The organism is uncultured Zhongshania sp. (assembly GCF_963975605.1).
Taxonomy (GTDB): domain Bacteria; phylum Pseudomonadota; class Gammaproteobacteria; order Pseudomonadales; family Spongiibacteraceae; genus Spongiibacter; species Spongiibacter aquimaris.
Window position 1 is genome coordinate 1 of record NZ_CAXBHN010000022.1, and the last position, 50,044, is coordinate 50,044.

General features: G+C 50.1%; 48 protein-coding genes. 15 read left to right on the forward strand and 33 right to left on the reverse strand.

Annotated elements, in window-relative coordinates; translation table 11 throughout:
* Window positions 1–1,328 precede the first annotated feature (1,328 nt).
* Entirely contained in the window at window positions 1,329–1,643 is a 315-nt protein-coding gene (gene cyaY / locus AAC007_RS14600) for an iron donor protein CyaY (RefSeq protein WP_296435074.1), read from the reverse strand.
* A gap of 145 nt (window positions 1,644–1,788) precedes the next feature.
* Here cyaY and AAC007_RS14605 point away from each other — a divergent pair, with 145 nt between their 5' ends.
* From AAC007_RS14605 to AAC007_RS14620, 4 genes are all read left to right on the forward strand, one after another.
* Complete coding sequence (locus AAC007_RS14605) at window positions 1,789–1,977, forward strand: lipoprotein (RefSeq protein ID WP_296435075.1); 189 nt, start codon at window positions 1,789–1,791, stop codon at window positions 1,975–1,977.
* Window positions 1,978–1,983: 6 nt separating this feature from the next.
* Window positions 1,984–3,231 (forward strand): diaminopimelate decarboxylase, encoded by a 1,248-nt coding sequence (gene lysA, locus AAC007_RS14610; protein ID WP_296435076.1) that lies wholly within the window; start codon window positions 1,984–1,986, stop codon window positions 3,229–3,231.
* A 98-nt stretch (window positions 3,232–3,329) separates the two neighbouring features.
* Window positions 3,330–4,160, forward strand: a complete 831-nt coding sequence (gene dapF / locus AAC007_RS14615; RefSeq protein WP_296435077.1) for a diaminopimelate epimerase — start codon at window positions 3,330–3,332, stop codon at window positions 4,158–4,160.
* 8 nt (window positions 4,161–4,168) lie between these two features.
* On the forward strand, window positions 4,169–4,873 hold the full coding sequence (locus AAC007_RS14620; RefSeq protein ID WP_219043159.1) for a DUF484 family protein: 705 nt from the start codon (window positions 4,169–4,171) through the stop codon (window positions 4,871–4,873).
* 154 nt (window positions 4,874–5,027) lie between these two features.
* On the opposite strand, the gene AAC007_RS14625 is transcribed toward AAC007_RS14620, so the two are convergent.
* Complete coding sequence (locus AAC007_RS14625; RefSeq protein ID WP_296435079.1) at window positions 5,028–6,209, reverse strand: alpha/beta hydrolase; 1,182 nt, start codon at window positions 6,207–6,209, stop codon at window positions 5,028–5,030.
* A 280-nt stretch (window positions 6,210–6,489) separates the two neighbouring features.
* Between AAC007_RS14625 and AAC007_RS14630 the strand changes: the two genes are divergently transcribed.
* The gene (locus AAC007_RS14630) at window positions 6,490–7,194 is read left to right on the forward strand and encodes an HAD family hydrolase (protein ID WP_296435080.1); all 705 of its coding nucleotides are present in this window, start codon (window positions 6,490–6,492) and stop codon (window positions 7,192–7,194) included.
* Between the two features lie 29 nt (window positions 7,195–7,223).
* Here the strand turns inward: AAC007_RS14630 and AAC007_RS14635 are convergent, their stop codons facing one another.
* The 20 genes from AAC007_RS14635 to AAC007_RS14730 form a co-directional block, all read right to left on the reverse strand.
* On the reverse strand, window positions 7,224–7,427 hold the full coding sequence (locus AAC007_RS14635; protein WP_295877907.1) for a hypothetical protein: 204 nt from the start codon (window positions 7,425–7,427) through the stop codon (window positions 7,224–7,226).
* 195 nt (window positions 7,428–7,622) lie between these two features.
* Window positions 7,623–7,961 (reverse strand): P-II family nitrogen regulator, encoded by a 339-nt coding sequence (gene glnK, locus AAC007_RS14640; RefSeq protein ID WP_219043163.1) that lies wholly within the window; start codon window positions 7,959–7,961, stop codon window positions 7,623–7,625.
* A gap of 668 nt (window positions 7,962–8,629) precedes the next feature.
* Window positions 8,630–9,874, reverse strand: a complete 1,245-nt coding sequence (locus AAC007_RS14645; RefSeq protein WP_295877906.1) for an ammonium transporter — start codon at window positions 9,872–9,874, stop codon at window positions 8,630–8,632.
* Window positions 9,875–9,944: 70 nt separating this feature from the next.
* The gene (gene glnK, locus AAC007_RS14650) at window positions 9,945–10,283 is read right to left on the reverse strand and encodes a P-II family nitrogen regulator (protein WP_159270252.1); all 339 of its coding nucleotides are present in this window, start codon (window positions 10,281–10,283) and stop codon (window positions 9,945–9,947) included.
* Between the two features lie 81 nt (window positions 10,284–10,364).
* A complete protein-coding gene (locus tag AAC007_RS14655) occupies window positions 10,365–11,015 on the reverse strand; it encodes a TorF family putative porin (protein WP_295877905.1) in 651 nt (216 codons plus the stop codon).
* A gap of 485 nt (window positions 11,016–11,500) precedes the next feature.
* Window positions 11,501–12,403: a hypothetical protein gene (locus AAC007_RS14660; RefSeq protein ID WP_295877904.1), complete on the reverse strand. Its 903-nt coding sequence runs from the start codon at window positions 12,401–12,403 to the stop codon at window positions 11,501–11,503.
* A 146-nt stretch (window positions 12,404–12,549) separates the two neighbouring features.
* Window positions 12,550–13,245, reverse strand: a complete 696-nt coding sequence (gene urtE, locus AAC007_RS14665; protein WP_295877903.1) for an urea ABC transporter ATP-binding subunit UrtE — start codon at window positions 13,243–13,245, stop codon at window positions 12,550–12,552.
* Between the two features lies 1 nt (window position 13,246).
* Window positions 13,247–14,026, reverse strand: a complete 780-nt coding sequence (urtD, locus tag AAC007_RS14670) for an urea ABC transporter ATP-binding protein UrtD (RefSeq protein WP_295877902.1) — start codon at window positions 14,024–14,026, stop codon at window positions 13,247–13,249.
* Window positions 14,023–15,183 (reverse strand): urea ABC transporter permease subunit UrtC, encoded by a 1,161-nt coding sequence (gene urtC / locus AAC007_RS14675; RefSeq protein WP_295877901.1) that lies wholly within the window; start codon window positions 15,181–15,183, stop codon window positions 14,023–14,025. Before urtC ends, urtD begins: the two co-directional genes overlap by 4 nt.
* Window positions 15,184–15,189: 6 nt before the next feature.
* On the reverse strand, window positions 15,190–16,845 hold the full coding sequence (gene urtB, locus AAC007_RS14680; protein ID WP_339677778.1) for an urea ABC transporter permease subunit UrtB: 1,656 nt from the start codon (window positions 16,843–16,845) through the stop codon (window positions 15,190–15,192).
* Window positions 16,846–16,936: 91 nt separating this feature from the next.
* Complete coding sequence (urtA, locus tag AAC007_RS14685; RefSeq protein ID WP_296434055.1) at window positions 16,937–18,253, reverse strand: urea ABC transporter substrate-binding protein; 1,317 nt, start codon at window positions 18,251–18,253, stop codon at window positions 16,937–16,939.
* 277 nt (window positions 18,254–18,530) lie between these two features.
* Complete coding sequence (locus AAC007_RS14690) at window positions 18,531–19,148, reverse strand: urease accessory protein UreH (RefSeq protein ID WP_295877898.1); 618 nt, start codon at window positions 19,146–19,148, stop codon at window positions 18,531–18,533.
* A 43-nt stretch (window positions 19,149–19,191) separates the two neighbouring features.
* Complete coding sequence (ureG, locus tag AAC007_RS14695; protein ID WP_295877897.1) at window positions 19,192–19,803, reverse strand: urease accessory protein UreG; 612 nt, start codon at window positions 19,801–19,803, stop codon at window positions 19,192–19,194.
* Between the two features lie 53 nt (window positions 19,804–19,856).
* Window positions 19,857–20,525, reverse strand: coding sequence for an urease accessory protein UreF (locus AAC007_RS14700; RefSeq protein ID WP_295877896.1), 669 nt, complete (start codon window positions 20,523–20,525; stop codon window positions 19,857–19,859).
* Window positions 20,518–21,009, reverse strand: coding sequence for an urease accessory protein UreE (ureE, locus tag AAC007_RS14705; protein WP_295877895.1), 492 nt, complete (start codon window positions 21,007–21,009; stop codon window positions 20,518–20,520). Before ureE ends, AAC007_RS14700 begins: the two co-directional genes overlap by 8 nt.
* Window positions 21,010–21,036: 27 nt before the next feature.
* Complete coding sequence (gene ureC / locus AAC007_RS14710) at window positions 21,037–22,740, reverse strand: urease subunit alpha (protein WP_339677782.1); 1,704 nt, start codon at window positions 22,738–22,740, stop codon at window positions 21,037–21,039.
* Window positions 22,737–23,069, reverse strand: a complete 333-nt coding sequence (locus AAC007_RS14715) for an urease subunit beta (RefSeq protein WP_296434060.1) — start codon at window positions 23,067–23,069, stop codon at window positions 22,737–22,739. The genes ureC and AAC007_RS14715 overlap by 4 nt, the downstream gene beginning before the upstream one ends.
* A gap of 38 nt (window positions 23,070–23,107) precedes the next feature.
* Window positions 23,108–23,410, reverse strand: coding sequence for an urease subunit gamma (gene ureA / locus AAC007_RS14720; protein ID WP_219043178.1), 303 nt, complete (start codon window positions 23,408–23,410; stop codon window positions 23,108–23,110).
* Between the two features lie 46 nt (window positions 23,411–23,456).
* Window positions 23,457–24,386 carry an urease accessory protein UreD gene (locus tag AAC007_RS14725; protein WP_339677786.1) on the reverse strand — a complete coding sequence of 310 codons (930 nt, stop codon included), beginning with the start codon at window positions 24,384–24,386 and terminating at the stop codon, window positions 23,457–23,459.
* Between the two features lie 31 nt (window positions 24,387–24,417).
* Window positions 24,418–24,576 carry a hypothetical protein gene (locus AAC007_RS14730; RefSeq protein WP_339677788.1) on the reverse strand — a complete coding sequence of 53 codons (159 nt, stop codon included), beginning with the start codon at window positions 24,574–24,576 and terminating at the stop codon, window positions 24,418–24,420.
* A 59-nt stretch (window positions 24,577–24,635) separates the two neighbouring features.
* On the opposite strand from AAC007_RS14730, the gene AAC007_RS14735 reads away from it, so the two are divergent.
* From AAC007_RS14735 to rep, 4 genes are all read left to right on the forward strand, one after another.
* Entirely contained in the window at window positions 24,636–24,899 is a 264-nt protein-coding gene (locus AAC007_RS14735) for an accessory factor UbiK family protein (RefSeq protein ID WP_295877891.1), read from the forward strand.
* A gap of 79 nt (window positions 24,900–24,978) precedes the next feature.
* Window positions 24,979–26,460 (forward strand): YifB family Mg chelatase-like AAA ATPase, encoded by a 1,482-nt coding sequence (locus AAC007_RS14740; protein ID WP_339677791.1) that lies wholly within the window; start codon window positions 24,979–24,981, stop codon window positions 26,458–26,460.
* Between the two features lie 101 nt (window positions 26,461–26,561).
* On the forward strand, window positions 26,562–27,818 hold the full coding sequence (locus AAC007_RS14745) for a diguanylate cyclase (protein WP_339677793.1): 1,257 nt from the start codon (window positions 26,562–26,564) through the stop codon (window positions 27,816–27,818).
* Between the two features lie 261 nt (window positions 27,819–28,079).
* On the forward strand, window positions 28,080–30,086 hold the full coding sequence (gene rep / locus AAC007_RS14750) for a DNA helicase Rep (RefSeq protein ID WP_339677794.1): 2,007 nt from the start codon (window positions 28,080–28,082) through the stop codon (window positions 30,084–30,086).
* On the opposite strand, the gene AAC007_RS14755 is transcribed toward rep, so the two are convergent.
* The 8 genes from AAC007_RS14755 to AAC007_RS14790 form a co-directional block, all read right to left on the reverse strand.
* Window positions 30,083–31,009 (reverse strand): trypsin-like peptidase domain-containing protein, encoded by a 927-nt coding sequence (locus AAC007_RS14755; protein WP_339677813.1) that lies wholly within the window; start codon window positions 31,007–31,009, stop codon window positions 30,083–30,085. The two genes, rep and AAC007_RS14755, sit on opposite strands and share 4 nt — an antisense overlap.
* A gap of 181 nt (window positions 31,010–31,190) precedes the next feature.
* Entirely contained in the window at window positions 31,191–31,613 is a 423-nt protein-coding gene (locus AAC007_RS14760) for a c-type cytochrome (protein ID WP_339677795.1), read from the reverse strand.
* Window positions 31,614–31,834: 221 nt separating this feature from the next.
* The gene (locus AAC007_RS14765) at window positions 31,835–32,473 is read right to left on the reverse strand and encodes an NAD(P)H-binding protein (protein WP_296434067.1); all 639 of its coding nucleotides are present in this window, start codon (window positions 32,471–32,473) and stop codon (window positions 31,835–31,837) included.
* Between the two features lie 113 nt (window positions 32,474–32,586).
* The gene (locus tag AAC007_RS14770) at window positions 32,587–32,967 is read right to left on the reverse strand and encodes a VOC family protein (RefSeq protein ID WP_295877885.1); all 381 of its coding nucleotides are present in this window, start codon (window positions 32,965–32,967) and stop codon (window positions 32,587–32,589) included.
* Window positions 32,968–33,015: 48 nt separating this feature from the next.
* Window positions 33,016–34,905 (reverse strand): DNA topoisomerase IV subunit B, encoded by a 1,890-nt coding sequence (parE, locus tag AAC007_RS14775; RefSeq protein ID WP_296434068.1) that lies wholly within the window; start codon window positions 34,903–34,905, stop codon window positions 33,016–33,018.
* A 99-nt stretch (window positions 34,906–35,004) separates the two neighbouring features.
* On the reverse strand, window positions 35,005–35,601 hold the full coding sequence (locus tag AAC007_RS14780) for a YqiA/YcfP family alpha/beta fold hydrolase (RefSeq protein WP_296434069.1): 597 nt from the start codon (window positions 35,599–35,601) through the stop codon (window positions 35,005–35,007).
* A complete protein-coding gene (locus AAC007_RS14785; protein WP_296434070.1) occupies window positions 35,598–36,404 on the reverse strand; it encodes a phosphodiesterase in 807 nt (268 codons plus the stop codon). The genes AAC007_RS14780 and AAC007_RS14785 overlap by 4 nt, the downstream gene beginning before the upstream one ends.
* A gap of 75 nt (window positions 36,405–36,479) precedes the next feature.
* Window positions 36,480–36,923, reverse strand: a complete 444-nt coding sequence (locus AAC007_RS14790) for a DUF1249 domain-containing protein (protein ID WP_296434071.1) — start codon at window positions 36,921–36,923, stop codon at window positions 36,480–36,482.
* 120 nt (window positions 36,924–37,043) lie between these two features.
* On the opposite strand from AAC007_RS14790, the gene AAC007_RS14795 reads away from it, so the two are divergent.
* Entirely contained in the window at window positions 37,044–38,462 is a 1,419-nt protein-coding gene (locus AAC007_RS14795) for a TolC family outer membrane protein (protein ID WP_339677801.1), read from the forward strand.
* Window positions 38,463–38,494: 32 nt separating this feature from the next.
* Here the strand turns inward: AAC007_RS14795 and waaA are convergent, their stop codons facing one another.
* From waaA to AAC007_RS14810, 3 genes are all read right to left on the reverse strand, one after another.
* Window positions 38,495–39,772 carry a lipid IV(A) 3-deoxy-D-manno-octulosonic acid transferase gene (gene waaA / locus AAC007_RS14800; protein ID WP_339677803.1) on the reverse strand — a complete coding sequence of 426 codons (1,278 nt, stop codon included), beginning with the start codon at window positions 39,770–39,772 and terminating at the stop codon, window positions 38,495–38,497.
* A gap of 94 nt (window positions 39,773–39,866) precedes the next feature.
* Window positions 39,867–40,520 carry an isoprenoid biosynthesis glyoxalase ElbB gene (gene elbB, locus AAC007_RS14805; protein ID WP_339677805.1) on the reverse strand — a complete coding sequence of 218 codons (654 nt, stop codon included), beginning with the start codon at window positions 40,518–40,520 and terminating at the stop codon, window positions 39,867–39,869.
* A complete protein-coding gene (locus tag AAC007_RS14810; RefSeq protein ID WP_339677807.1) occupies window positions 40,517–41,494 on the reverse strand; it encodes a Ppx/GppA phosphatase family protein in 978 nt (325 codons plus the stop codon). Before AAC007_RS14810 ends, elbB begins: the two co-directional genes overlap by 4 nt.
* A gap of 84 nt (window positions 41,495–41,578) precedes the next feature.
* Between AAC007_RS14810 and trxA the strand changes: the two genes are divergently transcribed.
* The 5 genes from trxA to AAC007_RS14835 all read left to right on the forward strand — a co-directional run bounded on the left by trxA (window position 41,579) and on the right by AAC007_RS14835 (window position 49,508).
* Window positions 41,579–41,905, forward strand: coding sequence for a thioredoxin TrxA (trxA, locus tag AAC007_RS14815; protein WP_159238771.1), 327 nt, complete (start codon window positions 41,579–41,581; stop codon window positions 41,903–41,905).
* Between the two features lie 223 nt (window positions 41,906–42,128).
* Entirely contained in the window at window positions 42,129–43,397 is a 1,269-nt protein-coding gene (gene rho, locus AAC007_RS14820; RefSeq protein WP_219043197.1) for a transcription termination factor Rho, read from the forward strand.
* A gap of 130 nt (window positions 43,398–43,527) precedes the next feature.
* The gene (ubiD, locus tag AAC007_RS14825) at window positions 43,528–44,991 is read left to right on the forward strand and encodes a 4-hydroxy-3-polyprenylbenzoate decarboxylase (protein ID WP_339677809.1); all 1,464 of its coding nucleotides are present in this window, start codon (window positions 43,528–43,530) and stop codon (window positions 44,989–44,991) included.
* A gap of 1,275 nt (window positions 44,992–46,266) precedes the next feature.
* On the forward strand, window positions 46,267–48,366 hold the full coding sequence (locus tag AAC007_RS14830) for a TonB-dependent receptor (protein ID WP_339677810.1): 2,100 nt from the start codon (window positions 46,267–46,269) through the stop codon (window positions 48,364–48,366).
* A gap of 14 nt (window positions 48,367–48,380) precedes the next feature.
* Window positions 48,381–49,508 carry a PepSY-associated TM helix domain-containing protein gene (locus AAC007_RS14835; RefSeq protein ID WP_339677812.1) on the forward strand — a complete coding sequence of 376 codons (1,128 nt, stop codon included), beginning with the start codon at window positions 48,381–48,383 and terminating at the stop codon, window positions 49,506–49,508.
* Window positions 49,509–50,044 lie beyond the last annotated feature (536 nt).

Below are 50,044 nucleotides of genomic sequence, written 5' to 3' on the forward strand. Positions count from 1 at the left end.
TGGTGTGGTGGTGTCATCCGCAATGCTCCCGTACCGTCACCCAAAACGTTCCCAATCCGTCATCCTCAACTCGATTGAGGATCCATAGTCCTCGGACTTTGCAGCACTCCACATACTCCGTAGTTACACCAGACGTCTGGCGTCCGACGCTAGAGGCATTCGCTACCGCTCACACTGGATCCCCGATCGGGGTCGGGGATGACGTAGTATGGTGGTGTCATCCGCAATGCTCCCGTACCGTCACCCAACACGTTCCCAATCCGTCATCCTCAACGTTACCAACCCGTCATCCTCAACTCGATTGAGGATCCAGAGCCCTCGAACTTTGCAGCGGGGACCGTCACCTATAACAAAGGTCTTTGCGTATGATTAGTCTGATATCGGGTACTAATAATCAGCCAAACACCTAAGGTCTGGCGTCATGGGCTAAATACATTCGCTTAAAAAACCGCTTTTCCACAGATTTAAAATAATAAAAACCACCTCACAACGACTCACCTTTCACATAATGTGTAAAAGTTTTTCACTAAATTACATTTATTAAAAGCTGTGTCGTTAAACTGGCGAAATTATTCATACGCATGCATTCATGCTCTTAGCTATTTATTAATTATGGGGGAAATCTAATTGAAGACGCTTGTATATAAGTCTATTAGGCGCAGGAAAACCTGCCTATTTAATAAGCAAGAAATTAGCAGATACAAAAAAAAGGTGGCAGGAACGCCCAGAGTTCTATTCCAATACTCACTTCCTGTGTGCATGACCGTTCCTTGGTCAGCGTCCCTGCCAAGTGCCCATCCTAGGCAAAACTAAGTGTACCGCTGAAAGAAATAAATGCAAATAATAATTACCACACCTTTATTCATCAGAATAATTACGGTGAATATTAATCAGCTCAGTATCAACTAAAATATTATTAAAAATAATTCGCCATGATTTTATAGGTAGTTGATATTTAAAATATCGAAAGTAAATTTAATTGGGATAATAGAATTTAGCTCTCAGCTATGTTGTATGTAAATCTTTGTCAACGAACGAAAGCCAAAGCTATATATCTATGGAGCTAACCGCAAGACAAGTGAATGCTTATTCAAGCGTCTTGCCGCGTAGACAAACAATACGCAAGGTGTTTCGACTGCTTATAAACTCACTAAAAGTAGGCAGGCTTCTTGGCTACCGTAGAGCTCGGAATCATTTCAGGTGCCGAGCCAAATAGCTTAGAAGTAAAGGTGTATTCGAAGAAAACGGCTATCGCTCGTACTTATCACTACATAGCCGCCGGTATCAGGGTATTTGTTCCGCACGCGAGATTAGGCGCAAGCTATGCATTATTTTAGTAGTAAGACTTCGCCTACTTGTTCTTTGCTGATTTCTGCCAGCATTTCACTCAGTGTTTGCTCTGTGCGGGCGCAGTACCATTCATTGTTTTGCCAGCTATAGTGAAATCCACCTGAGCGCGCGGCTAACCAGAGTTCTTTGCTTGCACTCTGACGACTGAATATTAAGGCGCTGCCGTCTGGGCATTGCAAGGTGAGTACGCCCCCGCTTATTTCACAGTCTACGTCGGCTTCTAAGTCGTCAATGGCGTCTTCGATCGTTGTATATAGCTCGTCAATATTGTCGTTGAATTCAACTTCGTTCATTTTGTGTGCCCAGTATTCAGCTTACAGTTAGGAATCTTGACGGCAGTATACTAAGGCTGTGCTCGATCCGCATACCACGACAAGCATTGGGCTTGTTGCGCGAGCTAGGTATAATGCGCGACACAGTTATTTTCGGGATATTGTTATGGTCAGCATTCGCACGTTTATATTGTGCAGCGTGGTTCTATTGGTCGCCTGCGGCCAAACCGGCCCACTTACGCTGCCAGACGACAATGACAAGAAGACGGATGTCGAGACCACTGACTCACCCGCCGTGAGCCCCGATCGTCAGCAAGCCACCACCGATACGGCGACGACGTCGCCTACAGAGTAAATTTCTATGTCTCCATTTCAATACATCAACGGCGAACTACACGCCGAGGCTGTGCCACTGAGCAAGATTGCCGCCGAGTTTGGCAGCCCATGTTATGTGTATTCCCGCGCCTATCTTGAGAAGCGGTTCACTGAATACACCGACGCCTTAGCCGGCCAAGACCATTTGGTCTGTTATGCCGTGAAAGCCAATTCCAATATTGCGGTATTGAATGTACTGGCGCGGCTTGGCGCCGGCTTTGATATTGTTTCCAGTGGTGAACTAGAGCGGGTGCTGGCCGCTGGTGGCAAACCTGAACACATCGTCTTTTCAGGCGTTGGCAAAACCGCCCCAGAAATGCAGCGCGCACTTGAAGTGGGTATTCACTGCTTTAACGTTGAATCAGAGGCCGAGTTAGAGCGCCTGAATAGCGTTGCCGCCGCAATGAACGTCGTTGCGCCAATTTCACTGCGTGTTAATCCCGATGTCGACGCCAAAACCCACCCCTATATTTCAACCGGTTTGCGCGATAACAAATTCGGTATTGATATTGAGCGCGCCCCAGAGGTTTACCGTCGCGCCGCGGTGCTAGCAAATATTGAAATCAAAGGTGTCGACTGCCATATCGGCTCTCAACTTATCGATACCAGCCCGTTTTTAGATGCACTGGAGCGGGTCTTAAAGTTAGTTGATGTGTTGGCAAGTATGGACATCACTATCTCCCATCTCGACCTTGGTGGCGGCCTGGGTGTTCGCTATCGCGATGAAACCGCACCGGTCACCGGCGACTACATTCGCGCGATTAGAGAAAAGTTGGGTGACCGCCAAGTTACCCTGATGTTTGAGCCGGGACGCTCAATTACCGCCAATGCCGGTGTTTTGCTGACTCGAGTCGAATATTTAAAGCTCAACGAGCATAAAAATTTCGCCATCATCGATGCCGCAATGAATGACATGATTCGGCCCTCACTCTATTCGGCGTGGATGGACTTAATGGCCGTCCGCCCCCGTGAAGACGGTGTTCTGCGCCACTATGACTTCGTCGGACCGGTGTGTGAAACCGGCGATTTTCTGGCCAAAGATCGTGAACTTTGCATTGAAGAAGGGGATCTACTGGCACTAGCGTCAAGCGGCGCCTATGGATTTACCATGAGTTCCAATTACAATAGCCGAGGACGTGCAGCTGAAATTATGGTGGATGGCGACAAATACCACCTAATCCGCGCGCGAGAAACTGTCACCGACTTGATGCGTGGCGAAACTGTGTTGCCCTGAGACGAAGAGGACGCTGTTCACTTAGCACTCTCACATAATGGCATCGCGCCCGCATCGTTAATCAGCGCCATCGGTGAGGCGCACCACAGGGTTTTACGATGCAGTTACGCTTTACCAAAATGCATGGCCTGGGCAATGATTTTGTTGTTATTGATCTCATTACCCAGCGTTTCAAGCTTAAGCCACACCATATTCGCAAAATTGCCGATCGGCATTTTGGCATTGGCTGTGATCAAGTTCTTACCGTTGAAATTCCAACTCAACCGGATGTCGACTTCTGCTATCGCATTTACAATGCCGAAGGCAGCGAAGTTGAGCAATGCGGCAACGGCGCGCGCTGCTTTGCTCGCTTTATTCGCGATAAAAGACTAACCGGCAAACAAAAAATTAAAGTAGAAACGCTGGCTGGCATTATTGAGCTTGAGTTGACGGAAAATCGGCAGGTCCGTGTGGATATGGGCGAGCCGATTTTAGATCCCAAGCGAATTCCCTTCACCGCAGATCAACAAGCCACAGATTACGCATTGGATATCGATGGCAGTGCGTGGCAGGTTGGCGCCGTGTCGATGGGCAACCCCCATGTGATTTTGCCGGTTGCTGACGTTGATACCGCGCCGGTAAAAAGTATTGGCCCGATTACGGAAAGCCACCCTCGCTTCCCGCAGCGTGTTAACGTTGGCTTTATGCAGCTTGTAGATCGCGACACCATTCGGCTGCGTGTTTTTGAACGCGGCGTGGGTGAAACCCTTGCCTGTGGCACAGGGGCTTGCGCTGCTGTGGTTAGCGGTATTGTGCAGGGCAAATTAAACTCAACCGTGACCGTTCACCTTCCCGGTGGCAGCCTAAGTATTCGCTGGCAAGGCCCTGGGCAGCCCGTTATCATGACGGGACCAGCAACAACGGTTTTTGAAGGCCAGATACAAATATAGGACTCCCTGTGGACAGTGCAAGCCCGAAAAAAGACGGATTACCCAGCGAAAGTGAAGTCGCACGTTATCTGCGCAACCATCCCGGTTTCTTTCTAAATAATGAAGACTTGCTTACCGAGCTTAAAATCACCCACAAAACGGGAAAGGCGGTCAGCTTGCTAGAACGGCAGGTAGAAGTATTGCGCGAGCGCAATATGGATATGCGCGGTCGTATCAGTGGCATGTTAGATAATGCGCAGCGCAATGACATGCTATTTGAACGCAGTAAAACGCTTATTTTGTCGCTGATTGAAGCACGTCGGGCCGAAGAGTTAAGCAACACCCTTTGCCGCCATCTGGTAAGCGATTTTGAAGATATCGACTACGCGAGTTTGATTATATTTGCCGATCCCAATCGGGTCGGCGGCAACTCGTTGCGGGTGGTCAGCCCAGAACAGGCCCACACGCAGATCGGCAGCCTATTGCGCGGTAAAAAATCGGTATGCGGGGTATTGCGCGGCGAGGAACTGAGCTTTCTATTTGGCAAACACGCCGATCACATAGGATCAGCGGCGCTTATGCCGATCCAGCCCGGCAATATTGACGGCGTTATCGCCATTGCCAGCAAAAATCCACAGCATTTCAAATCCAGCATGGGTACGATATTTTTAGAGTATATCGCCGATGTTGTGAACCGCACGCTGCCAAAATTGATGAAAGGGCCGTTTCTGTAAGAGCGAGTCGGGAGTCGGAAGTCGGGAGTCGGAAGTCGGAAGTCGGAAGTCGGAAGTCGGATAGCATCTGGCGACGGAGACCCGGCGCCAAGCTAGGGCTTTATATTAAAGCCGCTTTTGACCTTTCGTCCGACGTCAGACTTCCACCGTCAGACTAAATATCCTGACAGTGACTATCCATAAAACGCCGCATTAGCTTCAAGTATTCAGCCCGCCCCAAATGCACAATATGATTACCGGGAAACCAGTGCAAATGGGATTCTGGCCAATGCGCATGCAGTAATCTAACAAAGCGCGGCGGGGTAAATCGGTCACCCGCGCCGCCAATTATCATCACCCGGTCCGGGTCAAGCTTAGGCTGATAACTTAGGGGGCTGTGTATTGCTAAGCCTCTACGCAACTCCAAAGGCGTCAAACCGGTGCGCTTGCCGATAAGATCCATTACGCCACCCGTCGGCACCCAGCTGCGCATAGTATCTACCGGTGCAACCAAGGGTGAGTTTGGGATACAAAATGCCAGGCGCGGCTCTACCACCGCCATTACCGAGCTTAAGTAGCCACCTAAACTCAAACCACTGATTCCAACATGGGGTGCACCGCGCTCATACAAGTAATTTACCAACACCCTCAGGTCGGTCACCGCTTGCAACATGCCTTCGTTCAGCTGCGAAAAACCGCCGGCGAACAATCCATACCCACTAAAAGGGTGATAGCGCTCCGCTCGGTCGCCGTGAAAGGGCTGGGTCATTAGGACGACATCGTAGCCGTTGTCGTAAAACCATCTTAGGGAGAAAAATAAACTATTAAAGCCGTACCAACTTTCGATCACCCCGTGCACAAAAATGAGCGTCGGCCGCGGTCCAGCTGGGTGGGTCCAGTATTGTGCTCTAGCGGTGCGATTGCGCTTATAACTTAAATAGCTGTCATTCAGATCAGGGTTTAACGGTGTAAATGGACTTTCAAATCGCAGTTCTACGGCGGGGATATCTTTGGGCTTATAGCCAAACTTAGACATTTTATGTTCTGTAATATCGACCTTCGGTGGCGGTAAAAACACAAGGTCAACATCGCGTTGTTCCGCTAATTTCGCATAGAAATCCATCCACTCGCGCTCGCGGGCCATGCCATCACTCTTCAAGAGCTGAGGCAATAATGTACCGGAAATCACTAGCGACAAGCCGGTGCGCATAATGCGATCCATTGCCGCGGTGCCATATACTTTAAAGGGGTATTCACTATCGAGCTCAGTGCCATCAGACTGGCAATAGAAATCGTCCGGTAAGCTGCGCCACCAAGGTGGTGAATTTTTTACCGGCTGCAAGGCGGTTTTTACCATAAAATGTGTCTCTACCGATTGTCTGTTTTTCTTACTAGGCTTAAGCCGCAACCCGCTTTATTTAAAACTAAGGTGCTTCGACACTTATTTGCCTGTCACTATTATGAAAAAAACGCCGATTTAGGCGCGAAGTTCAAATATTGTGTGAACGGCCCTAGTTGTACCATACTTTTTAAACCTAGGTCTTGAGCGCAAGTAAAAACCGAATGATACGCGGCATGTCCACCTCGGTATCAGGCTGTTAAGATTCCCCTTCGCAGCCATCAATTAGACCGCTCACATGAAAAACATAAAATTACTGTGTTTCGACTTAGATGACACTTTATGGTTAAGCAAACCCGTCATTGAACAGGCCGAGCAGGTTTTTTACGCCTATCTAGGAACTGTCGCACCGCGACTCACTGAACGCTTTAGTCCAACGTCACTTCGCGCTCATCGCCTGGCTTTTCTGGATAGCCACCCTGAGTTCAAGCATCAAATTTCACAGTGGCGTATCGCTAGCTTAAGCGACGCTTTAGCGATCTGTGGATACCGCCATCAAAGCGCCACAATTGCCCAGCAGGCCTTTTCTGTATTTCTTGCAGAGCGGCAAAAAGTGACCCTGTTTCCACATTGCGAAACCATTCTCGGCGAGCTAAGTAAGCAGTATATGTTAATCAGTCTCACCAATGGCAACGCCGACCTCGGAGTGCAAACCATTGGCGGATATTTCAGTGCCAGCTACCAAGCAGAGGATGTCAATGCAGCTAAACCAAGCGCGCCGCTATTCTTAAAAGCCTTAGGTGTTGCCAACTGTGACCCTCACGAAGCCATTCATATAGGTGACCACGTGATTGATGATATCAGTGGAGCGAAAGCGCTTGGCTTACACGCCATTCAAGCTCGACTAAAGCCGGACTCACCAGCACCCCATGAGTTAGCTGATACGCACTTTAGTGATTGGCGGGAATTGCCCAGCAAAATAAAGCAACTAGCTGGCCGCTAGTTGCTGACAGATACCTTTACAAGAACAAATCAGTAACTATCTGATTCTGTATCGATATCGTTTAAGTTGCTGCGCATATGCGGATCTAGATGCTTTATTTCACCGCCAATGGCGAGGAAAGCCTCTACATCTTTGGCGAGCTGCTCACGCATACGATCATGCACAGTAGGTGCGGACACATACTGTTGAGCACCTGAAGTTTGATTATCTGTACTACGATTACGCGACCCCATACGACCTCCTCCCGGAAATAAGAATCCCGCGTTTACGAGGCGATTTATACTTGTATACAAGGCTTTTTGGCAAGAGGGGGATTAGAGTTTTTTGTTATTACGAGCAAATCTCGTCATCACTTTTTGAGCTATAAAAACCACTGCCCCAAAAAAAAAGGGTGACCTAAGCCACCCCCACACTTATCTAACATATTGCTAGATAGCGTCTTCGCCGGTTTCCCCGGTGCGGATACGAATAACTTGCTCGAGGGCTGTCACGAATATCTTGCCATCACCAATTTTGCCAGTATTCGCTGCCTTAGTAACCGTATCGATCACTTTCTCGACAAGGTCATCAGACACCGCAATTTCTAATTTCACTTTCGGCAAAAAGTCGACCACATACTCCGCGCCGCGATACAGCTCGGTATGCCCCTTCTGACGACCAAAACCTTTGACTTCGGTTACCGTAACCCCCTGCACACCAATTTCTGACAATGCGGCACGGACATCATCTAATTTAAACGGTTTGATCACCGCACTGACTAGTTTCATCGCAGATTCTTCCTCTTGCTTTTATGATAACGGGGCTCAAATTAATGTAGCAGCGATGGCGGTTATAACGCGACTGACGTATAGAAAATAGAATTTACACTTGGGTAAATGACTATTCCGAGCACAGCCGGCATCGAAAATGCCGAACGCAGTAATTAATAAGAACGTAAAAAGGATAATTACCTGCCCTTAAGTTAGCTCAGGCAACACGGGATTTGCAAGGTGATACCTGCTTTTGCCTTAAAAAAGCCGAGGAAAGCGGAGATAGTCTAGCTACAGGTGGTAGATGGGGCATCCGCGCTGCCTATCGCTACGCTAGATGGGAGATGGAAAACGCTTTTTTCGCTTCGTTTACCTTGGATACTCGGCCGTAGCCGAGTATGACGGAGGTTTGGTTTGTGTGCTCGACGGTAGCCGAGTTCGGCGCGGGTTTAGTTTGAGTGCTCAGTCGCTGCCTGTATGGCGTGCTTGCGCTCGCAATGCAGGCCTCTGCAGTCGCCATCCTCGACCCCGATCGGGGATCCATAAATCTCGAGCTTTGCGCTGTTTCGTAGGCCGAGAAAAGCAAAGTGCCTAAAACCGCCTTTGCGTCTCACCTCTCCCGTCAAATATCCCGCAAAAAAAGGGCGCTCAATAGAGCGCCCTAACAATCACCAAACGGGGGAGACTTACTTGTTGGTGAATTCCGGATAAGCTTCCATACCGCATTCAGAGAGGTCGACACCTTCGTACTCTTCCTCTTCTGTTACGCGCAAGCCCATAACTGCTTTCAAGATACCCCAGATCACCAGGCTGGCCACGAAGGTCCATGCGAAGATCACGAAAGCACCGTAAATCTGATTACCGAAAGTGGCGTCGCTGTTGTTGAATGGCACTGCCATCACACCCCAAAGACCGACCACACCGTGGACAGAGATCGCACCCACTGGATCATCGATTTTAAGTTTGTCCAGAGCGAGGATTGAAAACACAACCAACACACCGCCAACCGCACCGATTAAGGTAGATATCACTGGATCAGGAGATAGTGGATCAGCAGTAATCGCAACTAGACCAGCCAAGGCGCCGTTAAGTACCATAGTTAAGTCAGCTTTGCCGAACAACAAGCGAGCAACGATCAGTGCTGCAATCAAACCGCCACTTGCCGCTGCGTTGGTGTTTACAAATACTTGCGCAGTTGCGTTGGCTTCTTCGATGTTAGACACCATCAGCTCAGAACCACCGTTGAATCCGAACCAACCCATCCACAGGATGAAGGTACCCAATGTCGCCATTGGCAGGTTTGCACCTGGAATCGCATTAACGTGGCCATTCTCGCCGTACTTGCCTTTACGAGCGCCAAGCAGCAGTACACCAGCCAGTGCTGCAGAAGCACCACACATATGCACAATGCCGGAACCTGCGAAGTCAGAGAAACCTGCTTCAGACAAGAAACCGCCGCCCCAGCTCCAAGAACCTTGTAGCGGGTAGATAACGCCAGTCATCACGACAGCAAAAGCCAAGAAAGCCCACAGCTTCATACGCTCTGCCACTGCACCCGACACGATAGACATAGCTGTTGCTACGAATACCACTTGGAAGAAGAAGTCAGAAGAACCTGAATAGTAAGTATCGCCATTTGACGCTAGCACTTCTTCAACAGTCGCATCTGCGATTGAGTTGCCGAACCACGAGTCTGGCAATATGCCGCCTTCAGAACCACCGTACATGATTGTGTAGCCACACAATAAGTACATGGTACAAGCCACCGCAAACAACGCGATGTTTTTAGTTAAGATTTCTGTGGTGTTTTTTGCACGAACCAAACCGGCTTCGAGCATGGCAAAACCTGCTGCCATCCACATTACGAACGCGCCCATAACCAGGAAGTAAAATGTGTCCAGGGCGTACTTGACCTGTATGATGTCTTCCATCACATGCCCTCCAAAGGGAAAGAGATAAGTCTTTTAATTAAATTAGTTAATACAAATTGCAACGGCTTTATTAAATGGCTTCTTCGCCAGTCTCGCCGGTGCGAATACGAATAACTTGCTCAAGCGCAGTGACGAAAATTTTGCCATCACCAATTTTGCCCGTGTTTGCTGATTTGCTAATTGCTTCGATGGTCGGTTCAACCGAGCCATCGGCTACAGCAACTTCGATCTTCACCTTCGGTAGAAAATCAACAACATACTCAGCACCACGATACAGCTCAGTGTGACCTTTCTGACGACCAAAACCTTTTACTTCGGTGACAGTTATGCCCTGTACGCCGATGTCTGATAGCGCTTCGCGCACATCATCGAGTTTGAATGGCTTGATAACAGCCGTAATCAATTTCATCGGAAATCTCCTATCAATATGCGTTAACACATGAGGAATAAGTTAAGAAATAGCTGGCGGCTTACGCCGCCAGCAGGGGTATTACATGTCGATTGGCAAGCTGTAAGAAACAACGAATTTCAAATCGTCATCGTTATCTTCATCAATCATTTGGCTGAAAGTGAAGCTAACTTTGTCGTTGTATGCATACGAAACATCGAAATGACTGTAGTTTGCGTCTTCATCTTTGTTGTCAGTACCACCAGCCAAGAAAGAGAAGCTGCCTACGTCGTAGCCCAAGGTGTAGTAAAAATAGCCTGGAGCGCCAGCGATGTTGTCATAGATAGTCAGGCTAACTGGACCTGCACCCAAACCTAAGATTATTTCGCTCAGGTCGCCGAAAGTATCGCCATTGTCAGCGAAACCAGCAGAGGCACCTGGGTATACGTAGTTCCAAACACTCAGATCAATGCTGATAGGACCGGCTTGAGTTGCGAAACCGGCATAGTAGTCAACTTCTTGACCGTTAGTATCGTCGCCACTTGACCCCCAAACACCGGCGTAAAAACCACCAGTGCTATAGGTCAGGTCACCAGAAACAGCCGGTGAGCCATCGCTAAGATCAAAGCCACGCCACAAATACATGCTAGCAACGCTGACACTTGCACTCAGCTCTGCTGACGCAGGGGCAGCAACCATAGTCATTGAAGCAGCTGCAACGCTTGCAGCGATTAAGGTTTTCATTGTTTTCATGTTGTTAGTCTCCACTAAGGTATAAGAAAGTGATCAAGCACTATCCTGCTCAAGCTTTAGCACTTTCAATGCCAACTATGATTTTTATTTTTAAAATCAATCACTTATACAAAACACGATCAATAAATTTTATTATTTGGTTAATGATGTATTACGAGCCCTCCTTTGTGAGTTTGAATACGCTCAAATATAGAGCACTTTCAAAAAATGTCTTATTTTTATGCATCATAACCATGCAAATTTATTATGAAAGGAAGCGATTAGCAGCAAAGAGGAATTAAAAAAACCATCAACATATACAATAAAAACAGTAGCTTAGACTTAAAATGGCACCACAATAGACATCTGCACCAGACCCGCCTCATCAAATTGCACCAAATTTGATCACTCGCACCATTTACCGGCGGATACACCAACAAACGAACGACCAAAACGAAAAAAGGGTGCCGGATGGCACCCTTTTCTATTAATTCTTAGCAGCCATATTATTGAGCTGTAGCAGCGGCCTCCAACTTGTCTACGCGCGCACGCAAACGTTCAATTTGGCGCTGCAATTCCAGCAATGTCGTTGCTGGAGATTTAACATCAACTGCCTGCGCTGACGACAAAATGAGCTGATCTACCAAAATACGCCCAGGATTACCTGCCGAACCAGCCGAACCGGGGCTACCAGCCAAACCACCATCACCGCCTTCAACCCATTTCCGGCCACCTGTTAAGGTCTTTCTATTGATATAGTAACCGCCCGTGCCAACACCACCAGAACCCGCATCGCCACCGTCGCCTCCCGCAGCACCTTGATTATCAATTTTTATTCGCGCAGCAATGTCATCGCCACGACTTACTTTTGACAATACTTGATAAAGAATCGTCACGTCACCACCACGGCCGCCCTGACCGCCGTCGCCACCATTGCCGCCCTCACCAGCAGGAACACCATCACAATCTTCATTCACATCTGCGCCATCTCCGCCAGCGCCACCACTACCACCAGCACCGCCGTTCGCTAGCACATAAAGATCACCTAGCGATTCGAGCCCAAGCTGTAATCTAATAGCGACACCGTCACCACCATCACCGCCGTTCCCACCAGCTATGCCATCTGAGCATTTTGCGCCGACACTACTTGATGTACCTGCCTCACCCTCAACACCGTTACCATCGATCACCACACCCTTACCTATAAAGGCATGCCGCGCCTGCACTCGCCAATCGCCAACTGCAGGGGCGAATGTGATTTTAGCGCCATCGCCAATATGGAGGTTTTCTAGCACTAATTCTTGTTGATCAATACCGACAACATAGGTTTTGCCAGCAGGAATAGTGAGGTCGGCGGCTAGCCCCGCAAGCGGTGTCAACGCCAAGGCAAGTACAGCAAGGTGTTTCATGAGCAATGTTTCCTTAAACGGGTGGCAGAAAAACAGACGGTTGAGAAGCATAGACTGAAAAGCCGAGGATAAAACAAAAATAGGCGCTATTGGGCAAAGTGACAACGCAGCTAGTTTTTCAACCGGCGCTAGTATAAACCTTGGAGTCACACGGTCATATGACGGCGTACATCTTCTTCCACCATTTCGTCACCGCGACCGGAGAGAATGACCTCGCCGCGATCCATAACCGCGTAGTTGTCTGCTAAGGCTCGCGCGAAATCGAAATATTGCTCAACTAGCACAATAGCCATCTCGCCCTGCTGGCGCAAAATACTGATGACATTCTGAATGTCTTTAATAATAGAGGGCTGAATACCTTCGGTTGGTTCGTCCAATACAAGCAAGCGGGGCCGAGTAATTAAAGCTCGCGCAATCGCCAGCTGCTGTTGCTGACCACCAGACAAATCCCCACCGCGTCGTTTCAGCATACTTTTTAGCACCGGAAACAAATCAAATATTTCTGGGTTGATACTCCGCTGACTGCGTTTTAAGGGGGCATAGCCGGTGTATAAATTTTCCTGAACTGTAAGCTGCGAAAACACCTCTCTACCCTGTGGGACATAGGCTATACCAGCACGGGCGCGATCCGCCGGGCCCATGCTACTTATGTCTTTGTCTTCCCACATAATCGTGCCGCCACGGATCGGGTGACGGCCGGTGATCGCCCGCGCCAAACTCGACTTGCCCACACCATTACGACCCAGTATGCACGTCACCTTGCCCTTCTCTGCAACTACATCCACCTTTCGCAGCGCCTGACTGGCGCCGTAATACAGATCAATTTCATTTACGATCAACATATCAGCGCCCCAAATACACTTCGATAACACGAGGATTAGCAGACACCACCTCAAGGCGACCCTCAGCCAGAACGCTGCCCTCGTGCAATACGGTGACCTTGCTATCTAGCGCTTTAATAAAATCCATGTCGTGCTCCACCACCACCACGGTATGGTCTTTGTTTATCTCTTTTAGCAGCGCGGCTGTTTCCATGGTTTCGTGGTCGGTCATCCCTGCCGCCGGTTCATCGACCAACAACAACTCCGGCCCTTGCACAATCAACATGCCAATCTCCAACCACTGCTTTTGACCATGGGACAAACTGCCGGCAATATCGCCGGCCTTTTCCTTAAGTCCCACCAGCTTAATCACATCATTTATTTTATCGGTCTGATCGCTGCTGAGCTTATGAAACAAGGCATGTAAAACACTGCGTGTGCCCGCCAGTGCCAACTCGACGTTTTGCCACACGCTCAGAGTCTCTACCACCGTAGGCTTCTGAAACTTACGTCCAATACCAAGGTTAGCGATATCCGCCTCGTCGTATTGCGTGAGGTCGATGCTGTCGCGGAATCTAACCTGCCCAGAATCTGGTCGGGTTTTGCCGGTGATAATATCCATCATGGTGCTTTTGCCCGCGCCATTGGGGCCGATAATGGCGCGCAGCTCGCCGGGCGCGATATCCAGCGATAAATTATTGATCGCTTTAAAACCATCAAAACTTTTAGTCACACCATTGAGATACAACATGCTCTGCATCTCTGCGCTGTGAAAGCCGGGACTTTTTACCACTGCACTCATGACTTTGCCCCCTGCTCCGGTGTCGACGTTGCGTTGTTTTCGGCTCGGCGTTCGCGTATTTGCGTCACGACGCCGACAATGCCTTTCGGTAAATATAAAGTGCTAATAACAAACAGTGCCCCGAGCATAAACAACCACACTTCAGGAAAGGCACCGGTGAAATAGGTCTTGGCATAATTAACGGCAACCGCGCCAATTACCGCACCAAACAAGGTGCCCCGCCCACCGATAGCAACCCAAATCACAATCTCGATAGAGTTGATCGGGCCAAACTCTCCGGGGTTAATAATGCCCACCTGCGGCACGTATAAGGCCCCAGCGATACCCGCAAGAATCGCCGATACCACAAACACAAATAGCTTGTAGTGCTCAACTCGGTAACCCATAAAACGGGTGCGACTTTCCGCGTCGCGAATGGCGACCAGCACGCGACCATATTTGCTTGTCACAATAGCCCGGCACAAAACATACGCCCCCGCCACGCTCAATGCCGACAAAGCAAACAACACACAACGAGTCACATCAGACTGCAAACTAAAGCCCAAAATATCTTTAAAATCGGTCAAGCCGTTATTGCCACCAAAACCCATGTCATTGCGGAAAAATGCCAGTAGCAAGGCGTACGTCATGGCCTGGGTAATAATCGACAAATACACGCCGGTAACGCGCGACCTAAATGCCAGCCAGCCAAACACAAACGCGAGCGCGGCAGGCACCAAGGCAACCATAAACATGGCAAAGAAAAAGTTATCAAAGCCGTACCAATACCACGGCAATTCCGTCCAATTTAGAAATACCATAAAATCTGGCAGTTCTGCGTTGCCGTAGACACCACGCTCGCCAATCTGACGCATCAAGTGCATGCCCATGGCATAGCCACCCAAGGCAAAGAAGGCGCCGTGACCCAAACTGAGAATGCCGCAATAACCCCAAACTAAATCCAGCGCTAAGGCGAGCAAGGCATAGCAAAGATACTTGCCAAGCAAGACCACAACATAGGTGGGAATATGTAAAAAGCTGCCAGCTGGCATTAGTAAATTACATAGGGGAACAAGTACAGTTATCGCCAATAAAGCCGCAATCAAGTAGCGTCCCGCTTTATCGGCCAAGAGCAATCTGCCGATGGCGCTGCGCTCGAATATTTTTGAATTTATCATTGCCGATTAATCCTCTACCGAACGACCTTTCAGGGCAAACAGTCCCCGCGGCCGCCACTGAATAAACAGAATGATGAAAACCAGCACAAATATTTTTGCCAGCACCGCACCTGCAAAAGGTTCCAAAAACTTATTGGCCACACCCAAGCTCATCGCCGCGAAGAAGGTGCCGAATAAATTACCTACGCCGCCGAACACCACTACCATAAAAGAATCGATAATGTAGGACTGACCAAGATTGGGACCAACGTTGGTCAACTGGCTCAAGGCAACACCGGCGATACCTGCAACACCGGAACCCAAGCCAAAGGTCAGCGCGTCTACCCAGCCAGTGCGAATCCCCATAGAATTTGCCATAGCACGGTTTTGCGTCACCGCTCGCATTTGCAGACCCACAAAGGTTTTCTTCAACAAAAACACCAGCATTAACAACACAACAAGACTGAAAATAATGATGTATAAGCGGTTATACGTTAACGACAATGCACCGTTGATTTCCCAAGAACCGCTAAGCCAACTCGGCGCGCTTACTGATTTATTCAGCGGCGAAAAAATACTTCGCACCGCTTGTTGTAAAATTAAGCTCACACCAAAGGTGGCTAATAAGGTTTCCAACGGTCGACCGTAGAGGTGTCGAATCACCCCGCGCTCAATGATTATACCGACCAGGCCCGACACCAAAAATGCGGCGGGTATGGCTACCACAATGGAGTAATCAATGTAATTTGGCATCAGCAACTGAATGACGTATGTCGTATACGCACCCAGCATCATCATTTCGCCATGAGCCATATTGATCACGCCCATGACCCCAAAGGTGATGGCCAACCCCACCGCGGTAAGGAGTAATACCGATCCTAAACTTAATCCGAAAAAAACATTTTCTACTAATTTGTACATCTCTGCCTCACCGCGCATTTCACTTAGCACCGCCGCGGCTGACTCTCTAACCAAGTCATCTTGTTCTAAATAATTTCCTTCGCTGTCTTTCAGTTGCATTGCGGCGAGAATCGACATCGCATCGCTATCCAGGGTGCCTCGGAAGGATTCAATTGCGTCTAAGCGCAATACTTGTTCTTCAGAATTCAGGTTAATCATCGCGGTCGCGATATTAAGAGACGCTAACACTTTTTTGTTAATCTCCACCGCTTTTGCACGTTCAATCGCATGTAGAAATTCTGGCGATGGGCTTCGTATCAAATCCTTGGCCGCACTCAAGCGCACCGCAACATCGTCGCTGCGCAATGACAACTCGGCTAACACGCCACGCAATACCGTGCGCAGTTCATTATTAATACTAATTTTCCTGACTTTTCTGCTGCCAATAACACCCAATTTTTCGCCATCGATAACAGATGTAATCTGATAACCATCCGGGTGGCTGAAGGCATATACCAGCTGCTCGTCGGCTTTGGTGTAATACAAGTCGCCATCCTGCAATGCACTTAGTACTTTTGCACGCTGAGGAAAGTTGGAATTGGCGATAAGATTAATGAGATTTTTTTTATCTGACGTCGAGCGAGCCGATATCAATTCATTGAGTAACAGCGCGTTATCCGCTGCGACTTCACTCTGTACTGGTGTAATTTGTTCCGCCTGCACTACCTGAACAACAAAAAGTGCGAGTACGACAAATACACGAAAAACGTGGCTGAGTTTCATGGAAACATCCATTGACGATCAAGGCCCCGACGCCTTTCAGCGGCGGGGCAACGTTGATAAAAGCGCCTCAGTAGAAGCGCTTTTTACTGGACTAGTAGTTTTGGCCTGAACACTTTTTAGTTTCAGTGTTGTAGTTACCGCACATGATTTTTGGATCTTGCCAATCCGCAATCAGCTTGGCACTTTCAGGCAGGAAGTCAGTCCATGCATCACCAGGTACGGCACCTTCAGTTTGCCAAACAATATCAAACTGGCCATTTTCCTGAATCTCGCCAATCAACACTGGCTTAGTCAGGTGGTGATTTGGCAGCATCGTTGCAACGCCACCAGTTAAGTTAGGAACGCTAATACCGATCAATGCAGAAGATACTTTATCTACATCTGTCGTTTTCGCTTTCTCTACCGCTTTTACCCACATATTAAAGCCGATGTAAGTCGCTTCCATTGGGTCATTCGTCACGCGCTTGTCGTCACCGATATACGCAATCCACTTGTCGATGAACTCATCATTAACTTCGGCATCTGCGCTCATGAAGTAATTCCACGCCGCGAGGTGACCAACTAGCGGGCCAGTATCGAAACCACTGAGCTCTTCTTCACCAACAGAGAATGCCACAACGGGAATATCTTCAGCAGACATACCTTGGTTAGCTAGCTCTTTGTAGAAAGGTACGTTGGCATCACCATTAATGGTTGAAACCACGGCGGTTTTCTTACCTTGTGACCCAAACTTCTTAATATCAGACACAATCGTCTGCCAATCAGAATGACCGAATGGCGTGTAATTGATCATGATGTCTTTTTCAGCAACACCCTTGCTTTTCAGGTAAGACTCAAGAATTTTGTTGGTAGTGCGGGGATAAACATAGTCGGTGCCCGCCAGTACCCAGCGCTTAACTGAGCCGCCGGCTTCGCTCATTAAATAATCAACGGCGGGGATAGCTTGTTGGTTAGGTGCAGCACCTGTATAGAAAACGTTTTTAGAGGATTCTTCACCTTCATACTGAACTGGGTAAAACATCAAACCGTTTAATTCTTCAATAACGGGCAATACCGATTTACGCGAAACCGACGTCCAGCAACCAAAGATGACATCGACCTTGTCTTTGTCTAGCAACTCTTTAGCTTTCTCTGCGAACAAGGGCCAGTTAGATGCGGGGTCTACAACAACTGCTTCTAATTTCTTACCTAAAATACCGCCTTTTTTGTTTTGATCTTCAATCAGCATCAACACGGTGTCTTTTAGTGTTGTCTCACTGATGGCCATCGTCCCGGAAAGGGAATGTAGTACGCCGACTTTAATTGTGTCTGCGGCTTGTGCAATCGAGGCGCTTAACGACAGCGTCGCGGCGGCCAACACAATACTGCTGTGTTTAGCGAAAGCCTTTATAGATTTAGGACTCTTCATGCTTAGCTCCATACTCTTTTTTTGTATATATCATTAATCTGCGCTATGCGATTAATGAACCCTGGCAAAACTCCCACCACTATCTGCAGAATTAGTGCCAACCACTGAATGGATATAAGAAACCGATGTAAAAACACCGTGTGGAAAGGTATTAAGACTAAGCAGTCAATGCGCGCTAAGAATAAGAACTGAACACCGAGGGAGCACAAGGCCGAGTGATCTTTCTGAAGAAGTGCAGTCGGGCGCACACTATTTGTGCGCCCGCACCAAAATAAACTTAATGCGATAGCAGCAAAAAGACACCAAAGCTGGTCGCAAAAACGCCGAGAGCTGACTGAAGAGAAAATTGCAAAGCGTGGTGATAACGCCCAGCCGCCGACAAGCCGCTACGTAGCGCCGCACCAACGCCCGCCATCGCTAAAATTAAGCCCGCATTAAACACCAATATATGCAGCATTCCTAAAGTTGGGCTTGCCATACCCGCGGCTGGAATGACCGCCAACAAGGGTGCCGAACCTGCACTACCATGGACCAAACCAACCAAAACGGCATTGTAGCTACGCGGCTGAGAGTCCGCCTGGTGTTGATGTTGTCTCCACAAATGCACAAACGTCATCGCACCAATCACAATCAACATCCACGCAACAGCGGCTTCTGCAATTGCACTAAACTGGATTGGAATTGCCGCACCGGCAAGTAGTACCAAGCTCGCGACCGCAATCACTGCTAGCCCATGTCCAAACCCCCAGTGCAGGGCAAAACGAAAACTATAACGGCCACCATTCTGACCGCTAATACCACTCACCGCGGCGATGTGATCCGCGTCAAACGCGTGTATCACACCAGCAGAAAAACCGAGTAGTAAAATACTTAATAAAGGTATTACTTCCATCATTCAGTATTACTCCCTGCCAGCGCATTGTTCATATTCATGTCACTTAGCGTCCCAACATACCTTGTTCAACGATAAAGCTGACAATGTCTGCAACGCCACTACCGTCCTTTAAGTTACTAAAAATAAATGGTTTGTCACCGCGCATTTTTTTGGCGTCTCTGTCCATCACACCTAGGTCGGCGCCAACCAAAGGTGCCAAATCGGTTTTATTAATGACCAATAAATCTGAACGGGTAATACCGGGGCCACCCTTGCGCGGAATTTTATCGCCTGCGGAGACGTCGATAACGTAGATGGTTAAATCAGATAATTCGGGGCTGAAGGTGGCCGCCAGATTGTCTCCACCACTTTCGATCATAACCAGTTCAAGGTCGGGAAAACGATTGTTTAATTCTGCCACCGCAGATAGATTCATAGAGGCGTCTTCGCGAATTGCTGTGTGTGGACAGCCGCCGGTTTCTACCCCAAGAATGCGATCTTGCGAAAGCACCTCGTGGCGCAATAAAAACTCCGCGTCTTCACGGGTATAAATATCATTGGTAATGACCGCGATATCAAAGCGCTCTCGCAATTCTGCACACAAGGTTTTAACTAAGGCGGTTTTTCCCGAGCCAACCGGACCGCCAATCCCAAGCCGCAAAGCAGGCTTTTTCATATTTCTTACTCCAACTCTAAAGATCAAAAATTTTGCTAAATTCTCGCGCTCTGCTAAGAGCGAAACAATCTTGAATACTGGGTCTCATGCTGCATCGAGGCCATGGCCAATCCTGGCAGGCCGGCGCCAATATCGTCGTCATTACACTTAAAGGCATCGGCAACCGTTTTTTCTAAACACGGCATCAAGGCCATAAGTAATCGCTGACCGTCGGTTTGCCCAAGCGGGACTAATTTAATTGCCGCTGCCGTCTGATTTTCCAGCCAGCTCCACGCAAATCCATACAAGGCATCATCATCATTTATATCGAAATACTGCGCCGCCATCGCAAAGCCTGTAGCAAAACTGATGGTTTCACCCTTGGGCCATTGCAAGGCTGCGGGCAGTTCCAGGGAAACCAATAGACGCAATAGCGCCTCGCCCATTTGCACATCTTCTAACAGCAATTCACGGGACTCCCTTGCCGCCTGCAATGTGTCGTTCCAATGCTGCACTGCTAGCACATCGCCTCGCCGCCACGCGGCTAAAAGCCGCAACATGACCGGCAGATCTAAACCGCCCACACTGTGACTCATGACTTCGCCAATCCAATCGACTGCGCCATTCATATCGCGAACCCAAGCGCGCTCTACCGCATACTCCAGACCTTGCGAATACGCGTAGGCGCCCACTGGCAATGCCGGACTAACCAACTGCATAAGGTGCAATAGTGGCTTAGCCATGGGCGTGCTCGTGGGAGTGGGCATGCTTGGCTTCGGGAGAATGGTCGTGCGAATGACCGTGGCCACCGCTACTGTGATATGCCCCATTTTCAGGGTGAAAGGTTTTATCGGTGACTAACACCGTAAGGCCCAAGCCTCGCAGCATATCGTCCAATACGTGATCGTGCTGATAGCGCAATTCGCCGACTTCAATTTGCAATGGCACATGGCGATTGCCCAAGTGATACGCTGCCTTGGCTAACAGTAAAGCATCGTCACTACGGACCTCTGACACGGTTTCTTCCGCCGCAACCACCAACACGTTCTCACCGCTGTTTGCGACAAGAATTTCGCCATCGGCGAGCACTTTGCCCCGCTCAACAAACCATGCGACATCTAAACCGCACAGTGTTTTTGCTCGGTAACGGCTGCGCTGCCGCTCCTGATAATTTAATACCAGGCGAATATCGCTAGTACCAACACCGAGCTTGTAGCATTCCAACATGGTTAAATCCTTATTCACACAGCCCCATTAAAACAGGCAGTACAATTGCGCTAACGGCAGCTCACTAGCGGGTTCACAAATCAACAACTGACCGTCTGCACGCACTTCATAGGTGTCGGGATCCACTTCCATCACCGGCTGATAATTATTTAGCACCATGTCGGCCTTGCTTACCTTGCGGCAATTTTTTACCGCGACTAAAGGTCGCTCCAAGCCCAGCTCGCTTGCGATATCCGCATCGATGGCCGCCTGACTCACAAAGCTCACCGAGGTCTGCACACAAGCTTTACCGAAGGCGCCAAACATCATGCGGTAATGCACCGGCTGCGGCGTGGGAATAGACGCATTAGGATCGCCCATCGGCGCTGCGGCGATGGCACCACCTTTAATAATCATCGACGGTTTAATGCCGAAAAACGCCGGCTTCCACAGTACCAAATCCGCCAGCTTACCCACTTCTATCGAGCCCACCTCATGGGAAATGCCGTGGGCTATAGCGGGGTTGATGGTGTATTTCGAAATATAGCGGCGGGCTCGAAAGTTATCGCTGCCATTGCTGTCTTCGGCGAGCGGACCGCGCTGTACTTTCATTTTGTGGGCGGTCTGCCACGTTCTGCACACCACCTCGCCGACCCGCCCCATGGCTTGGGAGTCTGACGAGATCATCGAGAACGCGCCGAGATCATGAAGAATATCTTCTGCCGCAATGGTCTCTTTGCGAATCCGCGAGTCGGCAAACGCGACGTCTTCCGGAATATTTGGATCGAGATGATGACAGACCATGAGCATATCCAAATGCTCGTCGACCGTGTTCACAGTGTAAGGCCGTGTTGGATTAGTAGAGGAGGGCAGTACATTGGCGGAACCACAGGCTTTAATAATATCCGGTGCGTGACCACCGCCGGCACCTTCGGTGTGGTAGGTGTGAATCGTCCGCCCTTTAAATGCGTCTAAGGTGTCTTCGACAAAACCCGACTCGTTCAAGGTGTCGGTGTGAATCGCCACCTGCACATCGTATTTTTCTGCCACGCTCAAACAGCAGTCTATCGACGCGGGGGTGGTGCCCCAATCTTCATGCAGTTTTAAACCCATGGCGCCGGCTTGTAATTGCTCTTCCAAGGCACCCGGCAAACTCGCATTGCCTTTGCCAAGAAAGCCCAAATTCATCGGAAAGCTTTCTGCGGCCTGCAACATTTTGCCGATATGCCAGGCACCTGGTGTGCAGGTGGTGGCATTGGTGCCGGTTGCCGGGCCGGTGCCGCCGCCCAACATGGTGGTCACGCCGCTCATCAGCGCTTCTTCAATTTGTTGGGGGCAAATAAAATGAATATGGGCGTCGATCGCGCCCGCCGTTAAGATTTGACCTTCGCCGGCAATAACCTCGGTACAGGGGCCAATAATAATGTCGATATCTGGCTGAATGTCGGGATTCCCCGCCTTGCCGATAGCAACAATACGGCCAGCTTTAATCGCGACGTCAGCTTTAACGACACCCCAGTGATCTAAAATCAGCGCATTGGTAATAACCGTGTCTGGGGTGAATTCGCGTCCTAGCTGGCTTTGCCCCATACCGTCACGAATAACTTTACCGCCGCCAAACTTTACTTCCTCACCGTAGGTGGTGAAGTCTTTTTCTACCTCAAGCCACAGTTCGGTATCGGCAAGACGAACCTTGTCACCTACCGTGGGGCCGTACATATCCGCATAGGCGCGGCGATCAATCGTCGTCATGATTTTGCCCCTGTTGCCGCGGTATCTAAAGCGCCCATCACGTCGCCACGAAAACCATACACTTCGCGCTTACCGGCCAAGGCCACTAACTCAACCTCGCGACTCTGGCCCGGCTCAAAGCGCACCGCTGTTCCCGCCGCAATGTTTAAACGAAAACCTCGGCTCGCCTCGCGGTCAAATTTCAGCGCCAAATTAGTCTCAAAAAAATGGTAGTGGGAGCCAACCTGAATCGGTCGATCACCGCTGTTTGCGACGTCGATCGTGCAGGTTTCGCGTCCCGCGTTCAGCACGATATCACCCTGCACTATTTGCATTTCACCTGGAATCATAAAGCCTCCCTTGCTGCAGCTAAGCGCTGCCAAATTCGTCAAACAATCGGATTGTGCACGGTCACGAGTTTGGTGCCATCGGGGAAGGTGGCTTCAACCTGTACCTCGTGAATCATTTCAGCAACACCGTCCATCACATCGTCGCGCCCCAGTACTTCGCGGCCTGCGCTCATCATCTCAGCCACGGTGCGGCCCTCACGGGCACCCTCCATCACTTCGGCGGAAATCAGCGCAATCGCCTCGGGATAATTTAATTTTAGGCCCTTGGCTTTGCGGCGTTCCGCCAGCAGCGCCGCCGTAAAAATCAATAATTTATCTTTGTCTCTAGGACTCAGTTCCATCGCTTAACTTCCCGTCTTTATCAATCTTGTAATCGCTAAATAGCGCTTAGGTATTCCAAATTCGCGGCGGACACGCCTTCCGTCCGTTTAATAAGGGCCGCAGTTGCGACCACAACCAAATAAAGCCTTTGCGACACTGCTCTGGTGAATCCCCTAAATAACGCGCCAGGAAAATATCGCGCTTTTGAGATAAGCCCCACTCCGCCGCCAACCAGCCTTTGCTAGCAACAAGCTCTGCTAAACCGTCTCGCAAGGTATCCATCACATCTTGATCACATTGCACCGTAGCAAATAGGGTGCCGCACACCGACATCCCACCCATCCCCCAGGGAGCGTCTAGCATTCTGCTGCCACCCAGCCATTCGGTGCGCTCGCTCAGGACAGGCACACCATCGCGACTGATAGCAATTTTCTGTAAGCAACGTCCGCGTCCAAAGCCCTCGCCACTGGCACGACGACCCAGCACGACAATATCCCAGGCACATAAACGGGCATCACCGTGCAGGTGAAACTGATTGCTTAACTCGGCTTCTGCCCCTTCAAAAACAATGGTTTCCTGAGGCAACCATTCAAGACAGGCACCGCTTGCCACACTGGCTGACACGCCCTGCGACTGAACTGTCTTCGCGGTGTCGCTGCGATAAACCTTGCCCGCAGAGGGGGTGGTCAACAGTGCCTGCGCACGAGTATCTAGCTCTAAACTCACACGCAGAGCATCGCCCGGCACCATGCCGCCGGGGGGATGCAAAAGATAGACATGACAGCAATCGTCTTCCGGATAAAATGGTCGCTGCACCCGCAGCGGCCCCTTATGTAAAGACCGCACCAAATCTGTGCGATTTTTATTGGGACGAAACAGCAACTCGATCGATGCCTGCCAGGACTTGGTCGGTATCAATTCTGCGCCGCTAGGCGGCGGTATCTCTTGTGTGGGGGCGAGAGCCGTCAACGGCCAATCCTTATCGTTATGAAACATTCAAGGGCATTACGCAGCACGTACACCGAGTTTAGGCAGAAGCAAAAGCAATATCTGGGCCATCGCTGTGCACGGTAAATGGGCGCTGCGCCATATCGGTTCTGGAATTTGCGGATGTCGCACCAATTGAAAGCAATGCGACTGACGATTTAGCCTCAGACGTCTGACTTCCAACGTCAAGCGAGCCCATACATCTCCCACCCAGCGCCAATAAACGATACACTTGTCGCATTAATGAGGTGACTACACATGGCCAAACCCGATTTTATTTCTCAGCTCGCTCAACAAGCTGGCCGCTTAATCAATAATGGTCCTGAAATTCAGCAGGACATAGAAGAAAAAGTACAGGTCTTGCTGCAGGGCGGATTTAGTCGCTTAAACATGGTGTCGCGCGACGAATTTGACGCCCAAGTCGCGGTGCTTAATCGCACTCGCAGCAAGCTGGAGGCGCTGGAAAAGCAGCTTGCCGAACTAACAGCTCAGCTAGAAAACCAAAACACAAGCAATAGCTAAGCGTCGATAAAAAAGGTACTACAATCGCTACACTAGGGATTAGTGTAGCCACCAATCCGCAGCCTTCAAGGATGAAGACATGCCTCTCGCCACTGTATACAGCCGCGCCAAACTCGGTATCAACGCTCCGCTAGTTACCGTTGAAGTCCATTTGTCCGGCGGACTTCCCACCTTCAATATTGTTGGCCTACCCGAAGCCACCGTTCGCGAGAGTCGCGACCGAGTTCGCTCCGCGCTCATCAATTCGCGCTTTGACTTTCCCGTTAGCCGCATCACCGTCAATTTGGCGCCAGCTGACTTACCCAAAGAAGGCGGCCGCTTTGACCTCCCCATTGCAATCGGCATTTTACTCGCGTCGGGACAAGTGCCGGCGGCGCCATTAAAAGATTTAGAATTGATTGGCGAATTGGGTCTGAGCGGTGAACTCCGCGCCGTCGATGCCGCGTTGCCGGCCGCCATCCACGCTAACGCCGCAGGTCATATATTGATTTTGCCTGCGGCCAATAGCGGACTTGCCTCCATTGTCGACGACACCGGCCTGCGCGAAGCGGAGTCCTTACTCGCGGTGGCAGCCCATCTGCACGGCCAGCAAGTGCTGCCATTTGCAGGCGCCAGTGCAGACCCCATCGACAGCGATCACTACCCCGACCTCGCTGACGTAAAAGGACAGACCGGCGCCAAACGCGCACTGGAAATCGCGGCGGCCGGTGGCCACAGCTTGCTGTTAAGTGGCCCGCCGGGAACGGGGAAAACCTTGCTAGCAAATCGTCTCCCCGGCATTTTGCCACCCTTAACAGAATCCGAGCGTCTAGATATCGCCACCGTGCAATCGGTGGCTGGCAAACCACTGCATCTGCATCGCCCATTTCGCGCCCCACACCACACGGCGTCGGCGGCGGCACTTGTCGGCGGTGGCAGCTATCCTCGACCCGGAGAGATCTCCCTCGCTCACAACGGGGTTTTATTTCTAGACGAGCTACCGGAATACCCGCGCAAGGTATTAGAAGTGCTGCGCGAACCCATGGAATCCGGCGAAGTGATTATTTCCCGCGCCGCCCAGCAATTAAAATTCCCCGCTAAGTTCCAATTGGTCGCGGCCATGAACCCCTGCCCCTGTGGTTACGACGGCGACGAGAACAAAGATTGTCGCTGTACCCCCGACCAAATTCAGCGCTACCGCAGCAAATTGTCGGGGCCGCTTTTAGACCGAATTGATTTACGTATCAACGTACCTAGGCTGCCACCCGGCGTGTTGCAATCCGATAGCAAAGCAGAAAGTAGCGCGGCAGTGCGAGAGCGCGTATGCAAGGCGCGAGCTCGCCAACATCTGCGCAGCCCGAATATAAATGCCAGACTCAGCGCGGACGAGGTCGCCAATTTTTGCCCCCTCGATCAGCCCAGCAAGCAATTCATGCTGCGCGCTGAGCAAAAATTAGGCCTCAGCGCCCGCGCCCACCACCGCCTTATTAAAATTGCGCGAACCATTGCCGACCTCAGCGGCGACCAAAACATAAGCCTTGCTCACTTGCAGGAAGCCATGATTTATCGCGGTGACCAATAGGCCCGCTTTAACTCACCCGCATAGGCAACATTACTGATCCCCCTCACCAGTTGCGAATTGTAGACTCCTTGCTATAAACAGATAACAAGGCACTAAAAGCAATGCCAAGCGTCCTAGTGGTAGAAGACAACGCGGCGCTAGCTAGTATGGCGAAAGCGATCCTCGAAGATATTCTTGGCTTCACGGCTTACGTTGCCCGCAATGGCGCCGAAGCCAAGTCCTTGCTTAAGGATCACCCCCAGCAATTCACTGTCGCACTGGTTGACCTGAATCTTCCCGATGCGCCGAACGGCGAAATAGTCCCTGTTGTGCAGTCATACGATATTCCGGTGATTGTTCTCACCGGTTATTTCGGCGACGAATTACGCAAAAATATGATTGAACTGGGCGTAGTCGATTACGTGCTCAAGAAAAACATGAGCGCCTATGAATACGCCTGCCATCTAGCGCAGCGTGTGCATCGCAATTACTCAACCAAAGTCCTTATCGTCGACGATTCAAAGTCTGCATTATTAATGCTGAAGCGACATTTGGAGATCCAACGCCTACAGGTTATCACCGCCGAAAACGGAAAAGATGCCTTGCTAAAAATGGCTGTGCATCCCGAGATTAAACTCGTTATCACAGACTACAATATGCCAGAAATGGATGGCTTCGAACTTATTCAACAACTTAGAACACGCCACCCCAAAGACCAGCTCGCTATAATTGGCCTATCCAGCTCTGGCGAGGCGCGACTGTCCGCCCAACTCCTTAAGAGTGGCGCCAATGACTTTATTGGCAAACCGTTTAGCTATGAGGAATTGCTGTGCCGCGTTAACCAAAATCTCGATTACCTCGATCACATTCAAGATATTCGTGACGCCGCCAACCGCGACTACCTAACCAAACTTCACAATCGTCGCTATTTCTTTAGCCACGGCAAACTATTGCACCAAAAAGCCCAGTTTCAAGAAACACCGCTATCGTTAGCCATGATTGATATTGACCACTTTAAAAAAATTAACGACCGCTATGGCCACGAGGCGGGTGATACCGCATTAAAACACATGGCGGATCTACTACGTGGTGAGTTTCCAGATGACCTCGTTGCTCGTTTTGGTGGTGAAGAATTCTGTATTCTGAGCACCACCGGCAGCGATGATACTTATAAACGCTTTGACGAATTTAGGCGCAAAGTGGCAGACAGCCGCATAGAAGATGATAACTACCAATTTGGATTTTCCGTCAGTATTGGTATTTCCAGTGTGCAAAGTGAAAAGCTAGATGCCAGTATCCACGCCGCCGACCTCAACCTCTATCGAGCCAAAGAGCAGGGAAGAAACCAAGTCATTTCCAGCTGCCAACCGGAGCGCTAGCAGCACGCCCAACGCTTCCACTCTCTCCCGGCCAACGTTAGTACTAGCGCAGTCAATTATCTAGTCCGATAAAAGGCCACATAAACCGGTATCTCGCGGCCGTACTGATTCCCGAAAGTTGTATGTAATGAAGATGGTGGATAATTTTGAAGCACCCGAGCGAAGCGCCTAATTAATATCCGAGGCAGCGGTTCTTCCCCTGCTTCGCCCCTGCTACAATGCCCAGCCTTTTCACCCCTCGGCCCTGGACACAGCAACCGCGTGAGCAAACTCAACGACAGACAGCGCGAAGCGGTGCTTTATATCGACGGCCCGATATTGGTGTTGGCCGGTGCGGGCAGTGGAAAAACCAGTGTTATCACCCGCAAGATGGCCTATTTGATTGAAAAATGCGGCATGCCGGCCCGTCACATTGCCGCAGTCACCTTTACCAATAAAGCCGCCCGTGAAATGAAAGAGCGGGTCTCTCAGCTGGTGAAGGGCAAGGAAGCGCGGGGCTTAACGGTATCGACCTTTCATAATTTAGGTCTGACGATACTGCGCAGCGAGTACAAAGCACTGCAGTATAAATCAGGGTTTTCAATTTTTGACGGCCAGGACGCGCAGACCTTAATCCGCGATTTACTGATGCAAGATCACGGTGCGGAGAGTGACAATGCAGACCGCATCCAGCATCGCATTTCGCAATGGAAGAATGAATTTATTACTCCTCAGCAGGCCATTGCCAGCGCCGAAGGGCCGGCGGATATACTGTGTTCGCAGGCTTATTTACGTTATCAAAATGCCCTAAAAGCCTATAACGCCTTGGACTTTGACGACTTGATTATGCTGCCCGCGCTGCTGTTTGAGCAGCAGCCCGCCATCCTCGAAAAATGGCAGCAAAAAATTCGTTACATGCTGGTGGACGAGTACCAAGACACCAACGGCGCGCAATACCATTTAGTAAAACAACTGGTGGGCGATCGCGGTGGTTTGACCGTGGTGGGTGACGATGACCAATCGATTTACGCCTGGCGCGGAGCCAAGCCAGAAAACCTGTCGTTGCTCGGCAAAGATTACCCGCACTTAAAAGTGGTGAAACTGGAGCAAAATTACCGCTCCACGGCGCGCATTCTTAAAGCGGCCAATACCGTTATTGCCAACAACCCCCACGAGCACAATAAGGCGCTGTGGTCGGAGCTGGGACACGGCGAACATATCCGTATTATTCGCTGCCGCAACGACGACGCCGAATGCGAGCGGGTAGTTACCGAGATTCTCGATCACAAGCTGCGCACCCAGGGCCGCTTCGGCAATTACGCTGTGCTGTATCGCGGCAATCATCAGTCTCGCCTATTAGAACTGAAGCTACAGGTTCACCAAATACCCTATAAGCTCAGCGGTGGCACCTCGTTTTTCGCCCGTAATGAAATCAAAGATATCATGGCGTATTTGCGCCTAATTATTAATCCCGGCGACGACAACGCGTTTTTGCGGATAGTAAATATACCCCGCAGAAAAATCGGCACCTCTACCTTAGAAAGCTTGGGGCGCTACGCGACCGAGCGCGAAGTGAGCATGTACGATGCCTGCGATGAAATGGGGCTTAGCCAACACCTGCCAGAAGCGGCGGTCTCGCGCCTGCGCGAATTTACCAGCTGGCTAAACACCCTGCGTCGCCAATGTTATGAAGGCGACCCCGTTGCCAGTGTGAAGCAGCTAGTAAGCGATATTGATTATTTAGACTGGCTCATTCAAAACGCCTCGTCCATCGCCATCGCGGAGCGGCGCATGGCCAACGTTCACATCCTAATCAGCTCCTTAGAAAAATCGATAAAAGACGACGATAGCGAGAATGCCATTGAAGGTGCGATCAGCCGCTTAGTGCTCCGCGATTTAATGGAACGCCAGGAAGATGAAAAAGAAAGCGACGACCAAGTGCAGCTAATGACCCTGCATGCGGCCAAGGGTTTAGAGTTTCCCCACGTCTTTATGATCGGCTTGGAAGAAGGTATTTTGCCCCATCAAAACAGTATCGATGACGGCATGATCGAAGAAGAACGTCGCCTTTGCTACGTTGGCATCACCCGCGCCCAGCGCACCCTCACCATGAGCTACTGCGCCAAACGAAAAAGCTTTGGTGAGTTTACCAGCTGCGAACCCAGCCGTTTCTTAGCGGAATTGCCCCAGGAAGATTTGGAATGGGAGGGTCGCGGCGACAACGACCCCGCCCAAAATCAGAAACGCGGCGGAGAAACCCTTGCCAGCTTGCGGGATATCCTCGGCTAAAAATTAGCCGAGGGATAAAAATCCGGCCACACCAGCAGTTTTGTGCTGGCGTTGATAAAGCCACCATCAATCGCATATTTCAAAGCGCGATCAACATTGGCAACACCGTTGCTGACATTTAGCAACGTAGGCCCGCCCAAACCCACCGACAACACACTGGTCACAGCCAGTGCCTGCCCAGTAGGACCAAAAATAGGGCCGCCGCTATCGCCAGGAATGCTGGCCTTGTCGGTGCGTATTTCATACGCCCAACCACCACCCAAGACCGCCGTGATCGTGCCACTTTTCGCCTCTAAACTGCGCAAGCCAAAGTGAAAGGGCGAACGGCCATAGGCAAAGACATTATCGCCAACTGAGGCTAAGCCCGTAAATAATGACACCGGCCCGCCAAAGGCAAAAGAGGCGGGATGAATATTCGCTAGATCGTCGGAATGTACTTTGACCAAGGCAAAGTCGTTGTAAACACAGGCATCAGAGCCCGGTGTTTCGCCCTGTTCCTGCATGGCACGCCAACTGGAATACACCAGCTCGCCAGGCTGAGTCGCATTTTCAATCACAATCTGGTTAAACCCGATGGGTAAATTGCTGGTTTCGCAGGGATCAACACCCTCGTTGGTATCGATACTGAAGCAATGCGCCGCCACACCGATATACACCGTCTGCGCGTTAGGGGAAAACAAGAAATTACCGGTACAACCGCTGCCATCTGCACTAATCTCCATGCCAGGGCGAATCTGGCTGCCCGTCGGAACACCAAAGCTCACTGGGGTTTCTGGGCTAGAAGTGCCGCCGCCATTCTCTTGGGGGGGATTATCCGTACCGGCTGAATTGTCGCTGTTTGTCGGTGTGGAATTAGATGAACTTGAGGAGCCACCGCAGGCCGCCAGAAGCGCCACAAACACAAAAATCACCCATCGAGTCATCACAGTCATATCCATGCATCTACATTATTATTAACAGAGTAGCGCAGATTCAGGACATTTAGCGTATTTTTACCTTATATCGGCACCACATCGACACCAATCTTACGCAGCCGCTGTTATAGCAGATTTATTCTGAGCAAAAAAAAGCCGCGCAGTGCGCGGCTTCTGAGCTAGATGGCGATTACTTACTGTTTTCCAGTATGTAATCTACCGCAGCCATGACTTCTTCGTCAGAGCAACTCATACACAAGCCTTTGGCTGGCATCATACCGATATTGCTGAAGCCTTCGATAGCATGCTTATACAACGTATCTGAACCCTGCTCGGCGCGCGTGGCCCAGTCTGCCGCGTCACCTAGCTTAGGCGCGTTGCCCGCACCGGTGGCATGACAGCCCTGACAGCTACTTTTGTAGACTTCTTCGCCTGACTTAGCCGCGCCACCCGCAGAGGCAACCGCTGCACCGCAGGTACTATCGCCTTGTAAACACACTTTACCGGCAGGCTGAATGCGGCTTTCTACTTCAGCCATTTGCTTGTCCGTCAACGCCCAAGCGGATACACACACCATCACCAAACCAAAGGCAGCGACCAATTTCTTCAACATTGCACTATTCACCGTTAACGTCCTCTCTGCTTACAAGGCATCGCAGCCCGCATCATATTCTGGCGCGCATTATAACGGCATGGTCGCGATTACTCCAATAGCGCATTTTACTTATGGGCCAAGGTAGTAAAAACCATATGCTCAAGTATTGATTGATGGCTATGCATATTGGGAGAGGGCTTAACATTTCACCGGGCGGCGCAGCAATTTCTAGATTTAGCTCAGTACTGAATAATCGGCGCTTTATGGAGCCAAGTATCATCGTCTAGCATCCCCAGCATGGCGTGAGCACAATCGGCAAAACTGATTTTTGAAAACCCATTAAAACGCTCAAAGCCAATGCGATATTGACCACGCAGCTCGCCCGCTCGCATTTGCAACGGCCGCACGCCGAACCACTTCACATCTGTATATTGTTTTAATAGTTGGTACTGGTGTTCTTTGTCGTTGTGCCGCAGGCTCATAAATACCTCGGCAAACTTTCTCACAAAACGTGCACCAAAGGTAATTTGGTCTTCTTCTACAAAGGTACTACCGCCCCCGCACCAGATAAAACGGCCCGCGGACTCGCCGCGCAGCGCGTCTAAAATATGGCGACTCACCTCGGTACAAAGGTTTGGCTGTGATTGCTTGTCGACGCCGATGGCAAATAATACTGCCGCGGTATCAGCACAGATAGCACGCCACACGTCATCTGCGCACAGGGCATCACCCTCGACAATGGATATGCGCTCTTTCAGTTCCGCCGGTAATTTCGCCGCCGAACGAACTAGCACCGTTATCTCGTGACCAGCATCAACAGCTTGCCGTAAACATTGACTGCCTAGGGCACCGGTCGCACCAAATAAGGTAATTTTCATCGCGACTGATCCTGCTTTTTATTGTGTGGTTAAGAATATAAGGTCAAATCCCGCTAAGCCAAAACCAAAAAAGGCGAGACCCTAAGGCCTCGCCCTTTTTTTCTAGAACGTACTTAAGCTACGCGGTGTAAAGCACAGAGTTTATTACCCGATGGGTCGCGCAAATAAGCAAGATACAGCTTACCTAAGCCACTTTCGCGAACACCCGGCGCATCTTCACAACTAGTGCCGCCATTTGCCACACCCGCTGCATGCCATGCATCTGCCTGCGCTGGATCTTTTGCCGCGAAACCTACCGTGTTGCCGTTACCGTGGCTAGCAGGATTGCCATCAATCGGCGACGTTATTGCGAAAATGCCACTCTCGGTAAAATAAAAGCAACGTCCCTTATCATCCATAACACCGGGCTCGTAACCCAGTGCGCCTAAAATCGCATCGTAAAATTTCTTTGATGCGTTCATGTCGTTTGCACCGACCATAATATGACTGAACATTTTTTATTTTCCTCGTATATTATTTAACTAAACATTTAGCAAGAATACTCACAACAAAATTTCTGCTTCATCACCGCTGGCTTCAAGCCATGTTTTACGATCTGGCGCGCGTTTCTTTGATAGCAACATATCCATCAAACTATCGGTTTCATCACCGTCATCAATTGACAGTCGCACCAAGCGTCGGGTGTTGGGGTCCATGACGGTTTCACGAAGCTGTAAGGGATTCATTTCACCCAAGCCTTTGAATCGGGTGACAGAGACTTTGCCACGCTTATTCTCGGCTTCCAGTCTGTCCATAATGCCCTGCTTTTCGGCATTATCCAGCGCGTAAAAAACGTCTTTACCAAGGTCGATACGGTACAGCGGTGGCATCGCAATATAAACATGGCCTTGCTGAACCAGTGGGCGAAAATGACGTAGAAATAAAGCGCATAACAAAGTGGCAATGTGAAGTCCGTCGGAATCCGCATCGGCCAGTACACAGATTTTACCGTAGCGCAGTCCGCTTAGGTCGTCGGAGTCTGGATCTATACCCATCGCTACGGAAATATCGTGGACTTCTTGCGAGGCCAAAATTTGCTGGGCGTCGACTTCCCAGGTATTTAAGATTTTACCGCGCAGCGGCAAGATCGCCTGAAACTGGCGATCGCGGGCTTGCTTGGCGGAACCGCCCGCCGAATCCCCTTCCACCAAGAACAACTCGGCGCGCTCGGTATCGACACCAGAGCAATCGGCTAATTTACCGGGCAAAGCTGGCCCCGCTGAGACTTTTTTACGCACCACTTTCTTGGCTTTACGCAGCCGAGTTTGAGCGTTGTTAATGCAGAGTTCCGCGAGCTTTTCCGCGTCTTCGGTGTGCTGGTTTAACCACAAACTGAAGGCATCTTTGGCAACACCGGCAACAAATGCCGAGGCTTCCCGCGAACTTAATCGCTCTTTGGTTTGCCCAGAAAATTGCGGGTCAGCAAGCTTAGACGACAGCACGTAACTGCACTTTTCCCAAATATCATCCGGGGCTAGTTTCACACCGCGGGGAATCAGACTGCGGAACTCGCAAAACTCTCGCATGGCGTCTAATAAGCCGCTGCGTAAACCATTGACGTGGGTACCGCCCTGGGCGGTGGGAATGAGGTTTACATAGGATTCAGCCAGAGGTTCGCCACCTTCAGGCAACCATTGCACAGCCCAATCAACCGCCTCGCTGCGGCCGCTGAAATGGCCAATAAAGGGCTCGGATGGCAGGGTTTCGTATTCACGGGTGTGACCAGCGAGATAGTCGCGCAGGCCGTCTTCGTAATACCACTCCTCGCTTTCGGTGCCGGTTTCATCAATAAAGCAGACGCGCAATCCTGGGCATAGTACCGCCTTAGCACGTAATACATGTTTTAAACGACGTACCGAAAATTTGGCAGAATCAAAATATTTGGGATTGGGGGTAAAGCGAATATAGGTGCCAGTATTGCGCTTGCCGCAGCTATCAATCACGGCCAATTCAGAGGTTTTGTCGCCATTGGCAAAAAACATCTGGTGAACTTCGCCGTCGCGTTTAATGATAATTTCTAGCGATTCAGACAAGGCATTAACTACGGACACACCAACGCCGTGAAGACCACCAGAGAACTGGTAATTGTCGTTCGAAAATTTGCCACCGGCATGCAAGGTACACAGAATAACCTCAACACCCGGCAAGCCCTGCTCAGGGTGAATGTCTACCGGCATACCACGGCCGTTGTCGCCGCAGGCCAAGGAGCCGTCGGCAAACAAGGTGACTATGATTTCACTGGCGTGCCCAGCCAGCGCTTCGTCGACGCTATTGTCGATGACTTCTTGCGCGAGATGATTGGGTCGGGTGGTATCGGTATACATACCGGGGCGCTTGCGCACCGGCTCTAAACCAGTAAGGACTTCGATGGATTGCGAATTATATTGTGACATCTAAAACCATTGTTAGCGGCCGCACCGCATTTGACTAATTGAGCTAAACATCCAGCCATTGAATGGACCGGAATCCGTATTATTTTCTATTAATGTTGACTACTCTACTGCAGGCGCCGGCAATTGCATAAACTCGACGATCGCGGGTAAATGGCGTTCAAAATTCTGAAAGCCGTGATCGCCACCCGCCTCCACTGTCATCTGCACGCCATCGTAAAAGCTGACCGCATGGCGATAGTCCAAGGTTTCGTCCTGCTCCTGTACCATCACCCAGTAACGTCCGGTGTCCGGTTTTACCACCAATGACTGCAGCGTATCAATGTCGGCCTGCGTCAAACTAAAGTCCACACCAGTATAGGGATTGTGGTGTTCGCCAATAAAATGTTCCGCAAAGGTGTGGGGTTGAACCGCCGGGTTCACCAACACCGCGGGCAGGCGGTAACGCTCAGCCAAGACGGTGGCAAAAAATCCCCCCATGGAGCTTCCCACTAAGCCCAATGGTCCGGTCTTCTTCTGCAAAAAATCTTGCACTAATTGATCTAGCTCACGAAGTGCTTCTGCCGGCGTATTCGACAGCGACGGTACCATATAATGAATATTGGGGTGGTGCTCGGCGACGTAACGCCCCAGTTGCTGTGCTTTTAAAGATTGCGGTGACGAGATAAACCCGTGAATATAAATAAGCCCTGCTGTCATTCGTAACCACTTGCCAGATTGTCGACCGCAAATGTTACACCTTTTACCCGCGACACTCTTGTTTGAAATCGACCATTTTCCGCCAAGTAAAATACCCGATAGCCTGGATTGCAGTCATCGAGCGCAAAGTTGTCGCTATTCGGCGCAAATTGAATACACGTTGAGGGCGTGGTTAACAGCCCCACATTTTCAAAAAGCATTTCAGACTGCTGGTGCACATGACCCGACACAAAGGCTTTGATTTGGGGCTTACCGGCGACCAGGGCAAAGACTTGATCTGCATTTGTTACCCGTTGCTCATCTAGCCAGGCACAGCCCAAGGCTCTCAAGTGATGATGCAAGAACACCAAGCTGGGCCGCTCTGCCTCTGCAATGCTCGCCAGCGCTGAAAGCTGATCAGCCGCCAAGCAGCCGCCAACCTCACCTTCTATGGCAGAGTTCAAAAAGCCCAAGCGCCAAGCGCCAAGATCCACCGTTGTAGGCATCATTTGATCGCCAACGATGCTTTTCATAAGATCCACATCGTCATGATTACCCGGCAACCACACCATTTGCGACGCGAGACCATCGAGTCGCGCATACAAACGACGGTAGGATTCCGCATCGCCATGCGCTGCAATGTCACCAGAGACGACCAGCAAATCAATATGCGGGCACTCTGCAGCCAACGTGCTCAGCACTAGCTCTAAGCTATTATCGGTATCCATACCCAATAGGCTATCACCCAGCTGGGCGCCGAGATGACAATCGCTGATTTGCACCACCGTCAGCAGTGCTTTGTCTTTTTGAGCAGGCAAATTCACCGAACAACCCCATTATTAATGCTTGTTTTATACGGGATGCCCCAGCCTTGCGCCAGTAAAATTAAGCGAACGGCGTCATATTTCAAGAATATTCAGCGGATTATCTAAAGAGTGGCCATGACTAAGGCACAGACTCAACCATTCGCCTAGATAACGGTTTTGCTGCGCCTTTTCGTCACGGTGGTACATGCTGGCATTTGGGTAGCGGTAGCGGGGCTTTACCGGCCGCAATCCCCGCGCCCCCATGACCTCCGCGAGATTAGCGTCGTGATAAATTCTAACTTGTAGTACCGGCACTGGCAGCTCGGCGAATAGGGGCTTTTCCAAGCGCAGTTCAATCATTGTGGTATACGGCGCACGCTCTTTAATCAGTAGCTCAACGGCGTTAGTCGCCACGCCAAAACGCAGACAATCGCCAGCCTCCACATCCGACGGCAGCAATTTTTGCAAACGGCGAAAATTCATTTCGCAATCGGCAAGATGACCATTGAGGTCTATTCGGTACTGATGGTTATTCACATCACTCCCAATGAAATGCCCGCGCATTCCATAACTTTAGTTAATATTCATATTCAGTGGGTATTTATTTGGTACACTTTAGGGCTTTCCTCCCGCCCTCTTTGGAGACAGGTTACCTCTATGATTGCCAAACGTCATCTACTCAGTATCTCCATCGCTGCACTCCTAAGCAGCCACCTTGTTCAGGCTGACACATTACTCGATGTCTATGAACTTGCAGTGAAAAATGATCCGCAGTTACAAGCGGCTCAAGCGAGCTACCGCGCCAATATTGAAACAGAGAATTTAAGCCGCGCTGGGCTGCTCCCGCAGATCACCGCACAAGCCTACTACCAAGACTCTGAAAGCGACTCGCAAGGTAAAGGATTACAAAGCGATAGCCTCGGAAATTTCAATATTATCGATCAAACAACCGTTACCGATACCGACTCAGAATTCTATTCCGTATCGCTGAGCCAGCCTCTTTTTGATCTACCTGCGTGGTTCAGCTTTCAAGCCGGCAAAAAGGTTTCTGAACAAGCCGAAGCGCAGCTGGCTTACGAACAGCAGCAATTGATCGTACGTACTGCAGAAGCCTACTTCAATGTATTGCGCGGCAGTGAAAACCTCGACGCATCTAAAGCAGAAGAGCGCGCTGCTAAGCGTCAGCTCGAGCAAACCCAGCAACGCTTTGACGTTGGCTTAATTGCCATCACCGACGTGCACGAGGCCCGCGCGGTATTCGACAGCACCGTTGCCCAGCGTTACGGTTTTGAAGGCACCCTGGCAATCGCCAGAGAAAACCTCAGCAACTTAACGGGCCAGGAGCATAATAATCTATGGTCGCTCAAAACCGACTTCCCCATTACCATGCCGGAACCCGCCAGCCGCGCAGAGTGGGTAGATTTTGCACTGGCCAATAACAAGTTATTGCAGGTTTCTAACGCTGGCGCTAGCTCAGCTTACGAAACCGCCCAGTCGAAAAAGATGGAGCATTTGCCTAAGGTTGTCGGCAGCTTCACCACCAGTAAAAACGATGTAGATGGAACGAACATTGTTCGACCAGATTCCGGTTTTGCTTTACCGCCGGAAACCTACACGGAATCAGATGCGCTGCGCGTAACGTTGACCATGCCCCTATTTGCGGGTGGCGCAATTAGTGCCGGTCGACGTCAAGCCTACGAGCAATACAATGCGGCCAACTACAATGCGCAAACTACCCAGCGCCAGGTCATTACCGGCACCCGTGCGCAGCACATTGCGGTGTACACCGATGTGCAAACCGTCAATGCCCGTAAACAGAACATCATTTCAACCCGCAGCGCGCTAGACGCAACTGAGGCTGGTTATGAAGTGGGAACACGGAATATAGTTGATGTACTCGATGCCCAACGCCGCCTTTACGGCGCAATGCGCGATTACACCAATGCCCGCTACGACTATGTTATTGATGTGCTAAAACTAAAATTGAATGCCGGCACATTGAGTCCAGCAGACATTATTGCACTGAATAAATGGTTACAACTGCCTAAGCCCATCTCATTAAAAGAGAACAGCTAAAAGAGATTGAATCGGCAAAGTCTTAAAGCCATTTAACGCAATTCCAGCGCTTGTTCGATCACCGTGAGCAAGCGCTGTAAAGCGCCCCGATTATTATCTACCACCTGTTTTGCCGCCGCTCCTTGCTGTCCAGCACGCTGCGAATCTGTCATTAACCCTTGTAGCGTCTCCGCTAAATCCTCCGCGTCGACTATCGTTAGCAAGCCACCCGCCCCTTGCAATAAAGCGCTAATTTCCGAAAAGTTAAAATCGCTGGGGCCACTCAGAACCGGCAATCCCCAGGCTGCAGGCTCCAATGTGTTGTGGCCACCGTGCTCAATAAGGCTACCGCCAACAAAGGCAATATCGGCGCAACCAAGCAGCAGCAATAGCTCGCCCATGGTATCGCCCAAAATTACTTGCGCATCGATAGCACTGCTGCCTTGCCGATATTCGCTTCTACGCTGAAGGCTAAACCCCTCAGCCGTAACTAATTCTGCAACCTTGCTAAAACGCTCTGGGTGTCTCGGCACCAATAACAGCAGCGCATTTGCTTGCTTCGCAAGCAATGCCTTGTGTGCCGCCAATAAAATTTCATCTTCACCAGCGTGGGTGCTCGCCGCGATCCACACTGGTCGTGTGCCAAACCACTGCTCACGCAACTCACGCGCCTGATCTCGGAGTAAGGACGGAATAGCCAAATCGAATTTAATACTACCGGAAACCGTCAAGTTCTCGGATGCCACACCCAGTGCCACAAAACGCGCTCCGTCATCCGCAGTTTGCGCCACCACCTGTGAAAACTGCGAAAATACCGCCCGTGTTAACGCCGCCAAACGACCGTAGCCGCGCGCGGAGCGCTCAGATAACCGCCCATTCGCTAAGAGTACGGGAATCCCCTTCGACGCCGTTTGGCAAACCATGTTAGGCCAAATCTCGGTTTCCATAATCACCGCGACGCTTGGCTGGACACGCTTTAAAAACCGACTTACTGCATCAGGCAAATCATAGGGGGCATAAACATGGAACACGCGCTCGCCAAACATGGCTTGCACCCGCTCAGAGCCGGTTGGCGTCATGGTAGTAACTACCACAGGCAAGGTTGGATGCTCTGCGAGGAAATGCTCAATGATCGGCGCCGCTGCTATGCTTTCGCCGACTGAAACCGCATGAATCCACAAACCGTGTTTTTGCGCTGGCGCCTGAAAAAAACCAAAGCGCTCAGCAATACGATGCCGATATGCCGGCGCCTGCCACCCTCGCCAAAGCAAGCGCAGTAACACCAGCGGCAAAATTAAGTAGAAAAAAGCACTATATGAAAATCGGGGCATGTCGCGAATGCGTTCCCATACTCAAGCAAATGCGGCAAGCATAACGGCCAGCGCGCAATCAGACCAGCCGTATGCTCAAAACCCCGCGATGCAACTAGGCCATATTTAAAACTTCTCGGACACAGCGATTAATTCCCTTAGCCGCTTCGGCAATACTTCCCGCCAACATATAGGCCGGCGTTGTGACTAACTTCATCGTCTCGTCTATGCAAACTTCATCGACCAAACAGCTCTGATGCAGCGCGCCCATACTATTAATGGCAGCGGCAACATCGGCGTCATTACCCACAGTACATTTCACACCATCACCAAAAATACGGGCCGCCATGGTCGGTGCTATGCAGATCAAACCGGTCGGCTTGCCCGCCTTGTGCATAGCCTGAACAAAATGCAGTACATCTTTTTGCACCGTCATATCAGCGCCATTTACAGCAAAATCAGATAGATTTTTGGCCGCACCAAAGCCGCCAGGCACGATCACTGCATCAAAATCTGCTGGCAGTGCATCGGCCAAGTCCTTCACTTCGCCACGAGCCAATCGCGCGGCTTCAACTAACACATTGCGGCTTTCGCCTTCGGCCACTTCACCCACTAAATGGTTGATAACATGGAGCTGCTCAATATTCGGCGCAAAACACTGGTAGCTGGCGCCATGGTTTTCTAATGACAACATGGTGAGTACCGATTCATATATTTCGGAACCATCATAAACACCACAACCGGATAGTATCAGTGCGACTTTTTTCATTGCTGCTGTCCTCCTTGCTGGAATGTCAGCCCGCCGTCAGCGAGCCGATTTTCGATAATACCCTCACGCAGCCCGCGCTGCGAAAGTTGCATACTACTAATATTTAAGGCCTCGAACAGGGCCATTACAATCGCCACGCCAGAGGCAAAAATAGACCGGCGATCTTCGGTCAGACCGGGGTAGCGAACGTCATCAACGGTGTTAAATGAGAACAAACTGTCTACCAGTGCCTGCAACTGTTGCAAGTAAATCCCCGTACTACTTGGGTTTTTAGGCTGCGCTAAGAGCACCTGTTCAACCGCCAACAAGGTGCCAGAGCAGCCAACGACACGGGGAGACGATTCCCAAAAAGCCGCCGGAAAACGATGCAATGCCTGCTTAAATATCACCGTCGCGGCATCGCGCGCTGCATTAAAATGTTCTTCTCGCAATTCACCATCCGGAAAATAGCGCAAATAATGCAGGCAGCCGACACCGACACTCACCCCTTTCACCATTCGATGTGCGAAACCCCAGGCGAGTTCAGTACTGCCACCACCAATATCAATCACCAGGCAATGTTGCTGAGACGAGGTATCCGCTTTGCCCAACAATTTTGTGCTAACGCCAAGATAAACCAGCTCCGCTTCCCGCTCACCACTAATGATAGATGGCAACACACCGAGTAAATTCTCCACGGCCGATAAAAACGGCAAGGCATTGCCCACGCCGCGCAATGACGCAGTGGCAACCACGTGCAGTTCCGCAATGCGGTAGCGCGCCAATACCTCCTTGTAATCTTGCAGGCACAATAAGGCACGGTCTCGGGCGTCGCTCTGTAAACTACCTTGGTCGGCACCCGCAGCTAATTGCACTCTGCGTTCCTCGGTATACACAGCACACCAACCATTCGATTGCACTTGTGCGATCAATAAATGAAAGCTATTTGACCCCATATCTATCGCCGCCACATACGAGCCAACGGTCAAATTCACACTGTTACCCCTTTTCACATCCCGCCAATTCCTGTGCTATCATCGCACATCCTTTATTTTGTGAAGTTTATTCGGAGAATTAACATGAGCGACAACATCGTTCACGTCACCGACAGCAGCTTTGAAGAAGACGTGCTGAAGTCTGATTTACCTGTGCTGGTCGATTTCTGGGCTGAGTGGTGTGGCCCTTGTAAAATGATTGCACCCATTCTGGATGAAATTTCAGGCGAGTTCGCTGGCAAATTGAAAATCTGCAAAATCGATGTCGATGCCAACAGCGACACGCCTGCCAAATTTAGCGTTCGCGGTATTCCAACGCTGATGATTTTCAAAGGCGGAAATGCAGAGGCCACTAAAGTTGGCGCACTGTCTAAAACCCAGTTACTGGATTTCGTGAATTCAGCACTGTAAGCCCACTGCAGCCCGCTCAGTAAAACTGAGCGGGCTCACGCTAAAAGGTAGACGCCCTAACTTTTCAGTGATAGAGTGCGCAAGATCCTTCAAAGAACACCCAATAATTAACCTTATATTCGCTTCAGCTTAACTCGTCGAGTTCGTTCCGGCTTCCCGGTTTTTGCCGATCCCACGTCTCGCTTATATCCCGTCTAATTGATACCACTAAACCCATATACCTATGAATCTGACCGATCTAAAAACTAAATCAGCCCAAGAACTACTCGACATTGCTAAAGAAAGCGGCCTGGACAACATTGCCCGCTCACGCAAACAAGACATCATCTTCTCCATACTGAAACGACACGCCAAAAGTGGTGAAGATATTCACGGCGACGGCGTACTGGAAATACTCCAGGACGGCTTCGGCTTCTTGCGGTCGGCCGACTGCTCATACCTCGCCGGCCCCGACGATATATATGTTTCACCCAGCCAGATCAGACGCTTTAACCTGCGCACTGGCGATAGTATTGCTGGCAAAATCCGGCCGCCAAAAGAAGGCGAGCGCTATTTTGCACTATTGAAAGTCGACGAAGTTAACTTCACCCGCCCCGAACAGTCCAAGAACAAAGTCCTGTTTGAAAACCTCACCCCCCTGTTTCCCAATGAGCGCTTAACGCTTGAAATGGGCACAGGTTCGACTGAGGATTTAACCGGACGCATCATCGATTTAGCTGCACCAATCGGCAAAGGCCAGCGCGGTCTGATCGTCGCACCGCCAAAAGCGGGTAAGACCCTGATGCTGCAGAATATTGCCTCGAGCATTATTCGCAACAATCCAGAGTGCTACGTTATCGTTCTGCTGATTGACGAACGTCCTGAAGAAGTCACCGAGATGCAGCGCTCCGTCGGTATTCGCGGCGCAGAAGTGGTGGCCTCGACCTTTGACGAGCCACCTGCACGTCACGTTCAAGTGGCCGAAATGGTTATCGAAAAAGCCAAGCGCTTGGTTGAACACAAACGCGACGTGGTTATTCTGCTCGACTCTATCACTCGTCTAGCTCGCGCTTATAACACCATTATCCCCAGCTCCGGCAAAGTACTGACCGGCGGTGTCGACGCACACGCCTTGGAACGCCCAAAGCGCTTTTTCGGCGCAGCTCGTAATATTGAAGAAGGCGGCAGCTTATCCATTATCGCAACCGCATTGATTGATACCGGGTCGAAAATGGACGAGGTTATCTACGAAGAGTTTAAAGGTACGGGTAATAACGAACTGCATCTCGACCGCAAAATTGCCGAGAAGCGCGTTTACCCCGCCATCAATATTCGTCGCTCCGGCACCCGTCGCGAAGAATTGCTGACCGGTGAAGAGGAACTCGCCAGAATGTGGATTCTGCGTAAATTACTGCACGGCATGGAAGACACCGCAGCGATTGAATTCTTAATCGACAAGCTCAAAGACACCAAGACCAACGCGGACTTCTTTGACTCGATGAAAAGGAAGTGAGTCTGACGTCGGAGGCCTGACGCCCGACGCAAAAGCCCTGAAGCTACACCGCAATAAAGTTTGATAGTATGAAACTGAGGCCGCTCCCAGCAGCCTCAGACACCCGACTTCCGACATCAGACCTTCCTTTATGTATAAAGACCTCAGAGAATTCATCCGGCATTTAGAAAAACAAGGTGAGCTAAAACGTATTAGCCACCCCGTTGATCCCAATCTGGAAATGACCGAGATCTGCGACCGCGTTTTGCGCGCAGGTGGGCCTGCCCTGTTATTCGAAAACCCTATTGGCTACAGCATTCCGGTATTGGCGAATTTATTCGGCACCGAAAAACGCGTCGCCATGGGTATGGGTAAAGACGACATTAAGGCCCTGCACGAGGTCGGCGAATTACTCGCTTTTCTGCGCCAACCAGATCCACCAAAAGGCCTGCGCGACGCGTGGAGCAAGCTACCGGTATTCAAACAAGTTTTGAATATGGGGCCGAAAATGGTGAACAACGCCCCCTGCCAAGAGTGCCTAATTGAAGGCGACGCGGTTGACCTACATACATTACCAATTCAAACCTGCTGGCCAGACGACGCCGCGCCGTTAATTACTTGGCCTCTGGTAATTACCCGTGGACCAAATAAAGAACGCCAGAACCTCGGCATTTACCGCATGCAGCTTATCGGCAAAAACAAGCTGATAATGCGCTGGCTTTCACATCGCGGCGGCGCACTGGATTTCCAGGAGTTTAAAGCCAGCAACCCTGGTGAAAAATTTCCAATATCGGTTGCGCTTGGCGCCGATCCGGCTACGACCCTAGGCGCGGTTACGCCGGTGCCCGACTCACTGAGCGAATATGCCTTTGCAGGATTACTGCGCGGCAGCAAGACCGAACTCACCAAAAGCTTGAGCAATGATTTACAGGTACCCGCGACCGCAGAATTTATTCTAGAGGGTTATATCGACCCCGAAGAAATGGCCGACGAAGGCCCCTACGGCGATCACACTGGCTACTATAATGAAGTAGATAGCTTCCCGGTATTTACCGTCACCCACATCAGCCATCGCAAAAAACCGATCTATCACAGCACCTATACCGGCCGGCCACCGGATGAGCCCGCCGTACTCGGCGTCGCCTTGAATGAAGTGTTAGTCCCGCTGCTGCAAAGGCAATTCCCAGAGATAGTCGACTTTTATCTGCCACCGGAAGGCTGCTCCTATCGCATGGCCGTGGTGACGATTAAGAAACAATATCCAGGTCACGCCAAACGCGTCATGTTTGGGGTTTGGTCGTTTTTACGGCAATTTATGTACACCAAGTTTGTGATTGTTTGCGACGACGACGTCAACGCTCGAGACTGGAACGACGTTATCTGGGCCATCACAACCCGTATGGATCCCGCACGCGATACCGTACTCGTCGAAAATACCCCGATCGACTATCTCGACTTTGCCTCACCTGTTTCGGGTCTAGGCTCCAAAATGGGAATGGACGCCACCAATAAGATGGGCGGTGAAACCGCCCGCGAGTGGGGCAGACCCATTGTGAAGGATCCTGCCGTTATTCAGAAGATAGATGATATTTGGGATCAGCTGGGATTGAGCTAAGCTTCTAGCTCAGCGCGCCCATTCGATCCCAAGCTCCGCACAACAGAAACTTTTCGTAGGAATGGCTTGTTGGTGACGCTGGCGTAATTATTGGTAGGTTTGGAGACGATGCAAAACCTATGGTGAAATTAATTAAAGATGTTGCAGATATTATCTGGAGAACACAGGCTAGCGCTGAAGAGTCGGCAAGTGGTACTACATTGCCACTACTTACAAATGACAACGAGCAAGACGCGTAACTGCTCAAAGAAGATGAGGAGCGACAGGATCAAAGTCTTTGATTTATTATTGATCCTCAATTTAAATTTTGGGGCAGAATAAAAACTCCAAGCGAGTAATTTTGAGACTATAGAATTATTACGGTTATCTGCTAGCTCTTATTTCGCCCTCGTTGGGCGACTTAGTCATTCGGCACTACGTGCCTCACCCTTCGGGTCGCCAAAAAACAGCGATCAATTAAAAAGCAAATTGTCTTTTCTCGGAAAAAGAAGTAAGCAAGAAATCCGCCCGCTATCACTCACCCTTCGGGTACCCTGCGCTCACACAAATCCAATGGGATCGCTGCGGAACTCGCCTTCGGCTCAGACAGTCCTCGCTAACAACATCCCATTGCATTTCTGCGATGCTCGGTGAGTTCAAAAGCGGGATTAACAGCGGTGCCATGTTCTAGTAATTAAATTAAACAGAACCACAAAACTTTCAGCCAACGCCCAAACCCCTTCAGCACCACTGAGCACTGCAGCAAGTAACGGATTAGAGCGAGAAACTGTTTGAGCCGAAGGCGAGTTTTTCTCGCGCCGTTACTTGTGAAGCGCGCAGGGTTTCGATGGCGCTTTTTGCCATCGACGGTGATGCAGGGTGCCTTTTTTCTTTGCTTACTTTCTTTTTGGGCAAGCAAAAAGAAAGTAAGTCGTCCAGAAGGACGAAAAAGTTGCTATCAGTTAAACGCCAGAATTAAGCAATGCCTGTAGCATTCGGGGTCAAATACCATGTCGGACGTCTGACGACAGATACTTAAAAGCATTCGCTCACGCTCACCTGGATATTCGATCGGGGTCGAGTATGACGGGGGGAATTTTGGGCTTTCGATTTAAGGCATATGGATCCCCGATCGGGGTCGGGTACGACGAGTTACTTCCGAGCCACCGCCCTTGCCTGCAAAACCGCTCCAATCACAATTGATAATGATTCTCATAATCTATACAATTAGCGATTATCAAATACCTTCGGTAAGACCGCCTTAACCAGAACTCCAATTTCGAGTAGAAAATCTCCATGACAAATCTCAAGAAATCGCTGTCCTTAACCACCCTCGCACTAATAGCCGCCAGCAGCGCTGCCATCGCCAAAGAGTTCACCGAAGAAATGGTGGTTACGGCCAGCCGCTCGGAGCGACCACTCAGCACCATTGCCAATACCGTTACGGTTATAAACGAGCAAGAGCTGATTAAGCAGATGGGCGTCACTAGTGACATGTCTACCATTCTTGGCAATCTGATTCCTAGCTTCGCACCAAGTCGTCAAAAGATGACGAACGCGGGAGAGAGTCTGCGCGGACGTAAACCGCTATACCTCGTGGACGGTGTACCACAATCCAATCCTCTGCGTGACGGTGGTCGCGACGCGCACACTATTGACCCTCTAATGCTTGAACGAGTAGAAGTTATACATGGCGCTAACGCTATTCACGGTTTAGGTGCCTCAGGCGGCATTATCAATCTCATTACCAAAAAACCGACCGACACTACCGAGCAAAGCATACGCATCGAGTCATTTTTTCAGGAAGAGGACATCAGCGAGAGCCTGGGGTACGGAGTTAATTACAGTGCATCAGGTAGCTGGCGTGACTTTGACGCCCTCGCAAGTATCGGCTACCGAGAAAGTGGCATAGGCTACGACGCCGATGGCAATATTATTGGTTTCGATAATGCCCAAGGCGACACTCTCGACTCCGACATGGCCAACGTGTTTTTAAAAGTGGGTTACGACTGGGAGGAACAGCGACTTGAAATGACCGTGAACCACTATGATATTGCCGGGAACAACGACTGGGTCGGGGTGGACGGCGACATTGATGCAGGTGTTCCAACCACCGCAGAAAAAGGCGATTTACAGGGCGAGCCTGTCAGTAATGAAGTCACCCTACTCAGCTTTAATTATAGTAACGAAACCTTCTTTGGTCACAAGTTGCGTGCGCATTTTTTCACCCAGGAATTTGCAGCGACCTATGGCGGAAGCGCCGCGGGGACTTTCCAAGACCCAGCTATCGGACCATCGGTATTTGATCAGTCGCAAAACAACTCAGAGAAGCAAGGTATTAAGATTACTTTGATCAAAGATGAAATCGCTGGCATGCCACTAAACTTGGTTTACGGCATGGATATTTTTACCGACACTACTTACCAAAAATTAATCACCACTGGTCGCTACTGGGTGCCAAAAACCGAGTACGAAAACTACGCGCCATTCTTACAAGCTGAATATGTCGGTATTCAAAATCTCACGCTTACCGCTGGCGTTCGCCAGGAAAACTCAGAATTAATGGTCGACGATTTCAACACCTTGGCATCATATAACGGCGGCCAATTTGTAGAAGGTGGCAATCCAAAATTCGACGACACCCTATTTAATGTTGGCGCCACCTACAAAATTACTGACAACTGGCGCTTGTTTGGCAATATTTCTGAAGGATTTTCTATGGCGGATGTCGGTCGTGTGTTGCGGGGAATCAATGTCCCGAATCAAAGCGTAGAAACTTTCCTGGATCTAGAGCCCATAATTACTGACAACACAGAGATTGGTGCAGAATATACAAATCGCAATTTCCAAACACAGTTGAGCTATTACCAATCGGACTCTGATTTTGGCCAGCGCCTGGAAGCCGACGCCAATGGCATTTACAGTGTGAAACGCGAACGCACTGAAATCAGCGGTATCGAACTTCGCGCCAGCTGGTTTGCCAGCGATGTGGACACCCTCAATATTCGCATCGCCCGTCAGGAAGGTGAATACGACTCAGACGGCAACGGTAAAGTAGACACCGACCTTGCCGGTGCGAATATCGGCCCGAATCGCGTCAATATTAGCTGGGACCGCGAGTGGACGGACAAACTCAGTTCACGCCTGCAAGTCAGCCAAGTTCAAGACCGCAATTTTAAAAACAGCAGCGGCCAAACCACCACGAAATTTGACGGCTACACCACGGTAGATACCAACCTGGATTACGCTGCAAGCTTTGGAACGATTAGCGTGGGAATACAAAATCTCAACAACGAAGATTATTTCACCTACTATTCACAAACCACTGGATCTAATTCTAGAAACTTTAAAGGCTTGGGACGTAGCGTTAACGTGTCGTTTGCTAAGCAGTTTTAAACATAAATATCGACATGCGCAAAGTTCTATTAAAGCTGCATAAGTACGCCGGATTGATCTTCGGTGTACTACTTAGCCTAATTGGTGTTAGCGGTAGTCTACTGGTATTCGATCACGCTATCGATGAAGCCCTAACACCTGAACTGCGCAGTGATCCATCGACCGTCCTAATAGAGCTAGAATCAGTTATTAACGCCGCAAGAGAAGCGGCACCAAGCGAAGCTACTCTCAGCCGACTTTACCTGTCTCGTGCAGCGGGCAGTCCACATGTCGCCCGCTTTCCCGGCGGCGCAGATGACGGCAAAGCCTTAGAAGTTAGCATCGCTCCAGATTCAGCTGACGTCCTCGCCGTGCGAGTTTGGGGTAACTACCCAATGACATGGCTATATAGTTTTCACCATAGTTTAACCGCTGGCCAAACCGGTAAATACATTGTTGGAACAATGGGTATAGCACTACTTTTCTTTTGTCTCAGTGGCATCGTAATCTGGTGGCCCCGCCGCGGCCAATGGCGCGGCGCGCTGCGTATTGAGCGTCACAAGGGCGCGATGCGATTAAACTACGACCTACACAAATTCATAGGTGTTTTTTTCTCTGTACTGCTGGGCTTATCCGCATTTACAGGTATTGGCTTAATTTTTCATGGCCCGATGGAAGCGGCAGTTAATTTTGTGAGTCCCGTAACCAAACTGCCGTCGCCTAGCTCATCACCGAGAAACAAGATTGAAACCCAAGTGATAAGCGCAGATATCGCCGTCGCAAAAGCATCAGCCATTTTCCCCGGCGCGACCTTAAAACGAATTTACTTACCAAACAGCGACACCGCCAGCTACCAGTTGCTCTTAACCCAAAGCGAAGAGGCGTGGACAAATTACGGTGCTAGCAAGGTGTGGGTAGATCAATACACTGGCGAAGTATTAGCCAGCTGGAACCCACTGACGGCGCCAATGGGTAATAAATTTTTAATCTGGCAATTCCCTTTACACAGCGGCGATGCGCTTGGCTTAGGTGGTCGCTGGCTACTTCTGATTACCGGCATCACGCCCGCCGTTCTATTTGGTAGCGGCATCTATCTATGGTGGAAAAAGCGGCAACGACGTATCTCGAATCAGCGTCGAAACCAGAACAAACTAAGCAACTAAAGCTCTTCACGAAATAGCGAATATTACGCAAGCTTCCCACGCTGCAGGCGAATTCCACACCTGTAAATTATTTGCCTCACCTTAAATGACATTCTGCTCGGCGTGACGCTGTTTTTCACTCGTTGGGAAAACCCAAGACTTGCCGTAGATCAATAAAACATTTCGCAGATTTGGTATCGAAACAAAGGGAATCATTTTGCTAATCTGGATACACAATCCAGGGTCGGGTATCAACAGATACTTATCAAGCCCTCCCTCGTGAGCTCGAAATTTTTTTCCAAAGAGTTTGCCGCTGGCCACTACATGCGCAAACAAAATGTCCTATTAACTGCTGGTGGACTACGCAATTTGGGCTTGATAAAACGACCCTAAGAGTATCATTATATGGGGGTCACTTAATTTAGTGACGGAATGCGAAGGCGTTGCTAGATCTTCGTAATGGAGTTCATATGATGAACATCTCAAATGGAATTGTATAATGTACCCGTGGTGCATTTAGGAAAGGGGTAAGTTACTCACCCTCACAAAGAGGTTAT

Excerpts from the sequence above, each read along its gene's own strand:
- urtE (WP_295877903.1), bottom strand. The coding sequence starts at position 13,245 with ATGTTGATCGTAAATGAAATTGATCTGTATTACGGCGCCAGTCAGGCG.
- cyaY (WP_296435074.1), bottom strand. The coding sequence starts at position 1,643 with ATGAACGAAGTTGAATTCAACGACAATATTGACGAGCTATATACAACG.
- AAC007_RS14770 (WP_295877885.1), bottom strand. The coding sequence starts at position 32,967 with ATGTTCAGTCATATTATGGTCGGTGCAAACGACATGAACGCATCAAAG.
- AAC007_RS14630 (WP_296435080.1), top strand. The coding sequence starts at position 6,490 with ATGAAAAACATAAAATTACTGTGTTTCGACTTAGATGACACTTTATGG.
- elbB (WP_339677805.1), bottom strand. The coding sequence starts at position 40,520 with ATGAAAAAAGTCGCACTGATACTATCCGGTTGTGGTGTTTATGATGGT.
- AAC007_RS14635 (WP_295877907.1), bottom strand. The coding sequence starts at position 7,427 with ATGGGGTCGCGTAATCGTAGTACAGATAATCAAACTTCAGGTGCTCAA.
- glnK (WP_219043163.1), bottom strand. The coding sequence starts at position 7,961 with ATGAAACTAGTCAGTGCGGTGATCAAACCGTTTAAATTAGATGATGTC.
- AAC007_RS14655 (WP_295877905.1), bottom strand. The coding sequence starts at position 11,015 with ATGAAAACAATGAAAACCTTAATCGCTGCAAGCGTTGCAGCTGCTTCA.
- urtC (WP_295877901.1), bottom strand. The coding sequence starts at position 15,183 with ATGATAAATTCAAAAATATTCGAGCGCAGCGCCATCGGCAGATTGCTC.
- AAC007_RS14755 (WP_339677813.1), bottom strand. The coding sequence starts at position 31,009 with ATGACTCGATGGGTGATTTTTGTGTTTGTGGCGCTTCTGGCGGCCTGC.
- AAC007_RS14700 (WP_295877896.1), bottom strand. The coding sequence starts at position 20,525 with ATGGCTAAGCCACTATTGCACCTTATGCAGTTGGTTAGTCCGGCATTG.
- AAC007_RS14795 (WP_339677801.1), top strand. The coding sequence starts at position 37,044 with ATGATTGCCAAACGTCATCTACTCAGTATCTCCATCGCTGCACTCCTA.
- AAC007_RS14645 (WP_295877906.1), bottom strand. The coding sequence starts at position 9,874 with ATGGAAGACATCATACAGGTCAAGTACGCCCTGGACACATTTTACTTC.
- AAC007_RS14740 (WP_339677791.1), top strand. The coding sequence starts at position 24,979 with ATGCCTCTCGCCACTGTATACAGCCGCGCCAAACTCGGTATCAACGCT.
- AAC007_RS14625 (WP_296435079.1), bottom strand. The coding sequence starts at position 6,209 with ATGGTAAAAACCGCCTTGCAGCCGGTAAAAAATTCACCACCTTGGTGG.
- AAC007_RS14730 (WP_339677788.1), bottom strand. The coding sequence starts at position 24,576 with ATGGGCTCGCTTGACGTTGGAAGTCAGACGTCTGAGGCTAAATCGTCA.
- AAC007_RS14780 (WP_296434069.1), bottom strand. The coding sequence starts at position 35,601 with ATGACAGCAGGGCTTATTTATATTCACGGGTTTATCTCGTCACCGCAA.
- ubiD (WP_339677809.1), top strand. The coding sequence starts at position 43,528 with ATGTATAAAGACCTCAGAGAATTCATCCGGCATTTAGAAAAACAAGGT.
- ureE (WP_295877895.1), bottom strand. The coding sequence starts at position 21,009 with ATGTTGGAATGCTACAAGCTCGGTGTTGGTACTAGCGATATTCGCCTG.
- AAC007_RS14715 (WP_296434060.1), bottom strand. The coding sequence starts at position 23,069 with ATGATTCCAGGTGAAATGCAAATAGTGCAGGGTGATATCGTGCTGAAC.
- ureC (WP_339677782.1), bottom strand. The coding sequence starts at position 22,740 with ATGACGACGATTGATCGCCGCGCCTATGCGGATATGTACGGCCCCACG.
- AAC007_RS14835 (WP_339677812.1), top strand. The coding sequence starts at position 48,381 with ATGCGCAAAGTTCTATTAAAGCTGCATAAGTACGCCGGATTGATCTTC.
- parE (WP_296434068.1), bottom strand. The coding sequence starts at position 34,905 with ATGTCACAATATAATTCGCAATCCATCGAAGTCCTTACTGGTTTAGAG.
- AAC007_RS14660 (WP_295877904.1), bottom strand. The coding sequence starts at position 12,403 with ATGAAACACCTTGCTGTACTTGCCTTGGCGTTGACACCGCTTGCGGGG.
- dapF (WP_296435077.1), top strand. The coding sequence starts at position 3,330 with ATGCAGTTACGCTTTACCAAAATGCATGGCCTGGGCAATGATTTTGTT.
- urtA (WP_296434055.1), bottom strand. The coding sequence starts at position 18,253 with ATGAAGAGTCCTAAATCTATAAAGGCTTTCGCTAAACACAGCAGTATT.
- AAC007_RS14605 (WP_296435075.1), top strand. The coding sequence starts at position 1,789 with ATGGTCAGCATTCGCACGTTTATATTGTGCAGCGTGGTTCTATTGGTC.
- waaA (WP_339677803.1), bottom strand. The coding sequence starts at position 39,772 with ATGCCCCGATTTTCATATAGTGCTTTTTTCTACTTAATTTTGCCGCTG.
- AAC007_RS14745 (WP_339677793.1), top strand. The coding sequence starts at position 26,562 with ATGCCAAGCGTCCTAGTGGTAGAAGACAACGCGGCGCTAGCTAGTATG.
- AAC007_RS14735 (WP_295877891.1), top strand. The coding sequence starts at position 24,636 with ATGGCCAAACCCGATTTTATTTCTCAGCTCGCTCAACAAGCTGGCCGC.
- AAC007_RS14765 (WP_296434067.1), bottom strand. The coding sequence starts at position 32,473 with ATGAAAATTACCTTATTTGGTGCGACCGGTGCCCTAGGCAGTCAATGT.
- AAC007_RS14690 (WP_295877898.1), bottom strand. The coding sequence starts at position 19,148 with ATGATGGAAGTAATACCTTTATTAAGTATTTTACTACTCGGTTTTTCT.
- trxA (WP_159238771.1), top strand. The coding sequence starts at position 41,579 with ATGAGCGACAACATCGTTCACGTCACCGACAGCAGCTTTGAAGAAGAC.
- urtB (WP_339677778.1), bottom strand. The coding sequence starts at position 16,845 with ATGAAACTCAGCCACGTTTTTCGTGTATTTGTCGTACTCGCACTTTTT.
- AAC007_RS14760 (WP_339677795.1), bottom strand. The coding sequence starts at position 31,613 with ATGTTGAAGAAATTGGTCGCTGCCTTTGGTTTGGTGATGGTGTGTGTA.
- lysA (WP_296435076.1), top strand. The coding sequence starts at position 1,984 with ATGTCTCCATTTCAATACATCAACGGCGAACTACACGCCGAGGCTGTG.
- AAC007_RS14725 (WP_339677786.1), bottom strand. The coding sequence starts at position 24,386 with ATGTTTCATAACGATAAGGATTGGCCGTTGACGGCTCTCGCCCCCACA.
- ureG (WP_295877897.1), bottom strand. The coding sequence starts at position 19,803 with ATGAAAAAGCCTGCTTTGCGGCTTGGGATTGGCGGTCCGGTTGGCTCG.
- urtD (WP_295877902.1), bottom strand. The coding sequence starts at position 14,026 with ATGAGTGCAGTGGTAAAAAGTCCCGGCTTTCACAGCGCAGAGATGCAG.
- ureA (WP_219043178.1), bottom strand. The coding sequence starts at position 23,410 with ATGGAACTGAGTCCTAGAGACAAAGATAAATTATTGATTTTTACGGCG.
- rho (WP_219043197.1), top strand. The coding sequence starts at position 42,129 with ATGAATCTGACCGATCTAAAAACTAAATCAGCCCAAGAACTACTCGAC.
- AAC007_RS14830 (WP_339677810.1), top strand. The coding sequence starts at position 46,267 with ATGACAAATCTCAAGAAATCGCTGTCCTTAACCACCCTCGCACTAATA.
- glnK (WP_159270252.1), bottom strand. The coding sequence starts at position 10,283 with ATGAAATTGATTACGGCTGTTATCAAGCCATTCAAACTCGATGATGTG.